This window comes from Bacteroides pyogenes DSM 20611 = JCM 6294 (assembly GCF_000428105.1).
In the GTDB taxonomy this organism is placed as follows: Bacteria; Bacteroidota; Bacteroidia; order Bacteroidales; family Bacteroidaceae; genus Bacteroides; species Bacteroides pyogenes.
Genome location: NZ_ATZH01000031.1, coordinates 1 through 53,184, shown reverse-complemented (window position 1 = coordinate 53,184; position 53,184 = coordinate 1). Strand labels below are relative to the sequence as shown.

The 53,184-nt window shown below is 45.9% G+C and carries 50 protein-coding genes, 1 tRNA gene, 1 pseudogene and 1 CRISPR repeat array; of the genes and pseudogenes, 38 read left to right on the top strand and 14 right to left on the bottom strand.

Features of this window, described 5'->3' with window-relative positions:
* Positions 1-83: 83 nt before the first annotated feature.
* Positions 84-157, bottom strand: a tRNA-Ala gene (locus tag C234_RS0109110).
* A gap of 84 nt (positions 158-241) precedes the next feature.
* Between C234_RS0109110 and C234_RS0109105 the strand changes: the two genes are divergently transcribed.
* From C234_RS0109105 to fsa, 5 genes are read left to right on the top strand one after another with little or no spacing between them, the layout of a single operon-like run.
* Positions 242-544 (top strand): DUF4286 family protein, encoded by a 303-nt coding sequence (locus tag C234_RS0109105; protein ID WP_027325507.1) that lies wholly within the window; start codon positions 242-244, stop codon positions 542-544.
* Positions 541-1,107: a crossover junction endodeoxyribonuclease RuvC gene (ruvC, locus tag C234_RS0109100; protein ID WP_021644366.1), complete on the top strand. Its 567-nt coding sequence runs from the start codon at positions 541-543 to the stop codon at positions 1,105-1,107. Before C234_RS0109105 ends, ruvC begins: the two co-directional genes overlap by 4 nt.
* The gene (locus tag C234_RS18165; RefSeq protein WP_278961341.1) at positions 1,065-1,187 is read left to right on the top strand and encodes a hypothetical protein; all 123 of its coding nucleotides are present in this window, start codon (positions 1,065-1,067) and stop codon (positions 1,185-1,187) included. The genes ruvC and C234_RS18165 overlap by 43 nt, the downstream gene beginning before the upstream one ends.
* A gap of 36 nt (positions 1,188-1,223) precedes the next feature.
* A complete protein-coding gene (pulA, locus tag C234_RS0109095; protein ID WP_027325506.1) occupies positions 1,224-3,230 on the top strand; it encodes a type I pullulanase in 2,007 nt (668 codons plus the stop codon).
* A gap of 42 nt (positions 3,231-3,272) precedes the next feature.
* Positions 3,273-3,929, top strand: a complete 657-nt coding sequence (gene fsa, locus C234_RS0109090; protein ID WP_021644368.1) for a fructose-6-phosphate aldolase — start codon at positions 3,273-3,275, stop codon at positions 3,927-3,929.
* A 158-nt stretch (positions 3,930-4,087) separates the two neighbouring features.
* Here the strand turns inward: fsa and C234_RS0109085 are convergent, their stop codons facing one another.
* The gene (locus C234_RS0109085) at positions 4,088-5,611 is read right to left on the bottom strand and encodes an arylsulfatase (protein ID WP_027325505.1); all 1,524 of its coding nucleotides are present in this window, start codon (positions 5,609-5,611) and stop codon (positions 4,088-4,090) included.
* Between the two features lie 184 nt (positions 5,612-5,795).
* Here C234_RS0109085 and C234_RS0109080 point away from each other — a divergent pair, with 184 nt between their 5' ends.
* The 4 genes from C234_RS0109080 (at position 5,796) to C234_RS0109065 (ending at position 13,440) form a co-directional block, all read left to right on the top strand.
* Entirely contained in the window at positions 5,796-7,226 is a 1,431-nt protein-coding gene (locus C234_RS0109080) for a RapZ C-terminal domain-containing protein (protein ID WP_027325504.1), read from the top strand.
* 2 nt (positions 7,227-7,228) lie between these two features.
* Positions 7,229-7,963, top strand: coding sequence for a nucleotidyltransferase family protein (locus tag C234_RS0109075; RefSeq protein ID WP_027325503.1), 735 nt, complete (start codon positions 7,229-7,231; stop codon positions 7,961-7,963).
* A 170-nt stretch (positions 7,964-8,133) separates the two neighbouring features.
* Positions 8,134-11,580: a SusC/RagA family TonB-linked outer membrane protein gene (locus tag C234_RS16210; protein WP_081688143.1), complete on the top strand. Its 3,447-nt coding sequence runs from the start codon at positions 8,134-8,136 to the stop codon at positions 11,578-11,580.
* Between the two features lie 12 nt (positions 11,581-11,592).
* On the top strand, positions 11,593-13,440 hold the full coding sequence (locus C234_RS0109065; protein ID WP_034538285.1) for a SusD/RagB family nutrient-binding outer membrane lipoprotein: 1,848 nt from the start codon (positions 11,593-11,595) through the stop codon (positions 13,438-13,440).
* A 344-nt stretch (positions 13,441-13,784) separates the two neighbouring features.
* Here C234_RS0109065 and C234_RS0109060 read toward each other — a convergent pair whose 3' ends face one another.
* From C234_RS0109060 to C234_RS0109050, 3 genes are all read right to left on the bottom strand, one after another.
* Positions 13,785-15,602 (bottom strand): alpha-L-fucosidase, encoded by a 1,818-nt coding sequence (locus C234_RS0109060; RefSeq protein ID WP_027325501.1) that lies wholly within the window; start codon positions 15,600-15,602, stop codon positions 13,785-13,787.
* 464 nt (positions 15,603-16,066) lie between these two features.
* The gene (locus C234_RS16205; protein ID WP_051290219.1) at positions 16,067-17,101 is read right to left on the bottom strand and encodes an endonuclease/exonuclease/phosphatase family protein; all 1,035 of its coding nucleotides are present in this window, start codon (positions 17,099-17,101) and stop codon (positions 16,067-16,069) included.
* A gap of 135 nt (positions 17,102-17,236) precedes the next feature.
* Positions 17,237-18,697 carry an aminoacyl-histidine dipeptidase gene (locus C234_RS0109050; RefSeq protein ID WP_027325500.1) on the bottom strand — a complete coding sequence of 487 codons (1,461 nt, stop codon included), beginning with the start codon at positions 18,695-18,697 and terminating at the stop codon, positions 17,237-17,239.
* A gap of 132 nt (positions 18,698-18,829) precedes the next feature.
* Between C234_RS0109050 and C234_RS0109045 the strand changes: the two genes are divergently transcribed.
* The gene (locus C234_RS0109045) at positions 18,830-19,063 is read left to right on the top strand and encodes a hypothetical protein (RefSeq protein ID WP_021644379.1); all 234 of its coding nucleotides are present in this window, start codon (positions 18,830-18,832) and stop codon (positions 19,061-19,063) included.
* 30 nt (positions 19,064-19,093) lie between these two features.
* Positions 19,094-19,699: an OmpH/Skp family outer membrane protein gene (locus tag C234_RS0109040; RefSeq protein ID WP_021644380.1), complete on the top strand. Its 606-nt coding sequence runs from the start codon at positions 19,094-19,096 to the stop codon at positions 19,697-19,699.
* A gap of 359 nt (positions 19,700-20,058) precedes the next feature.
* Here the strand turns inward: C234_RS0109040 and C234_RS0109035 are convergent, their stop codons facing one another.
* A complete protein-coding gene (locus C234_RS0109035) occupies positions 20,059-20,790 on the bottom strand; it encodes a class I SAM-dependent methyltransferase (protein ID WP_027325499.1) in 732 nt (243 codons plus the stop codon).
* 86 nt (positions 20,791-20,876) lie between these two features.
* Between C234_RS0109035 and C234_RS0109030 the strand changes: the two genes are divergently transcribed.
* Positions 20,877-21,062, top strand: a complete 186-nt coding sequence (locus C234_RS0109030) for a hypothetical protein (protein ID WP_027325498.1) — start codon at positions 20,877-20,879, stop codon at positions 21,060-21,062.
* A 170-nt stretch (positions 21,063-21,232) separates the two neighbouring features.
* Here the strand turns inward: C234_RS0109030 and C234_RS0109025 are convergent, their stop codons facing one another.
* From C234_RS0109025 to C234_RS0109015, 3 genes are read right to left on the bottom strand one after another with little or no spacing between them, the layout of a single operon-like run.
* Positions 21,233-21,607 carry a VOC family protein gene (locus C234_RS0109025; protein ID WP_027325497.1) on the bottom strand — a complete coding sequence of 125 codons (375 nt, stop codon included), beginning with the start codon at positions 21,605-21,607 and terminating at the stop codon, positions 21,233-21,235.
* Between the two features lie 14 nt (positions 21,608-21,621).
* On the bottom strand, positions 21,622-22,641 hold the full coding sequence (locus tag C234_RS0109020; protein ID WP_027325496.1) for a DUF4468 domain-containing protein: 1,020 nt from the start codon (positions 22,639-22,641) through the stop codon (positions 21,622-21,624).
* Positions 22,642-22,655: 14 nt separating this feature from the next.
* Positions 22,656-23,387 carry an MBL fold metallo-hydrolase gene (locus C234_RS0109015; RefSeq protein WP_027325495.1) on the bottom strand — a complete coding sequence of 244 codons (732 nt, stop codon included), beginning with the start codon at positions 23,385-23,387 and terminating at the stop codon, positions 22,656-22,658.
* A 75-nt stretch (positions 23,388-23,462) separates the two neighbouring features.
* On the opposite strand from C234_RS0109015, the gene C234_RS17480 reads away from it, so the two are divergent.
* Entirely contained in the window at positions 23,463-23,615 is a 153-nt protein-coding gene (locus C234_RS17480; RefSeq protein ID WP_154656405.1) for a hypothetical protein, read from the top strand.
* 169 nt (positions 23,616-23,784) lie between these two features.
* Here C234_RS17480 and pdxH read toward each other — a convergent pair whose 3' ends face one another.
* Positions 23,785-24,429 carry a pyridoxamine 5'-phosphate oxidase gene (pdxH, locus tag C234_RS0109010; protein ID WP_027325494.1) on the bottom strand — a complete coding sequence of 215 codons (645 nt, stop codon included), beginning with the start codon at positions 24,427-24,429 and terminating at the stop codon, positions 23,785-23,787.
* Between the two features lie 34 nt (positions 24,430-24,463).
* Positions 24,464-25,465 carry a 2-hydroxyacid dehydrogenase gene (locus C234_RS0109005; protein ID WP_027325493.1) on the bottom strand — a complete coding sequence of 334 codons (1,002 nt, stop codon included), beginning with the start codon at positions 25,463-25,465 and terminating at the stop codon, positions 24,464-24,466.
* Positions 25,466-25,688: 223 nt separating this feature from the next.
* Between C234_RS0109005 and C234_RS0109000 the strand changes: the two genes are divergently transcribed.
* Positions 25,689-27,092, top strand: coding sequence for an OmpP1/FadL family transporter (locus C234_RS0109000; RefSeq protein ID WP_027325492.1), 1,404 nt, complete (start codon positions 25,689-25,691; stop codon positions 27,090-27,092).
* A gap of 241 nt (positions 27,093-27,333) precedes the next feature.
* Here C234_RS0109000 and C234_RS0108990 read toward each other — a convergent pair whose 3' ends face one another.
* Positions 27,334-27,513, bottom strand: a complete 180-nt coding sequence (locus tag C234_RS0108990; RefSeq protein ID WP_027325491.1) for a hypothetical protein — start codon at positions 27,511-27,513, stop codon at positions 27,334-27,336.
* Between the two features lie 221 nt (positions 27,514-27,734).
* Between C234_RS0108990 and C234_RS0108985 the strand changes: the two genes are divergently transcribed.
* From C234_RS0108985 to queF, 8 genes are all read left to right on the top strand, one after another.
* Complete coding sequence (locus tag C234_RS0108985) at positions 27,735-28,238, top strand: RNA polymerase sigma factor (RefSeq protein WP_027325490.1); 504 nt, start codon at positions 27,735-27,737, stop codon at positions 28,236-28,238.
* A 258-nt stretch (positions 28,239-28,496) separates the two neighbouring features.
* On the top strand, positions 28,497-28,871 hold the full coding sequence (locus tag C234_RS0108980; RefSeq protein ID WP_027325489.1) for a DUF2141 domain-containing protein: 375 nt from the start codon (positions 28,497-28,499) through the stop codon (positions 28,869-28,871).
* A gap of 5 nt (positions 28,872-28,876) precedes the next feature.
* Positions 28,877-31,057, top strand: a complete 2,181-nt coding sequence (locus C234_RS0108975; protein ID WP_051290218.1) for an outer membrane beta-barrel family protein — start codon at positions 28,877-28,879, stop codon at positions 31,055-31,057.
* A 59-nt stretch (positions 31,058-31,116) separates the two neighbouring features.
* The gene (locus C234_RS0108970; protein WP_027325487.1) at positions 31,117-31,704 is read left to right on the top strand and encodes a hypothetical protein; all 588 of its coding nucleotides are present in this window, start codon (positions 31,117-31,119) and stop codon (positions 31,702-31,704) included.
* Complete coding sequence (locus C234_RS0108965) at positions 31,689-31,976, top strand: winged helix-turn-helix domain-containing protein (RefSeq protein ID WP_021644428.1); 288 nt, start codon at positions 31,689-31,691, stop codon at positions 31,974-31,976. The genes C234_RS0108970 and C234_RS0108965 overlap by 16 nt, the downstream gene beginning before the upstream one ends.
* Positions 31,977-32,094: 118 nt before the next feature.
* Positions 32,095-32,775, top strand: a complete 681-nt coding sequence (locus C234_RS0108960) for a queuosine precursor transporter (protein WP_027325486.1) — start codon at positions 32,095-32,097, stop codon at positions 32,773-32,775.
* A 1-nt stretch (position 32,776) separates the two neighbouring features.
* Positions 32,777-33,433: a 7-cyano-7-deazaguanine synthase QueC gene (gene queC / locus C234_RS0108955; protein ID WP_027325485.1), complete on the top strand. Its 657-nt coding sequence runs from the start codon at positions 32,777-32,779 to the stop codon at positions 33,431-33,433.
* Positions 33,434-33,436: 3 nt separating this feature from the next.
* Positions 33,437-33,892: a preQ(1) synthase gene (gene queF, locus C234_RS0108950; protein ID WP_027325484.1), complete on the top strand. Its 456-nt coding sequence runs from the start codon at positions 33,437-33,439 to the stop codon at positions 33,890-33,892.
* 451 nt (positions 33,893-34,343) lie between these two features.
* Here queF and C234_RS0108945 read toward each other — a convergent pair whose 3' ends face one another.
* Together C234_RS0108945 and rlmH are read right to left on the bottom strand one after the other, a co-directional pair.
* Entirely contained in the window at positions 34,344-36,560 is a 2,217-nt protein-coding gene (locus C234_RS0108945; protein WP_027325483.1) for a beta-N-acetylglucosaminidase, read from the bottom strand.
* A 191-nt stretch (positions 36,561-36,751) separates the two neighbouring features.
* Positions 36,752-37,225: a 23S rRNA (pseudouridine(1915)-N(3))-methyltransferase RlmH gene (gene rlmH, locus C234_RS0108935; RefSeq protein ID WP_027325482.1), complete on the bottom strand. Its 474-nt coding sequence runs from the start codon at positions 37,223-37,225 to the stop codon at positions 36,752-36,754.
* 127 nt (positions 37,226-37,352) lie between these two features.
* Between rlmH and C234_RS0108930 the strand changes: the two genes are divergently transcribed.
* From C234_RS0108930 to C234_RS17795, 16 genes and pseudogenes are all read left to right on the top strand, one after another.
* A complete protein-coding gene (locus tag C234_RS0108930; protein WP_021644436.1) occupies positions 37,353-37,745 on the top strand; it encodes a DUF4783 domain-containing protein in 393 nt (130 codons plus the stop codon).
* The gene (gene nadC, locus C234_RS0108925) at positions 37,738-38,586 is read left to right on the top strand and encodes a carboxylating nicotinate-nucleotide diphosphorylase (RefSeq protein ID WP_021644437.1); all 849 of its coding nucleotides are present in this window, start codon (positions 37,738-37,740) and stop codon (positions 38,584-38,586) included. Before C234_RS0108930 ends, nadC begins: the two co-directional genes overlap by 8 nt.
* Positions 38,587-38,709: 123 nt before the next feature.
* Entirely contained in the window at positions 38,710-39,258 is a 549-nt protein-coding gene (locus C234_RS0108920) for an RNA polymerase sigma factor (protein ID WP_027325481.1), read from the top strand.
* The gene (locus C234_RS0108915) at positions 39,242-40,297 is read left to right on the top strand and encodes a porin family protein (RefSeq protein WP_027325480.1); all 1,056 of its coding nucleotides are present in this window, start codon (positions 39,242-39,244) and stop codon (positions 40,295-40,297) included. The genes C234_RS0108920 and C234_RS0108915 overlap by 17 nt, the downstream gene beginning before the upstream one ends.
* Positions 40,298-40,309: 12 nt before the next feature.
* Positions 40,310-40,834, top strand: coding sequence for a DUF4943 family protein (locus tag C234_RS0108910; RefSeq protein WP_034536889.1), 525 nt, complete (start codon positions 40,310-40,312; stop codon positions 40,832-40,834).
* Between the two features lie 38 nt (positions 40,835-40,872).
* Positions 40,873-41,523, top strand: coding sequence for a DUF4858 domain-containing protein (locus C234_RS0108905; protein ID WP_027325478.1), 651 nt, complete (start codon positions 40,873-40,875; stop codon positions 41,521-41,523).
* Positions 41,524-41,696: 173 nt separating this feature from the next.
* Positions 41,697-42,632 carry an NAD(P)H-dependent flavin oxidoreductase gene (locus C234_RS0108900; RefSeq protein ID WP_027325477.1) on the top strand — a complete coding sequence of 312 codons (936 nt, stop codon included), beginning with the start codon at positions 41,697-41,699 and terminating at the stop codon, positions 42,630-42,632.
* Between the two features lie 182 nt (positions 42,633-42,814).
* The gene (gene cas6, locus C234_RS0108895; RefSeq protein ID WP_027325476.1) at positions 42,815-43,477 is read left to right on the top strand and encodes a CRISPR-associated endoribonuclease Cas6; all 663 of its coding nucleotides are present in this window, start codon (positions 42,815-42,817) and stop codon (positions 43,475-43,477) included.
* 8 nt (positions 43,478-43,485) lie between these two features.
* Positions 43,486-44,073, top strand: a complete 588-nt coding sequence (locus C234_RS0108890; RefSeq protein ID WP_034536914.1) for a hypothetical protein — start codon at positions 43,486-43,488, stop codon at positions 44,071-44,073.
* Complete coding sequence (locus tag C234_RS0108885) at positions 44,073-46,211, top strand: CRISPR-associated helicase/endonuclease Cas3 (protein WP_027325474.1); 2,139 nt, start codon at positions 44,073-44,075, stop codon at positions 46,209-46,211. The genes C234_RS0108890 and C234_RS0108885 overlap by 1 nt, the downstream gene beginning before the upstream one ends.
* On the top strand, positions 46,208-47,524 hold the full coding sequence (locus tag C234_RS0108880) for a hypothetical protein (RefSeq protein WP_027325473.1): 1,317 nt from the start codon (positions 46,208-46,210) through the stop codon (positions 47,522-47,524). Before C234_RS0108885 ends, C234_RS0108880 begins: the two co-directional genes overlap by 4 nt.
* 19 nt (positions 47,525-47,543) lie before the next feature.
* Positions 47,544-48,602 (top strand): hypothetical protein, encoded by a 1,059-nt coding sequence (locus tag C234_RS0108875; protein ID WP_027325472.1) that lies wholly within the window; start codon positions 47,544-47,546, stop codon positions 48,600-48,602.
* Between the two features lie 37 nt (positions 48,603-48,639).
* On the top strand, positions 48,640-49,149 hold the full coding sequence (cas4, locus tag C234_RS0108870; RefSeq protein ID WP_027325471.1) for a CRISPR-associated protein Cas4: 510 nt from the start codon (positions 48,640-48,642) through the stop codon (positions 49,147-49,149).
* Complete coding sequence (gene cas1b, locus C234_RS0108865) at positions 49,146-50,162, top strand: type I-B CRISPR-associated endonuclease Cas1b (RefSeq protein WP_027325470.1); 1,017 nt, start codon at positions 49,146-49,148, stop codon at positions 50,160-50,162. The genes cas4 and cas1b overlap by 4 nt, the downstream gene beginning before the upstream one ends.
* Before the next feature lie 3 nt (positions 50,163-50,165).
* Positions 50,166-50,429: a CRISPR-associated endonuclease Cas2 gene (gene cas2, locus C234_RS0108860; protein ID WP_027325469.1), complete on the top strand. Its 264-nt coding sequence runs from the start codon at positions 50,166-50,168 to the stop codon at positions 50,427-50,429.
* Between the two features lie 209 nt (positions 50,430-50,638).
* Positions 50,639-52,864: direct repeats of the CRISPR family, unit length 29 nt; unit sequence CTTTTAATTGAACCATTTGGAATTGAAAT.
* A gap of 116 nt (positions 52,865-52,980) precedes the next feature.
* Positions 52,981-53,184 (top strand): annotated as a pseudogene (locus C234_RS17795) (hypothetical protein); the annotation flags it as partial.

The window sequence follows — 53,184 nt, the reverse complement described above, 5'->3', positions numbered from 1 at the left end:
GGTTTATAAATGTTAAATAGAGGGAGTTCGTGTACCTTTCCGTGTACCGCTCTTCTTAATATCCTGATAATCAATTGAAATCGTGGAGCGTATCGGACTCGAACCGATCACCTTAACACTGCCAGTGTTACGCTCTAGCCAGATGAGCTAACGCCCCTTTTCTTTTTTGATGGCGCAAATATAATGCTATATTCTGAAATATTTGCTATGTTTGCGAAAATAAAATTTCAAAAAAGTAGAAATGTTGATTTATAATACGACTTTTCAGGTGGAAGATGATGCGCACGATAATTTCCTGATTTGGATAAAAGAGAGTTATATACCTGAAATAGAGGCTTACGGAGCGTTGAAGAGCCCCCGCCTTTGCCGGATATTGAGCCATCGTGACGAAGGAAGCAGTTATTCTCTTCAATGGGAAGTGGAAAACAGCGGATTGCTGCATCGCTGGCATTTGGAGCAGGGAGCGCGTTTGAACGGCGAACTGACGAAGATTTTTAAAGATAAGGTGATAGGGTTTCCTACATTAATGGAGGTGGTAGAGTGATTCAGCCGGTAAAAGAAAAGATAATCTTGGGGATTGACCCGGGCACCACAATCATGGGTTACGGAGTGCTGAGAGTGACAGGGACAAAACCCGAAATGATTGCAATGGGAGTCATCGACTTGCGTAAGTTTGCCAATCATTATCTCAAGTTACGGCATATCCACGAGCGCGTGTTGAGCATTATCGAAAGTTATCTGCCCGACGAGCTGGCTATCGAAGCTCCTTTCTTCGGAAAGAATGTGCAGTCGATGTTGAAGCTGGGACGGGCGCAAGGCGTAGCGATGGCGGTGGCTTTGAGCCGCGACATCCCCATAGCCGAATACGCGCCGCTGAAGATTAAGATGGCGATTACCGGAAACGGACAGGCATCGAAAGAGCAAGTGGCGGATATGTTGCAACGGATGTTGCATTTGCCGAAGGCGGATATGCCCGCTTTTACGGATGCCACCGATGCGTTGGCGGCTGCTTATTGTCACTTCCTGCAAATGGGGCGGCCGGTTGTGGAAAAAGGTTACCATGGATGGAAGGACTTTATTGCGAAGAATCCCGACCGGGTGAAGTGAACCTGCCGATGGAGCGGGCGGACAAGGTGGTTTGGGGCATGAACGGTTGGGGCGAGGCCGATAGACGGGATAGGCAATAGACAAAGACTCATCAGAAACAGAAAGAGAGTGTGGAAATGAAGAAAGGAACAAATTATTTAGCGATATTGGGAGTGACTATGGCGACGACGATAATGAGTTGTTCTCCTGCGAAAAAGGAGTATGCTTCTTACGAACTTTACCCGGTTCGTGCGGGAAGCCTCATCGAGATGGAGTATACGCCGGCACAAACCGATTTCACGCTTTGGGCGCCTACGGCGGACGAAGTACGGGTGATGCTGTACGAGGCGGGCGAAGGCGGACATGCTTTTCAGACGGTGAAGATGCAACCGCAAGCGGATGGCACTTGGCAGGCAAGGGTGAACAGCGACTTGATGGGGAAATTCTATACGTTTAACGTGAAGGTAAAGGATAAGTGGCAGGGCGATACTCCGGGCATCAATGCGAGGGCTGTGGGAGTAAACGGCAAACGCGCGGCTATTATCGACCTCCGGACTACCAATCCCGAAGGATGGGAAGCCGACCGCCGTCCTTTGCTGAAGTCTCCTGCGGATATGATTATCTATGAGATGCACCATCGCGACTTTTCCATCGATTCCACTTCGGGAATTAAGCATCGGGGAAAATATTTGGCTCTGACCGAGCGCGGAACAACCAATCCCGACGGCCTGTCTACCGGTATCGACCATCTGAAGGAGCTGGGAGTCACGCACGTTCATCTGCTCCCTTCGTTCGATTATGCGTCTATCGATGAAAGCAAGACGGAGGACAACCGGTATAACTGGGGGTATGACCCGCAAAACTACAATGTGCCCGAAGGTTCTTATTCGACCGATCCGTACCGTCCCGAAGTTCGCATTAAAGAGTTCAAGCAAATGGTACAGTCGTTGCACAAGGCCGGTATCGGAGTGATTATGGATGTGGTATATAACCATACGTTCAATACGGCCGAAAGCAACTTTGAGCGTACGGTGCCCGGCTATTTCTACCGGCATAAAAAGGACGGAAAGCCGGCAAACGGTTCGGGCTGCGGCAACGAGACTGCCAGCGAGCGGCCTATGATGCGCAAGTTCATGATAGAATCCGTGCTTTATTGGATAAACGAATATCACATTGACGGCTTCCGGTTCGACTTGATGGGGATTCACGACATCGAGACGATGAACGAAATACGCAAGGCGGTCGATGCCGTCGACCCTGCGATTTGTATCTACGGCGAAGGATGGGCGGCGGAAGCTCCGGAGTATCCCGCAGACTCTTTGGCTATGAAGAGTAATGTCTCCCGCATGCCGCGTATCGCGGTCTTTTCCGATGAATTGCGCGACGGCTTGTGCGGGCCCATCGGCGACAAGCATAAAGGAGCATTCCTTGCCGGACTTCCGGGAGGGGAGATGAGCGTCAAGTTCGGTATTGCAGGCGCCGTTCGGCATCCGCAGGTAGACTGCGACGCGGTGAACTACAGCCGCGAAGCATGGGCGGCGCAGCCTGTACAGATGATCGGTTATGTTTCGTGTCACGACGGACTGTGCCTGACCGATCGGCTGAAGGCGACGATACCCGATATCAGCCCCGAACAGTTGGCCCGTTTGGATAAACTGGCCCAGACAGTCGTATTTATGTCGCAAGGCATTCCTTTTATTTATGCCGGAGAAGAGGTGATGCGCGACAAACAGGGGGTGGAAAACAGTTATAAAAGCCCCGATGCGGTAAACGCCATCGACTGGAGGCGCAAGACTGTCCATGAAGATGTATATACTTATTATAAACGGCTGATCGAGCTGCGAAAGTCTCACCCGGCTTTCCGTATGGGTGATGCCGAGAAGGTGCGAAAACATCTGGAGTTCCTTCCGGTCGAGGGAAGCAACCTGATCGCTTTCCGCCTCAAAGAACACGCGAACGGCGATTCGTGGGAAGAAATTGTGGTGGCCTTCAATGCGCGCAATTCTTTCGCGGAGGTGGCGGTTCCCGCAGGAAAGTATACGGTTGTTTGCAGGGATGGCACGATCGATCTTCGCGGATTGGGCGTTTTCAACGGGGAGAAGATAAGCATTCCGCCGCGATCGGCTTGGATTATGTACAGATGACTTTATTTCAAAAACAGTTAACCATATAAATTTAGTGAAGTTATGAAGTTTTTTATCGACACAGCCAACTTGGAGCAAATCAGAGAGGCATACGACCTCGGAGTATTGGACGGAGTGACCACCAACCCTTCGTTGATGGCCAAAGAAGGAATCAAGGGCGTTCAGAATCAACGCGATCATTATGTGAAGATCTGCGAGATTGTGAAAGGCGACGTCAGCGCGGAAGTCATTGCCACCGATTATGAAGGCATGATTCGCGAGGGAGAGGAACTTGCCGCCCTCAATCCGCATATCGTAGTCAAGGTTCCCTGTATTGCCGATGGTATTAAAGCTATCAAGCACTTTACGGCGAAAGGTATTCGGACCAACTGCACGTTGGTATTCTCCAAAGGTCAGGCTTTGCTTGCCGCAAAAGCCGGAGCCACTTATGTTTCGCCTTTCGTCGGCCGGTTGGACGACATCTCTGAGGATGGCATCGCATTGGTTGCGGATATCGTAGAGATGTACCGTTATTATGGATACGAGACGCAGGTGCTGGCAGCTTCCATTCGTCACACGAAGCATATCGTGGAGTGTGTGGAGGTGGGGGCGGATGTGGCTACTTGTCCGCTAAGTGCAATCAAGGGTCTGCTGAATCATCCGTTGACGGATTCCGGACTGAAGAAGTTTTTGGAAGACTATAAGAAGGTGAACGGATAAGACGGTTGCTTTTTTACAGTGTCTTTATTCAAAACATCGGCATCGAAGAGCCGGCAGATTGGGAAAAGAGATTCGAAATGTCGAATGCGGATTCCCGGCGCGTTGATTCTTCGATGCCGATATTTCTTTTTGGGGGTGCCGTAGAAAAGGTTTTTTTCTTACATCTTCGGCAAAGTTACGTGGAAGTGCGGATTAGGCGTGTGTTGTTCGAAAACAATCTTTATCATTTTCTTTACGATTTTCGGATACCGCGCGGCCACATCGGAATCTTCGTGGATGTCTGTAGCCAAGTTGTAAAGCGAAGGCTTGCCTTTCTTTACCAATAATTTCCAATCACCCATCCTGACGGCTATCTGATCTGTTTCGTTGAATTCCCAATACAGAAAGTCGTGTTTCTTCTGTCTTTTCTTTCCTTGCAAGGTCGGTGCGAAAGAGATGCCGTCGAAGTATGTCTTTCCGCCTTTTTTGTTTGCGTACTTCTTTTGATAATCTTTCACTCCCGCCAATTCGCAGAATGTGGGCATCAGGTCGTAGAAAGCGCAGATGTGGTCGTTTACCGTGCCTTCGGGCACACGTCCCGGCCAGCGGGCTATGAAAGGAACGCGGATGCCTCCTTCGTAGCATTGGCGTTTAAGCCCCCTCAGCTTGCCGTCTCTGCCGAAGAACTTCGGATCGGCTCCTCCTTCTTCATGAGGTCCGTTATCGCTCGAAAAGATAACCAATGTGTTTTTATCCAATCCTTTTTCTTTCAGCTTTTTCAACACTTCGCCTACGTAATAATCGAGGCGGGTAATCATTCCGGCGAATTGCGCATGCGTATGCGTTACGGCGTGGTATCTCGAGGCTTCGGCTCCTTTGAAGTCCTTGTCCGGATGGAACTTCGCTTTATATTCGTTCAGAATGGAGTCTTCCGGTTGCACCAGCTCCGCATGGGGTAAGGTGTAAGTAAATATGCCGAAAAACGGTTGTTCGCCGTTTTGGCTGTCCAACCACTCCAAGGCTTTTTGGTGGATCAGGTCCGCCGAATATTGCGTACGTTTGAAATAATCGGGACCTGTCATCGGATAACGGATGTTTTCATCCATTACAACGCGAACCACACCCGTATCGCCCAGAGCTTTGCTGTATCTGTTCAGGAAATTCGGATAATAGGAGTGAGCCTGAAACTGGCAGATGTATCCGTAATACTCGTCGATTCCCCGTTTGTCGGGAGTGGAGACAGAACCTTCGTAGCCTCCTGCCCATTTGCCGAACATCCCGGTGGTATATCCGTTGTCTTTCATGATTTCGGGCAACACGATGTGATCGGGGTCGTAGGGATGTTGCCCCACTACGGCGTATTCTTTGTTTTCACCATACATTACGGTAGGTGAGTTCGTCCAATACTCCTTGTTGCCTCTCACTTCGCAATGACCGATGTGTTGCCCTGTCATGAAAGCTGCCCGTGATGGCGCGCTGACCGGGCTTCCGGCATAAGCCTGGGTGAATAGCATCCCTTCTTTTGCCATGTTGTCCAAATGCGGTGTCCGGATGAACGGTTGTCCGTAACACCCCAAGTCTCCGTAACCCATGTCGTCGCAAAGAATAAAAATGATGTTGGGTTTCTCTTTGGTTTGTCCGTAGGCGGAGAGCGATGAGAGAAGCAGCGTGCTTCCCGTAAGACAGATTGATTGGTAATTCATGTTATTTGTGTTTTTAAAGTGTGATTCCTTTTCAGGTTGTCTGCGACAAAAATACGATTCTCCGTTGAATTATTCACAATCTTGGCGGGTTATTTACTTTTTCTTTGCTCGAAAGGGTATGAATTTTAAATATAAATGGTTTTCTTTGTAAGAAATATGGTGAAATCGTAAAAAAGACAAAAGAATGATTACCGAAGATTTGCAAAAGTTATATCAAACATACACGGGCGCGTCTGCCGAAACCATCACCGAGTTGCCATCGTCCGGCTCCAACCGTCGCTACTTCCGCCTGAAAGGCGACCGTACGCTGATCGGGGTTTATGGAACCTCTATCGAAGAGAACGACTCTTTTCTGTATATGGCAGACCATTTTCGTAAAGCGGGCATCCCTGTTCCTGAGGTCTACTGCATGTCGGACGACAAGTTCTGCTATCTGCAAGAAGACTTGGGCGATGTGTTGCTTTTCAACGCTATCGAAAAAGGGCGTCTGACCAGTGTTTTCTCCGAAGAAGAGAAAGACATGTTGCGTAAAACCGTTCGCCTCCTTCCTGTCATCCAGTTTGCCGGGGCCGATGGTTTCGACTTTTCCCGTTGCTATCCTCAGCCGGAATTCAACCAACGTTCCATTCTGTGGGATTTGAATTATTTCAAATACTGTTTCCTCAAGGCTACCGGCATGGAGTTTCAGGAAGACAGGCTCGAAGACGACTTTCAGAAGATGAGCGATGTGCTGTTGCGCAGTTCTTCCGCCACATTCATGTATCGCGACTTTCAAAGCCGAAATGTGATGTTGAGGGAAGGAGAGCCTTGGCTCATCGACTTTCAGGGAGGGCGAAAAGGGCCGTTCTATTATGATGTAGCCTCTTTTTTGTGGCAAGCCAAGGCACGTTATCCCGAAAGTCTCCGTCGTGAATTGTTGGAAGAATATCTGGAAGCGCTGCGTAAATATAAACCGATCGATGAAGGCTATTTTTACAGTCAGCTCCGTCATTTTGTCCTTTTCCGTACATTGCAGGTGTTGGGGGCTTACGGCTTTAGAGGGTATTTCGAGAAGAAGCCCCACTTTATTCAGAGTGTGCCCTACGCTATCGAGAATTTGCGGGAGCTGTTGAAAGAGGAGTATACCGAATATCCTTACCTTTGCCGAGTGCTTAGGGAACTGACCCGGCTGAAACAGTTTACCGATGATTTAAAGAAACGCCAGCTTACGGTAAGAGTGATGAGCTTTGCTTACAAAAAGGGGATTCCGAACGATCCCACAGGCAACGGCGGAGGCTTTGTGTTCGATTGTCGCGCGGTGAACAATCCCGGCAAGTATGAACGCTACAAACCGTTTACCGGTTTGGACGAGCCTGTTATCCGTTTTCTCGAAGAAGACGGAGAGATTGTCGGCTTCCTCGAACACGCTTGTGCGCTGGTCGACGCTTCGGTGAAACGCTATATGGAGCGCGGATTTACACATCTTTCCGTTTGCTTCGGTTGCACGGGTGGACAGCACCGTTCTGTATATTCCGCTCAACATTTGGCGGAACATCTGAACCGTAAATTCGGGGTGAAGGTGGAACTGATGCATCGTGAGCAGAATATAGAACAAACCTTTGAAGCCGCCGTCTGATTATGAAAGCTATGATTTTTGCCGCCGGCATGGGAACGCGGCTTAAACCGCTCACGGATACGATGCCCAAGGCGCTTGTTCCTGTTGCCGGTCGCCCTATGCTCGAACATGTTATCTTAAAACTGAAAGCGGCGGGTTTTACCGAACAAGTTGTGAATATCCATCATTTCGGCGAACAAATTATAGACTTCCTTCGTGCCAACAGGAATTTCGGTATCACCATCCATATCTCCGACGAACGGGATTTCTTGCTCGATACGGGTGGAGGAATCAAGAAAGCGCGCCGTTTCTTCGAACATTCCGATGAACCTTTCCTGGTTCATAATGTAGATATTCTGTCGGATATCGATTTGCAGGAACTTTACGGCTTTCATCTGAAGCATGGAGGAGAGGGCACTTTGCTTGCCAGCAGCCGCAAAACATCCCGTTATCTGCTTTTCGATGCCGAAAACCGTCTCTGTGGCTGGACAAACAAAAACACCGGCGAATTGAAGCCGGAGGGAATCTGTTATGATTCCGGCATATATCGGGAGTACGCTTTCAGCGGCATTCATATCCTTTCCCCTTCTGTCTTTTCACTGATGGATGATCCCCGTTGGGAAGGGAAGTTTTCAATCATCGACTTCTATCTTTCTACTTGCCGGCAGGCTGATTATCGGGGCTGCTTGATGAATAATCTGCGGCTGTTGGATATCGGTAAACCGGAAACTTTATTGCAGGCTGAAAGTTTTATGTAATTTTATTCATTCTCCTGTGAATATTTCTTTGCTAAATGTTGCTAAATTTCCAAAAAAGAACTATGTTTGTCCCGTTAATCTTTTTTGTTTTAATGAAAATATAAGCTTCATCTATTTGTCAGTAGGTTGAGCCGATATTTTTATAGAGAACCAACTTAAATAATATCACTATGTTAACAAAACTTAAATTGGGGGGGGTAATTTTACTGCTCTCTATTCTCAGTAGCGTTGCATATGCATCGTCGGTCGAGAAAGTAACGGATGTAGCGGTTGTTCAGCAGCAAGGCAAATGTACAGGTGTTGTAAAAGACACTTCGGGTGAGGCCGTTATCGGCGCATCTGTTTTGGTGAAGGGAACCACGAATGGAACTATTACAGGCGTAGACGGAGGCTTTTCTCTGTCGGGTGTAAAAGAAGGAGCGGTATTAGTCGTTTCTTTTGTAGGCTATCAGACCACAGAGGTGGTGTATCAAGGTAAAAATCTGAATATAATTTTAAAAGACGACAGCCAGATGCTGGGTGAAGTAGTGGTCACGGCATTGGGTGTCACCAAGCAGGCGCGCTCTGTAGGTTATGCCACGACAAGAGTGTCTACGGCAGAAATGGAGCGGGTAAACGCAGTGAATCCGGTCAATGCCCTTGCCGGTAAAGTAGCGGGCCTGAGCATTAATGTGGGAGGAGCTTCGGGAGTTACCTCCAGTTCTACAATTACGATTCGCGGGGCTAAGTCGATCGACAAAAACAACTCTCCCATTTTCGTTGTCGACGGCATGATTATTCAAGAACCTATAACAGATTATGATGCCGGAACCGACTGGGGCTCGCAATTGAAAAATCTGAATCCGGCCGATTACGAAAGCGTGACTGTATTGAAAGGTGCTGCGGCCACCGCACTTTATGGATCGCGTGGTGCAAACGGTGCTATCGTGATTGTATCGAAAGGTGGTAAATATGGCAAACAGGGGCTTGGAGTAGAGGTCTCACAAATTCTCGAAACTACCGACATCTATAAGTCGCCCATAGATTTGCAGAATGTGTATGGAGCAGGTACTCCTCACAACGGATACGAAGGTGGCTTTTTGGCAGATGGGGCATTGCAGCGGACAGCTGCCAGTTGGGGGCCCAAAATGGATGGTTCCATGATCAATCAATATATGCCTCATGGTGAAAAAACTCCGTTTTCACCGCATCCTGATAATTGGAAAAGCTTATATAAAACAGGATTGAACAGTACTACTAACGTATCGATAAATGGAGGCGGTGAGAAGTCTTCTTTTCGGTTTTCTTACTCGTACACAGATAATAACGGAGTGTTTAAACGCAATAAATTTAAACGTCATTCTATTGCCTTTAAAGGAATAACAGACCTGAATAGAGTTTTCTCCGTAGAGGTAGGGGTAAACTATGCGTTCTCTCGTGCACAAAACGGAGCTAATCAAGGTGGTTGGAACTGGGATGAGAATTTGGGTATGATAACTGCCTATTACTTACCTCGAAACATGGATATAGACTTGTATGAAAGTATGTACCGCGATCCCGAGACGCATGCTGTGGAGACAGCTTCACCGTGGGGAAAGCTGAGGGGATATTTGCACCGCAGGGATATGAACCTGAACGCGCGTTCGGAAAACTCATTGCTTGCCAATTTGACCTTGAAGGCGAAGATACTTCCATGGCTCAATGCAAGCTTGAAAGGTAACTACAATTATTACGGCATATCTACCGAACAAAAAGAATATGGCACAGGACCCAACTATGGTCCCAGCGGAACCGGGAAATATGCGCGCGGCGGAAGTAATTCCGGTTCATACAACTTTTTAGGTATGTTGCAATCGACAGGCAATAAGATTAAAATAGCGAAAGAAGAATTTACATTGGATGCTATTTTGGCTGCCGAACTTTATGGTAATACAGAGGCTCATTCGTGGAAGAAATCGACGAATGGCGGATTGGTATCTCCGGGGGTGTTTGCCTTCTCGAACTCTAAGAACAGAATAACGCCGGAGTTTGACTATACGCCGCGCAACAACCAGACTTTCGGTCTATCCGCTATTTTGAATTTCGGTTGGAAAGAACAACTTTATTTGGAGCTTACCGGACGTAATGATTGGCTTTCTTCATTGACTTACCCCTCATATATGGTTACGGGACAGAACAACTTCTCTGTTTTCTATCCGTCGGCCAACTTATCGTGGGTGTTTACCGAGGCGTTTAAAATGCCCGAATGGTTCTCATTCGGTAAATTACGCGCTTCTATTGCCCGTGTAGGTATGGGAACCAGTGCTTATGCCACTTCTAAGGGTTTCGGAGTTTTCTCGCAAAGCACACAGTACGACTGGAAACGTAACAATGTGCTGATGGCTAATCCGAATTTAGGACAGGCATGGAATGACAACTTGAAGCCGGAAGTGCAGCAGTCTATTGAAATAGGTACCGATTTACGCTTCTTCGATGAACGTTTGTACTTTGATATCGCTTACTATAAAACGAATACCAAAAATCAGATCATGACTGTGGGGGCGGTACTGGAATCGGGCGCGAACAAGCAGCTCATTAATGCCGGTAATATTCAGAACCAAGGCGTGGAAATACAGTTGGAAGGCACTCCCATCCGTACACGACACTTCCGTTGGACATTGGGGACTAACTTTACGCTCAATCGCGGAAAGGTTGTGGAGTTGCACAAGAATGTGAAGGAATGGCAACTGTTGGGAAGTTATGACGCCGGACCCGAAATTTGGGCTTATGAAGGTGGTAAGTTCGGAGTGATTACTTCACTGCAAAACTCCTCATATTCCAGTCCGATTTACCGTTTTAAGAATGAGGAAGATCCCAATGATCCGAGAAACGGGAAACCTGTGATCACTTATTGGGGAGAATACGGTAATCCGAACAAGGTATCTGCTTACGGATATGTGACGGAATACGATAAAGGCATGAAAGAACGTAAAATTCTTGGAAAGGTAGAGCCGGACTTCCTGCTGAGTTTCAATACCTCTTTCTCATATAAGGGATTTGACTTCTATGCTTTGATAGACGGTCGGGTAGGCGGAAATTATTATTCGCACACGTATAAATACCTTTCTCCGTTGGGAAACCTGAAATCTTCTCTCGAAGGACGTGATAAAGAGCACGGAGGATTGCCCCGCGTGAACTATAAGGGAGAGACTGTTTACGATGCCATTAATTTGGATGCTGTGTTCGATGAAGGCACAAATGCTCCTTTGGCGAGCGATCCTTCGAAGAAAATAGACGTGAGCGGATTGACTTATCGTGAAGCCTTGGATAAAGGGATTCGTCCGGTAATGACCAGTATGTGGTATTTAGGCAACTATGGTTGGGGAATGGCCGGTGATTTGGGAATCCAGGATAATACATGGTTCTGCTTGCGTGAGATTACTTTGGGGTACCGTTTGCCTGAGAAAATCTGCCGGAAGTTTGGCGCAAACTATTTACGCGTTGGATTGACTGCGCGCAATGTGGGGTATCTTCTCAATAAATTGAATGACGGTTTGAATCCTGCTTCTATTTCAAATAACAATCCTTTGAAGCCTATGGACATAGGGGCTGTTCCTTTCTCACGTACTTATGCGCTTAATGTAACTGTCAGATTCTAAAAAACAATGATTATGAATAAGATAATAAAGAAATATATATTGGGAGCATGTGCGTTGCTTTTGCTCTCGGGGTGTTTGGATGACTATAAAGAGTTGAACACCGACCCTGAACTGTTGGGTATGACCGACCCTCGCAATGTTTTCACGGGGGCGACTGAGAACTTTAACAATAGTACCCGCGCGCATCTTATGGCGAAGTATAGCGGGGTGATGCAGATTATGCAGTATATTGTGTCTTCCGGAGGACCGAGCGAAGGGATATATGTGAATTCGTCCAAATCGGAACGTCCTTCCATTTATACTCCTTACTATGGAGACTATTTCGAAAAAATCGGTCTTAAACTACGCTATCTGGTCAATTCGGTGATACCTCATTCCGGTGAACCCGAAAAATACAAAGATGTAGCTGCCATTGCGAATATTCTCGAAACTTATGAAGCCTGGTTGATGTTCGATGTTTGTGGCGCCGCTCCCTATACCGAAGCATTTAAACTGACTTCGGAAGGAATCCGTACGCCTCGCTATGATCTTTATCAGAAAGATTTGAACAACGAACCTCTTTATAAGGTTTTTGATAAGAAGGTCAAGGACAATATTGCAGTGTTGCAGGCATCGGATGATACGCAATATAAACTGGAAAACAATGATTACTTCTATACGGGAGATGTCGCAAAATGGATAAAATTCGCCAATACATTGCGCATAAAAATGGCGCAGCGATTGGAAAAAGCCGACAATGCGTTCTATAAATCCGTAGTCGCCGAGGTTTTGTCCGATAAAGGGGGGATTATTTCAACCAATGGTGAGTCGTGTATCTACAATCATCCTAATGAATACAACGATAACACGGATGATACGCATATACTGACTAATCAATATTGTGCGTCTCGCACATTGGTCAATTTCTTGAAAGCGTATGAAGATCCGCGCTTGCCTTTACTGGTTCGCCGCAATGGGTTCGGCAAAGGAAATAATAATAAAAAGAATGATGAGCTGGTAGAAGATTTGCAAAAATATTACCCCGATTATGAAACGAAGTTCGCCCAATGGACAGGACGGTACGTGGGTATGTCCGCCAATCCCGACAGTGCAAGTAGCGCATGGTCTAAGTCTGCCTATATTACTATACCTTATGTAGATAATGAGGGTGTGGATAAAAATATGGAGATTCGGCATAATTGTCAGATTGAAAGCCGTTATTACGTGAAAAACGGAGGAAAGGTCGGAACTCAGATTACTGCCCGTGATAAAGAGGACAATATCTATGATGTGTCTCAGGAACAAATCAGTTTGTTTACCCCGCTCATTACGTATCCGGAAACTTGTTTCATGATGGCGGAGATCGCTTTCAAAGAGAAAAAAGCGATGGGAGGAAAAGATGCCGCCGCATGGTTTAAGGAAGGTATTCGTGCCTCACTGGAGCAATATCAGGCTTGGGCGGAGAAGATGATGGTGCCTTCTGCGATGAATAAAAACAGCGATAACTATAATCCGATAACAGAAGAAAAAATTACGGCTTATCTGGCTCGTCAGGAGTTTCAGGAAGTCTCTCTGGAAAAGATCGTAACTCAGCAATGGATCAATCTGTTTATGCGGCCCGAAGAAGCATGGGCTACATGGAAGCGTACCGGACTTCCTGCATTTAAAAAGCAGCCGGAACCCGAGAACGGAGTAGCTTTCTTTGAGATTCTGACCACGGCTGACAAAGAATTGCTTATTCCTCGCCGCGGCACTGTCAATGCTCCGAACTCCGAAAACATGGATAATTATAATGCTGCCGTCGAAGCCTTGAAAGCGGACGCCAATTTCGGAACGGACATGAAGAATACCGAAGGTCGTATCTGGTGGGATAAGCCGTAAAAGGACGAAAAGAATTGTTGAGAAAAACTTAGCTGTAATAACGAAGATGTTTTGCAGATCGGGAGTGTGGCAAAACTAACATGTCCGGTCTCGAAAGTCGCAGATTGTAACTAAATAACTATAAAAGAACCATATCAAACTCTGTTTTTGAGTAATGATATGGTTCTTTTCATTGCTGACAGGGAAAGTATAATTTCAAATATAAGCTTTTCTTATCAAAAGTAACATGGTGAGAATCTCCATTCTTCGTATGGATAAAAAGCAGAGACTTCTCGGTAACTTTCGTAGTTTTCTCTGTTTTTCAACTCTCGCCACACATACTTTGTTCGTTGTATCGCCTTTACCTACCGCGCCAATGTCACTCCTACTTCATTCATCTCTACCTTGGCAGGCATAGCATCGGGCGAAGTGGCTTGCAAACGGATGAAACGCGCCTTTACATTCTTGCCGAAAGCAACTGTTTGCGGAAGCGGATTATGCATAATATTGCTAAACTCTCCGCTCGTAGGAACTTCCGTCCAACTGCTTCCATCCACGCTCACATAGAATTTATACCGGAAAGCCATCGTCGGTTTTGCCTCCGCATTCGAAGGAGCGTATGTAAAAGCGGCGAGAGTTACAATCTTTCCCAAGTCGATTGTCAATGGCGAGTCGGTAATCTTTTTCCATTCCGCACGCGGTAAGTTGTTCCACTCTTCACGTTTAGCCGCCTCTTCCAACGGTGCGGCATAGAAAGCCCCTACTTGCTCGATGTGTGCAGTCAAACGGCATTCCGGTATTTTCACACGCAGTTTAGTTGCCGTTACTTCCGGAAAACGAAGCAGACGCTTGTAGCCTATCGTCGTACCTCTACCGACTTCTTTCCATCCGTCTTCAGTCAAAGCTTCTACCGTAAAGGCTTCCACACGCTGTCCTTTGGCAATATCCTCCTGAAGCATCACTACATTGATTTTTGATCCTGCTTTTAATGAGTAAACCGCTTCACTGCCGGGCGCGGCATTCCAATAGCGGTTGCCTTTCTTCACCCGATTGTCGGCAAACACCTTGTTCCGGTAAGCGGCAAATTCCTTCAATCGGCACACATCCGTCTCATGAATCAATCCGCGACGGTCGGGCGGTATATTCAGCAAAAGCACAGAGTTGTAGCCCACCGACTGAAAATAAATATCGTTCAGCTGCTTTAGCGACTTCACCTTACTGTCTTCTTCGGCATGGTAGAACCATCCCGGACGAATGGACACGTCGACCTCCGAAGGATACCAGAACAACTCGGTGGCTTTTTCAAGCATAGCGCGGCTTCCAAGATCTTTCGCCTGACTGAAAACGCCCAATCGTTTGTTGCTTTCTTCCGAACGGGCATACACACCGGGAGCCAGTACTGTGGCGCTCCATTCCGTCTCACGTCCCAGTCCTCTTTCATTGCCTACCCAGCGTACATCATCGCCCATGATCGCCATTACGGCTTTCGGTTGCAAACGCTGGATGGTTCTGTAAAAAGCGTCCCAATCATAGACCTGCTTCTTGCCGTTCGGTCCTTCACCGTTGGCTCCGTCGAACCAAACCTCGTGCACTTCGCCGTAATTGGTAAGCAACTCGGTCAACTGACGGATGAAGAATTCGTTGTATCGGGGGGAGTCGCCGTAACATTCCGCGTTCCGGTCCCACGGCGAAAGGTAGACCCCGAACTTCATTCCATATTTATCGCAAGCCGCACGAAGTTCTTTCACAACGTCCCCCTTACCGTCACGCCAAGGCGATGAAGCTACGGAGTGGCGAGTCGTTGCGGTGGGCCAAAGGCAGAAACCATCGTGATGCTTCGCTGTAAGAATTACCATTTTAAAGCCCGATTCTTTCAGACTGCGCACCCATTGTTCCGCATCCAGTTCGGAAGGATTGAAAAGAACAGGATTTTCTTTCCCGTTTCCCCACTCACGTCCGGTAAAAGTGTTGATGCCGAAGTGCAGGAAAGCCGTTAGTTCCAGACGTTGCCAGGCAAGCTGCTGAGAGGTGGGGACAAGGCGCGCGGCCATGTCTACTTTTTGTTGAAGCGTGGCTCCTGCCGGAAACTCTACGTGTTTTACGAAATAATTTTCTTTCTTCTGGGCTTGTGCGCTCCATGATACAGCGCTTAACAGAAAGAGAGAGAGAAGTAGTTTTTTCATGATTCTATTTTTATTTGGTTTTACTGACGTAGCAAAGATAAAAACTTTTATTATATTGAGAAGCGAAAGGTTTGTTTGATTTTTCCTTTTAGAGCTTCCGTTCGTCTCATTTAGAAGTTCCATTTGTGTCATTTAGAGCTTCCGTTTGCTTCATTTAGAACTTCCGTTTGCTTCATTTAGAGCTTCTGTTTGTGTCATTTAGAGGTTCTGTTTGCTTCATTTAGAACTTCCGTTTGCTTCATTTAGAGCTTCTGTTTGTGTCATTTAGAGGTTCCGTTTGCTTCATTTAGAGGTTCTGTTCGTCTCATGTTAGAATTTCCTTACGCGTCATTTCTGGTTTTTTCAGGGCTTTTTGAGAGGTATGTTTCTCTTTCGTCCTTTCCACATGCATGCAACAGTAACCGCCAATACATTAGCTCGAAGACGGGTTAAGGCTCAAATGAATTCGATAGATTGATTGCGAATCAATCCCGAAGAATAAGTTCGAAGTCGGCAAAAACAGGAAGATGGTCGCTGATTCCACCCTGATATTTCACCCCTTTGTAGGTGCGGTAGGGTTCTTTCCCGCCGTACTTCTCGTCTTTTATCAGCAGAAAAGGAAGACGGGCAACATCCGCTTCCTCCTCGCTTGTGTGGAAATCGGCAGAGGAGTTGAGGAGCCTTCCCGACACGATGATGTGGTCGAGCAATCCCCACTTCCCTTGATGTTTGTAAGAACCGAAGTCCCGCGATTTTGCTTTACGTGCCAGCAGGTGATACAACTTGAGTGGGGAGGGAAGAGTGCCGGATGCGTTATCCGTTCCAAGCGGAGGGGCTTGGGCATCTAATATCGTTCGAATCGACTTGTCGGTAGGGTAGTCGTTGAAGTCTCCCATGATTATGAGTTGGGGATGTTGGCGTGCGCGCAGAATGCTGTCGGCTTCTTTTCGCAATCTCCGGGCAACCTGAAGCCGGTAAGGTTCGGACTCTTTGACTCCTCCCGAACGGGACGGAAAGTGTGCGATAAGTAAATCCAACGTGTCGTTCGTCAATAGCAAACCGGAAACATGCAATATGTCTCTTGTCGGCTGATAGCCTTTGGAAGGCGGTACGGTGATGGAGCGTGAAGCAAGCAGTTTGAATCTGTCTCGCTGATAGAGCAGGGCTACATCAATGCCTCGTGCGTCGGGCGATTGCGTCATCACGTAACGATACCCCGACTTCCTTAGCGGAGAGCGCCGGGTCAGGTCGCGCAATACCGTGTCGTTCTCCACTTCGCAGAGGGCAACCAATGCCGGCGGATTCCATTGCCCGACAGCTGTTATCGTACGGGCTACGTCAGTCAGCTTTTTCCTATATCTTCCGTAGTGCCATCTCCGAAGCGCGTCGGGCAGAAACTCACGGTCGCTCTTCAGCGTGTCGTGGCGGGTGTCGAAAAGATTCTCCACATTCCAACTCATTACCCGAAAGGGAATTTGGGTTTGTCCTTGCAGCGGCAGAGGAAGACAACAGCATGCGATAAAAAAGAAAAAAAGAGCGCCCGGAAAGTCTGCTTTTAACGAATTTACCCTGTGGCGGATACCCGTAGCAAGGGTAAATCTTGTGTTAAAGGACTTTCCGGACACTCTTTCTTTCTTTTGATGATTGTCCTCTGCTTATTTCACGGCAGGAACATTGGCCAAGATATCCAATAAATGTTTCCAGAATTTCTCTACCGACGGAATGTGCAACCGCTCATCGGGAGAGTGCACTCCGGTCATTGTCGGGCCGAAAGAAACCATGTCCAGCGTAGGATATTTGTCGAGGAACAGTCCGCATTCCAGTCCGGCATGGATGGCTTTTACTTTCGCTTCCTCTCCGAACAGGCGTTTGTACGATTCGGCTGCCACCTGAAGAATGGCCGAGTGCGGATTGGGTTTCCATCCCGGATATCCGTCGCCGAAAGTTACTTTGGCTCCCGCCAGCCGGAAAGTGGCGCGTACGGTATTCGCCATATCGTCGCGTGCCGAGAGAATAGAGCTGCGTTGGCTCGTTTCGATGCGGATCGTGTGGTCGGGCTTCATCTTGACCGAAGCCAGATTGGTAGAAGTTTCCACCAGTCCCGGAATGTCCTGACTCATGGCGTATACACCGTGATGTACCGCATAAAGAGCTTTCAGCAAGCGGGCGGTAGTGTCTTGGTCGATAGCTGTTTGGCGGGGAGCCTCCGATTCCAACAACAGTTTCAAGTCGGGTTCCGTCACCGCCAGTTCGTTTTCCACTTCGCTCGTGAAAATATTCAGTTCCGTACGTACGTCGTGCTTGGCGTCTTCCGGAACGGCACAGATGGCGTATGCTTCGCGCGGGATGGCGTTTCGCAGGTTTCCTCCGTTGATTTCGCAAAGGTAGAAATCATGTTTTTCGCTTACACGCGTCAGAAAGCGGTTCAGTATCTTGTTAGCGTTTCCTCTTCCCAAATGAATGTCTCCGCCGGAGTGCCCGCCTTTGAGACCTTTCACTTCCACCTTGAAGAAGAAGTATCCGGCGGGAACCTCCACTTCCTTATAAGTGAATTCCGCTACGGAGTCGATGCCCCCTGCGCAACCGATGAAGAGTTCACCTTCATCTTCCGAGTCCAGATTCAACAGGATATCGCCGCTCAGGAAACCTTCTTTCAGAGCGAAGGCGCCGGTCAGTCCGGTTTCTTCGTCTACCGTAAACAAGCATTCCAACGGGCCATGCTCGATGCTGTCGTCTGCCAGAATGGCCAGCTCCGTAGCCACGCCGATACCGTTGTCGGCACCCAGCGTCGTTCCTTTGGCTTTCAGCCATTCTCCGTCTATCTCCGTTTCGATGGGATCGGTCAGGAAGTCGTGTTCCACATTATTGTTCTTTTCGCATACCATGTCGACATGCGATTGCATAATGACTGTTTGCAAATGCTCTTTTCCCGGAGTGGCAGGCTTTTTAATCAGCACATTGCCCGCTTCGTCCACCTTGGTTTCAAGGTTGTGTTTTACTCCGAACGCCTTCAGGTAGGCGATCATTTTCTCTTCCTTCTTCGAAGGACGCGGCACTTGGCAAATCTCTTCAAAGTACTTGAATATGCCGGCCGGCTTTAATTCTTTTTTTTCCATACAGTTTTCTTTTATCTATAGCCGCGGGAAGCTTTTCAGCTTTTCCCTATTGCTAAATATGGTTAATTTGATTGACTTATCTGAACTGATTTATCTTTAAAGTCTATCTTTGCATTCACAAAATTAATAGAAATGCTTGAGACTGTACTGATAACTTTGTTAATAGTTGCTATTTCTCTGCTTTTGCTGGGAGTGAAAGTCTTTTTTACGAAGAACGGAAAGTTCCCCAACGGGCATGTGAGCGGCAACAAGGCTTTGCGTAAGCGGGGAGTCGGTTGTGCGCAGTCGCAAGATCGCGAAGCCCGGGCCAAACGGCGCTTTTCTATTGATGAGTTGGAAAAGACCTTAAACGATAGTATGAACTAATTAATTTAAAAAACAATATTTTACACAGTTATGAATAGAATGAACTACCTCATGAACGGTTTGGCTGCTCTTGCGTTTATCGTTTTATTTTCACAATGCGCCGGTAAAACAGACAATCAGACTTCAGATTCACCGGCTCAGGCTACTGCCGGTCTTTCGGGAATGAAGATTGCTTATGTAGAAGTGGATAGTTTGCTGGCAAAATACAATTTCTGCATCGATTTGAATGAAGCCATGGTCAAGAAGAGCGAAAACGTTCGTCTGACGCTGAACCAAAAAGCGAACGCGTTGGCGCAGGCAAAACAGGAGTTTCAGAAGAAATATGAGAACAACGCTTTCCTTTCGCAGGAAAGTGCCCAGCAGGAATACAACCGTTTGGCTAAAATGGAGCAGGATTTGCAAGAACTGAGCAATAAACTTCAGACGGGCTTGATGGAAGAAAACAATAAGAACAGCTTGCAGTTCCGTGATTCTATCAACGCATTTCTGAAAGAATACAACAAGACTCGCGGATACAGCCTGATTTTCAGTAATACCGGTTTCGACAATTTGCTCTATGCCGACAGCACTTTTAATATTACCCAGGAAATTGTGGACGGGTTGAACGCAAGATACTCTTCGCCCGCCAAAAAATAAAAGAGAGCATACGGCTCTTTTTAAATGCGATTTTTAGTTAATAAGTGTCTGCTAAACTTCCTTTTTAGGGACAGTTTGGTGGACACTATCGTTTTAATACTTCCGGTAGCACCGTTTACCGACGCAATCTGTCAAACTGCCTAATTAAATGCAGGAGGTTTTAACGAACGTTTTTTCGGGGGAAAGGGGAGAAGTAAAGTTATCTTTTACCGGCTCGGTAAAGGCTTGGGTGGATATACAGGCATTCCGATCTTTATTAATTGGGCGGAACTGTTTCTTTTTGATTTTATTTGCCAATCAAAGTTGCAGGCGGCAATCTTTTTCAGAATACTGTTTTCCGCCAACTTTGCAAGAGCGATTCAACCAATACTCAATTTTGCCAGGTAGTCGTAGTGTTTTCCTTGTTTTATCAGTTCGGTTTTGAATCCGCATTCGGAGGCGTAGAGGCCCAGTGTTTCGAAATCCACATACAGCCAGTCGAACGAATCGCCTTCGATGTCCTTGTATTTCATCCGGAAGTCTATTTCCCCGTAATAGTCGCCTGCAAGATCGATGAGAATGCTTCCGTCTTCTTCTTCAAAAAGGTATCTCAGGTCGCTGGAGTCCATGTAAATGGATCCTTCGGGGCGAAGTATCTGCTTCATCCTTTGAAAGAAAGCGGGCATGTTGCTCAGTTTGCCGATGATGCCCGAGCCGTTCATCAGCATGAGTACCGTATCGAAAGATTCCCGGAAAGTCTCGTCGAAAAGGTTGATGAGGCGCGCGTCGTTCACTCCCCGCTGTTTCATCACTTCGACCGAAAGGGGCGACACGTCGATGGCGCACACGTCTTTGCCCATTTCCTGAAGTGCGAGCGCATGGCAACCGCTTCCGGCGCCTACGTCCAGAATACGTCCTTGCGCCAGTTGCAAGGCTGTCCGCTCTATCGCCGGCATGGATGAAAAACTCCGGAACAGTTGCCTGACGGGAATTTCGTCTTCATCGAACTGAGAGGAAAACACCCGTAGCCTGTCGGCCTTGCGGCGATTGAAGAATTCATGGATTGCTGCTCCCATCGGGTCTTTTTCTGCGGGTAAAATTGTTGTTTCCATCGGGCGGTTGTTTCTTGTTACGTACGGCAAAGATAGAGATTTCGCGGAAAAAGAGTATCTTTGCCCCTGAAAAAGTGAATAAATATATGAGTATAGAAGAGGCAATCATGGGCGGTATCGTCTTTAAAGGCAAAAAAGACAAGCCTAAGGAAGAGGGGAAGGTAAAGACAAAGGCGAAGAAAGCGACTTATATCCGCGGTCTTCACGGGTCGGGGGCGGCTAAAATGAAAGCTGATATCCGGAAGAAGCGGGCGAGCCGTCATAAAAAATAAGGTTTGGAAGATACTGCTGCACTGCCCCATATGGGTCCTGTCTGAAAAGAGACGCGGATTTACACGAAATCGGGCAGGAGGGATGATTGTATTCCTGCGCCGATCGGCGTAAACCCGCGTCCGGTTATATCCTTTTGCCGGCTCTTTGACTGCGTTTTGCAGCCAAAAAACTAAGCCGGAAGAATCTCAATCCAATAATCGTCGGGGTCGTGAATGAAGTACAACCCCATGGCAGTGTTCTCGAAACATACGCATCCCATTTCTTTATGATACCGGCGTACGGCTTCGTAGTCGCCTGTCACGCGAAAACACAAATGGCTTTCGTTCTCGCCCAGTTCGTATGGTTGGGGATGGTCCTTGAGCCAAGTAAGCTCCAGCAGAAAGCTGCTTGCGCTATCCGTCAGGTACACCAGAACGAAAGAGCCGTCGGATGCTTCCTTGCGACGATGATCCCGAAGGCCGAGCGCATCTCTGTAAAACCGGATGCTCTTTTCCAAATCGGTTACGTTGATGTTGAAGTGATCGAATTTACCTTTTATGTCCATGTCAGAAATTTGTTTTATTTTCTTATGATGAGTTTTACGATCTCTCCGACGTATGTACGGGGCCGACCCTCTTGCGGGGCGTTTTGCGCGGGCAACTTCTTGCAATGAATCAATGCCGAAGGAGTCTTTTCGCTCGGGGCATACAGTTTTAATACGTATTTTTCCGCTTTTTCCACCGCGTCGAAAGGTTGATCGGGCGAGAGTGTGCAGTAAGCAACTGCTTTGCCCGAAAGATACCCTAAAGCTCCGCCGGCATTGGCCGTCATGTTTGTCATGTTGAACTCGTCGTCGCCGATGCTGATCACCAACGTTCCGCTTCCCATCAGGGCGTATATTTCACCCGGTATCTGCTTCAGGTCGGCTTCCTGATATTCCGGCGCCGTTGTCCGGGCAGCTTTGGTAGCATCTGTCTGCGAGCTGATGGCGACGGGATGGGCCACAGCGGAAGTTTCCGTTGTTCCCAATGCAGCGGCTAAACCGGCGAACATGTTGTCGGCAAAGTCTACGGTCTTCTTGCGCCATTTCGCCAGCCCGCGCACCAATTTCGTTTTAGTCTTGTTCAGCGCGTAGCGGTCGGTTATCCATTCCTCCGCTTTATACTTCTCTTTTTCGCGGTAGGTGAACCGGATTTTTTCCAGGTTCACCACGCATTTCTCCGCATCCGTCTGCACGGTTACCTGATAATTGATTTGCGTCCGGTCTAACGACAGGGCGGTGGAGCTGAACACAATCCATTCTTCTCCTACACCTGCGATGATCCCTTTCTCCCGGTCCGGATAAACTACGCGGCTGTCTATGTTCTTGTTTTCTTTCAGGCGGACCGTCATCCATTGCAAAGCGCGGTCGTAGATTTCTTCCCGGCTCATGCCTGCAACCTGAAATTCTTTGGAGAAAACGACTTTGCCGTCTACTTCGGGAACCGCCCCCGCCAAGTATTTGTTGTCGTTTTGCTGTTTTTCCGAAGAGTCCGCTTTCATTGTCGCCGGCAGGCAGACAAGAAACAATGCGAGAAATAGAATCGATAACTTATTCATACTTATAATTGTGTTTATTGGGTAATTTCAAAGCTTTCGCCCCGGCCGCCGATCGCAATGAAGCGGATGCCGGCTTCTTCGGCAAAGCGGTGGAATGCGTTTCCGCCTTCGTAGTCTTCTCCGAAGTGTATGGGTACAAATATAGTTGTTTTTATTTGTTCGATGAATTGTTTGGCGCCTTTCATGTAATCTTTCCCCATTCTTCGGTCTACCGGAAATAATGCCACATCTGTTTCCGGAGCTTTTTCTTTCAGATCTTTCAGTTCCGCAAGGAAGTCTCCGTCCGCCTTGCGTATTTCTTCTTCCGTAGAATCCTCGCTCCAGTGCCAGTTGTTCAGGTCGCCCGCATGGAAAATGCTCAGGCCTTGCAGATGGATGAGGAAAGAACTTCCTGCGTCTGTCGATCCGAATGCGTCGACCCGCAGGCATTCGTCTTCGTATGTTTCTCCTTTTTTGATGTAAGTCGCTTCTTCTTTCGCCGCGCGCCGCTGTTTTAAGATGTCTTTGGAGAATATATAGCGGATGTCCGGATGAAGTTTTTTCCATTCCAGCACCTCGCGGTTGAAATGGTCGGGATGGAAGTGAGTGGACAACACATAGATTCTACCGGGCCTTCGCAAGAGATAATCGTGCACGATGCCCCGGTTGCGTTCGGTTTCCGAAGAGTCTTTGTAGTAATCGATGATGACGGTTACGCCCTCCGCTTCAACGGCAAACCCGCTATGATATATATAATGGAGTCTCATAGGCTGATAGTTGTTAGGTTTGCAATATTACATATTCTGATTGGGGTGACCAAGCAAAAAAGCAGAAATCATGGCGTGGGAGTGTTATTTGCTTTGTTCCGTTACGGTATCAGGGCAAACGGAAGAAAGCAAACCGGAGGCGGACGCCCGCCCGCCTCCTTGAAGTATAGGCTCGATGATGAGTTGAAAAACCGAAGCGGACTGATAGGGTGTAGAGCATCTCGTTAGAGGTATAGGCGTGATGATGAGCTGAAAAACCGAAGCGGACTGATCGGATGTAGAGCGCCTCGTTAAAGGTATAGGCTCGAGGATGAGCTGAAAAAGGAAGCGGATTGATAGGATGAAAAGCGCTTCCTTAGAAGTATAGGCGTGACAGTGAAGCGGATAAACGGCCGAGTCACGGAGCCAGACGAACGATTCCCCATTTTCCGTCAGGCTGCAAGGTGTATAGAAAGCGGTCGTGCAAACGATTCGGGTGCCCCTGCCAAAATTCGATTCGCGAGGGTGTTACGGCATAACCTCCCCAATGTTGGGGGCGTTCTACGTCTCTTCCTATCCATCGCGCCGCTTCTTTCACAAACGCGCGTATCAGTTGCATGCGACTGCGAATCGGCCGGCTTTGAGGAGATATTCTCGCTCCGATTCGGCTCTTGTAAGGGCGTTTCCCGAAGTATTCATCCGATTCTTCGGCGGGCACTTTCGTGGCAATCCCCTCCACGTGTACCTGCCTTTCGAGTTCGTGCCACACGAAAGAAAGCGATATGTGCGGGTTGGCCGCCAAATGTTTTCCCTTGCGGCTTTCGTAGTTGCTGAAAAAAATAAACCGTCCGTCATGCAATCCTTTGAGGAGCACGGTGCGTGTCGAAGGCGTTCCTTCAGGCGATACGGTTCCCACCAGAACGGCAGTCGGTTCGTTTACATCCCCGTCGATGGCTGTTTGCAGCCAATTGTCGAAAAGCAGAAGCGGATCGTCGGGAAGATCGCTTTCCCGTAATCCGCTTTTGCTGTATTCTTGCCGGATATCGGCCAGATTGATATTCATATCTTGGTGAAATTTTATGGAATAAATGGCAGACTTACTTTCTTACTTCGTTAGGCAGCGGCCTGCCGTTCATGAAATCCTTTACGTTTTGCAACGTGGTTGTGGCGATATTCTCCATCGCTTCCTGCGTGAAGAACGCCTGATGCGATGTTACGATTACATTGTTGAATGAAAGCAGGCGCGCCAATACGTCATCGTCGATGATACGGTCCGATTTGTCTTCGTAGAAATACTCTCCTTCTTCCTCGTACACGTCGAGTCCGGCAGAACCGATCTTCTTGTTCTTCAGTCCTTCGATCAGCGCGTTGGTATGGATGAGTTGCCCGCGCCCGGTATTGATAATCATCACTCCGTCCTTCATCTTGCTTATGGAATAGTCGTTGATGAGGTATTTGGTTTGCTCCGTCAACGGGCAGTGGAGCGAAATGATATCCGAATGATGATACAGTTCGTCGAGCGAAGTATATACGATTTGTTGCTCACGGGCGAAGTTATGATTGGGGTAAAGATCGTATGCCAGTATATTCATCCCGAATCCTTTTAAGATATGGATAAGTATTTTGGCTATTTTCCCCGTGCCGATAATTCCCACAGTTTTGCCCCGCATGTCGAATCCCATCAGTCCGTGCAGCGAGAAGTTCCCGTCTTTGGTGCGCCATGATGCCCGTGGAATCTTCCGGTTGAGCGAAAGCATGAGCGCTACCGTGTACTCCGCCACGGCATAAGGCGAGTATGCGGGAACGCGTACTACGGTTATTCCGGCTGCGGCGGCCGCGTTCAAGTCTACATTATTGAAACCGGCGCATCGCAAGGCCAGCAGTTTTACTCCGTTGGCGGCCATCGTCCGGATAACTTCCGCGTCGGCAATATCGTTCACGAAGATACAAACCGCATCTACTCCTTGTGTAAGCAAAACGTTGTTTTTATTCAGGTGTCCTTTATAGTAGCGAAGCTCGAATCCGAACTCCTTGTTTTTGCTGTTGAATGAAACTTCATCGTAGGGCTTGGTGCCGAAAAACGCAATTGTGTATGCCATAAAATTTGTCTTTTTATTTTGATTATGTAATTAACATACGGATGAATCTATTTGTTTATCTATTTATGCTTGATTAACGGAGTATTTCTTATCTATCGTTTCATTGGTAACTATGCGGAATCGGTGAAAAATGCCTCTCATAAAGAAGAAAGATGCACATAAATCTTTTTTATGTGCAATATTGTTGTACCTTTGCGCCCGAAATAACTAAAAAAAGATTTAAATGAGAAAATTATCCTTGTTTGGTATTGCAATGTTATTCGTTTCAATTCCAACTTTTGCAGGAGGTCTCCTGACAAATACAAACCAACATATCTTATTCTTGAGAATGTTGGCGCGCGATGCTTCCACACAAATCGACGCCGTTTACTCCAACCCCGCCGGGCTTGCTTTTATCGACGAAGGCTTTCATCTTTCGTTCAACGGGCAGAGCGCTTTTCAGACCCGCACCATCACTTCTACCTTCGCACCCTTTGCCGGTTTCGGCGGTAATGCTGCAAAAGAGTTCAAAGGCGAGGCTTCCGCTCCGTTCATCCCTTCACTTTTTGTTGCCTATAAAAAAGGCGACTGGACGTTTTCCGGAAGCTTCGCTCTTACGGGCGGCGGTGGCAAAGCTACTTTCAATCAGGGGCTCGGTTCGTTCGAATCGCAAGTGGCAATACTGCCTTTGTTGGTTTCGAAAGCGGGAATCCCTGCCAATCAATATTCTTTGGACAGCTATATTCGCGGAAAGCAGATGATCTTCGGTCTCCAAATGGGAGCCACCTATAAGATTGCCGATTATCTTTCGGCTTTTGCGGGGGTACGCATGAACTATGTGAACAACAGTTATGTAGGCTATCTGCGGAACATACGTTTCAATCCGCAACATCCTCTACTGAATCCGAAAGGAGATATGATTTCCGCGCATGACTTCTTCAGCAAACTTGGCGATCAATATAAAGACCATGCGGAAAACACCGCCGACAAAGAACTCGACTGCGACCAGAACGGATGGGGTGTTACTCCGATTTTAGGTTTGGACTTTAAAATGGGCAAATGGAATGTGGGTGTGAAATACGAATTCAATACGCATTTGAATGTAGAGAATAAAACGTCCAGAGACGACACCGGTTTGTTTAAAGACGGTGTAAACACACCTCACGATATTCCGAGCTTGCTGACTGTAGGAGTTTCGTATGAAATTCTGCCGGTATTGCGTGCTTCCGTAGGTTATCACCATTTCTTCGATACTCATGCCCGCATGGCCGATGCGGTGAATTTGGCTACCGGAGAGAAAATGGGCAAACAGCATTTTATAAAGAACGGTACGAACGAATATCTTGCCGGCATCGAATGGGATGTGTGCAAGTGGGCGCAAGTGAGCGGCGGCATGCAGCGCACCAAATACGGTGTGGAAGACAGCTATCAGAGCGATATGAGTTTTGCCGTAAGCTCGTATTCGTATGGAGTAGGGGCGGGCTTCAATTTAATGAGAAACATGAAATTGAATGTCGCTTACTTCTGGACGAAATACGATACGTACACCAAAGAAACGGCCAGTTATAACGGGACTAAAGTTCCCGGTAAAGATGTGTTCGATCGTACCAATAAAGTGTTCGGTATCGGAATCGATTATAAATTCTGATAGCATACGTTCATCCTTGCCTTTTCTTGCACTTGATTCGGCTATCGGAATGGTTGATTTCAAAAGCCCGCCGCCTTTTAAAAAAAGCCCGCCGTGTTTGATTTCAAAGCCCGCCGCCTTTTTTTCAAAGCCCGCCGCCTTTTTTTCAAAGCCCGCCGCCTTTTTTTCAAAGCCCGCGGGCTTTTTTTCAGAGGCCGACCGTGTTTTTTTCGATCCTTTCTATGCTTTTCTGAGCGGGCTTTCATGTTCCTTTCCACCGGCTGTCCATACTTTTTTCAGCAACGTCCGTGTCTCCTTCGTTGGCATCTCGTGTCTTTCTGAGCGGACTTTCATGTTCCTTTCCATCGGCTGTCCATACTTTTTTCAGCAGCGTCCGTGTTTCTTTCGTCGGTAGCTCGTGTCTTTCTGAGCGAACTTTCATGTTCCTTTCCACCGACTGTCCGTGTTTTTTTCAGTGGTCGCCGTTTTTGTTTGCAATCTTTCAACCGTCGTTTTCGGCTATTTCATCGTTTTTCTTCCTGCTATGCCCTCTTTTTCTTTATGAAAGGAAAAATTGCCAAACTTCATGGAAGAATTGCTATTTATAATAAGTCTAAAAAAGAAGATCTTTGCATCGTACTAATTAGATTAATTGACTACGACATGGAGAAGATGGAATTTACTCAAGGAATATTGGCGATGGAGCAGGATTTACGTCGTTTTGCATATAAATTAACTTCAAACCGCGACTCTGCAAACGATCTGGTGCAGGATTGCGTGTTGCAGGCGTTGGATAACAGAGAGAAATTCACTCATGCCAAAAACCTGAAAGGATGGATGTATACTATCATGCGGAATATTTTTATCAACAATTACCGCCGTGCGGTGCGTGAGATGAATATTATCGACGATAATTATTCCATCCATCAGCAAAGCCTGATAGAAGACGAAGACAGCGACCGTTTCGAAACGGCTTATGACATGAAACATTTATATAAGGTGATTCATTCCATTCCCGAAGAGATGAAAGTTCCTTTCCAGATGTTCGTTGCCGGATTTAAATACAGAGAAATTGCCGAAAAGCTGAACCTTCCGATGGGGACGGTGAAGAGCCGCCTGTTCTTTATCCGCAAGCGCTTGAAGGAAGAACTGAAAGATTTTTCCTGATTCTGCAAGAGAGATTTTTCCAAAGATACTACATTTGAAGTTTTGAGTAGTTATCCTTCTTATCCTTTCATACTTGAAAAGGATGGGAAGGATTCTTTTTTTTGATTTTTCTTCTAAAACATTTGGTTTATAAAATAAACCTATTTATCTTTGCTTTCGAACAAGTGAGATGCGCAGCTCCTTGTTTTTTTTAATCCATATATGGTTTATAAAATAAACTAATTAATTTTATTCACTAACGAATAAGGAGAAATCGAGATGAAACGTTTGTTGCTTATTGTTTTGGGAGTTGTTTGCTGCCGAATGGGTGTTTGTGCTCAGGATGTAACGGTAGAAGTACGCGGTATTCGCAACGCGAAGGGCAGTATCCTCGTGATGGCTCAAAAGGATGAAACGTCGAAACCGGTATATGCCATGGTAAAAGCCGCCGAAAGAACTGCGATAGTCGTCCTGAAGGATGTGCCTTGGGAGAAATTCACTCTGTCGCTTTTTCACGACGAGAATGAAAATATGGATTTGGACAAGGATGAACAGGGCAGACCGTTGGAGGGGTATGTGCGCGAGAAATGTAAGAAAGAGTCCGACAAGCCGGCTACCGTGAAAGTCGAGTTGTACTACCCTATATATAAATAAGGTGTATGAAACGGATAATGCTTGCCTTATGGATCGGCTTGCCTGCTCTCTGTTTCGGCAGAGGGCAGCAAGAAGGCGGTCGTCCTCTTTCCGTGCGCGATAGCTTGCCGATTGATTCTGTGGTCTACGCGTTGCAGGAAGTGGTTGTACAAAGCAGTTCGGTGAAGAGAAAGGCCGACCGGTATGTTCTTTCCGTTCCTTCGTCCATAAACAAGGACGGGGTGGAGCTTCTCCGTCAGGCGCCGGGCGTTTGGATATCCGATGAACGCATCTCCATCAACGGCTCTTCCGGAACGAAAGTATTCGTAAACAACCGGGAGATACGGCTGACCGGAGAAATGTTGACGGCTTATCTGCATACGTTGAAGTCGGAGGATATTCTCCGTATCGAAGTCGTTCCGATGGCGGGCGCCGACAAAGAGGCCAATATGCAAGGAGGAACCATCCATTTCATTATGCGCCGCCGCACGGATCGAGGGATGCAGGGCAGTCTGTCGCTGACGTCTTTCTGGGCTTCTTCCCTTCAACGATACCGTCCTGACGGGAGTTTAAATTTTCATAGCGGGAAATGGGATGTGTATGCTACGGCTTCGGGGATGTGGATGCCGGAGAATCGGGGAAACCTGCAAACTGTTCGGCAATACGCTGTCTCAGGAAAAGATTTCACCGCCACGACGCAGATGAAGCAGCCTGTGAATTACGGCACTTCCCGCGCAGGAGCTGTTTATACGATAGATACGTTGAGGCAGTTTGGAGCGGAACTGGAGTATACCCGCCGTTCGTACCTGTGGCATTCGCAAAGCTTTTCTTTTTTGTCGACCGGCCGGGCGGAGATAGAAAGCCGTGGAGCGTACCGTCAGGAGGAAAGTTACAATATGTATTCGGTTGCCGCAAACTATATACGCAAGTTGGATGCGAAAGGTTCCGTATGGAAGCTGGCGGCGGACTATACTTTAAAAGATCTGGACGGAAACAACCGTTATCATCTGGAGCATCGGGCGAGAGGGCTGCACAGCGACACGGTCTATCGGTCGCGTTCTTTGGCCACATACCGGATTGCCACTGCCGATTTCTCCTGGAAAAAGCAACTGCGGAAAAAGTCTTTCTTCCGAATAGGATTGAGATATACCGGTACGGATATGGAAGACTGTTCGAAATACGAAGGTTTGAACGTTGACGGAAGCTGGCGTGATAATGCCGCTTACGGGCATGAGCTGGATTACGACGAACGTATCGGAGCCATGTATGCCGTTTATTCCACAGAAGGAAAGAAAGGCAGTATCCGTATCGGGATGAGGGGTGAATATGCGCGTATATCCGACCGTACAAACCATCGGACGAAGGAACTCCGGGACTGGTTTCCTCATGTCGACGCAAGCTATTATTTCGACGAAATTCATAAATGGATGATTGTCGGACAATACGGAAGATATATCGAACGTCCGTCTTTCTTTGCGCTGAACCCCAATCGCATTCAGACTTCGGACTATACTTACCAAGTGGGCAACCCGGCTTTGCGCCCGACTTACATACATAAACTCAGCGCCACGCTGGTGTATAATTACAGGTATACGCTCACTGTCGGCGGCAACCTGCACCGCGACTTGATTCGCGAGTTCGGCAAAGAGGATGCTGCGAATACCGACATGTCGTACATCAGCTATGAAAACCACTATCGTGAGAACCATTGGTTTGTGGCCGTCAATGTTCCCTGGCAACCGGTTACGTGGTTCAATCTGTCTGCCAATGCGGTGGGTGTGCGGCAAGACATCCGTATGTATAAAGAAAACGGTTATTCCGGCCATTTCCTGTTTTTCGGCAATGCGAGCGTTGTCTTCTTTTTGCCTTCGGATTACTCGCTCGAAGCGGAATGCAGCGGGGCGAGCCGGTTGTATTCCGGCAACAGCGAGGTCGCTCCGTTTCATGCTCTTCATCTCCGGTTGCGTAAAAAGTGGAATGACGGACGTTTGACGGCAACTTTGGGTGTGGATAATGTATTCGACAGGAGCAATGCTTATACCAGTCATTTGCCGGCCTACACATCCGTAGCCCATTATTCGTCGGCTTCTGCGGGGAGGGTGTTTAAGTTGAGCTTCTCGTGGAACTTCAACCGGGGAAAGAAAATAAAGAAAGTGAGTGTGGAAAAGCAATCTTCGGAAGAAAGGAAACGGCTGGACGGGAAATAAACGGTTACGCTTGATTTATTAAACAGACTATATTATTTTTGAAACAAAATTGATGGATTATGGAAGACAAGAAGATTTCCGAAAAAGAAAGTTTGGAACTTATCGCCCGGATGATTCGGGAGACGCAGGAGAATACGGCGCGTCATGCGGCCTATCCCTTGCTGATTTGGGGATATGCTACCGTCGTTATATCGCTGGCAGTATGGTCTTTGTGGCTATATACAGGCATGTGGCAGGTGAATTTCCTTTGGTTTGCTTTGCCTTTAACCGCCCTTCCGCTGACGATTTTCTTCGAACGTAAGCATGGAAAGAAAGGAACGAGGAATTATATCGACCGCATTACAACGCAGATGTGGGCTTTGTTCGGCATCGTCAGTTTCTGCCTCTCTTCTCTCGCTTTTGTGGTGCGGATAGACGTTCTTTTCCTCATGCCGTTGTTGATGTCGATGGGGGTGACACTCACCGGCTTGATTGCGAAGTATAAGGTGCATATCATAGGCGGGGCGATCGGTCTGTTGCTCTCTTTCATCTCTTTATTTATTCATGGGTATGATAAATTGCTGATGTTTGCCGCTATCTTTGTGGTGATGATGATTATTCCCGGACATATAATGAATAACCACATGAAACGATGCTCAAAGAACTGAATCCATTATTACATTCGCAGCTCCGGCTGGGCATCATGTCTATTCTCCTATCGGTGGAAGAGGCCGACTTCGTTTATCTGAAAGAAAAGACGCAGTCGACGGCAGGAAACCTGAGCATTCAGCTGGATAAACTAAGCGAGGCGGGATATATCGAAGTCGAAAAAAGTTTTGTCGGCAAGAGACCCCGTACCCTCTGCCGGCTGACTTCCGACGGGAGAAAAGCGATGGAGGAGTATGTCGATGCCCTGAAAAGTTATTTTAGCGGATTATAACAGGAAGATGTGTTGTCTTTTTGTTTTTTTCTCTATCTTTGCACCCCGAAAATTAAAGACATGCGATGCCGTGAATAGCGGCCGTGTATTCTAGAACACCACGTAAAAAACAGGAATTATGAAAGAAAAAGTATCTGTACCCTTCATGTTGCTGGGCATTCTTTTCAATGTATGCCTCATTGCAGCCAATCTTCTCGAAACAAAAGTCATTCAAGTGGGCGGACTGACGGTGACCGCCGGATTATTGGTCTTCCCCGTTTCTTATATCATCAACGACTGCATTGCCGAAGTCTGGGGGTTCAAAAAGGCTCGCCTTATCATCTGGAGCGGATTTGCCATGAATTTCTTCGTTGTTGCGCTCGGATTGATAGCCGTTGCTTTACCCGCCGCGCCTTTCTGGGAAGGTGAGGAGCATTTCGATTTCGTGTTCGGCATGGCTCCCCGCATTCTTGCCGCCAGCATGCTGGCCTTTCTGGTAGGTTCTTTCCTTAATGCTTATGTCATGAGCAAGATGAAAGTGGCGAGCGGAGGGAAAAACTTCTCGGCACGAGCCATTTGGTCTACGGTAGTGGGCGAGACCGCCGACTCGATCATCTTCTTTCCGATAGCTTTCGCAGGTATCATCGCCTGGAAGGAGCTGCTTGTCATCATGGGACTTCAGGTGGTGCTGAAATCCATGTACGAGGTTCTCATTCTGCCTGTTACGATACGGGTGGTAAAAGCCATAAAAAGAATCGACGGAACCGATGTTTACGACACGGATATCTCTTACAATGTATTAAAGATAAAGGAAATCTGACGTGAATAAGGAAGCTGCGTTGGTTGTGTTCAGCGGAGGGCAGGATTCGACCACATGTCTGTTTTGGGCAAAGAAACATTTCAAGGAGGTTCGTGCGTTGAGTTTCCTTTACGGACAGAAACATCAGAAAGAAGTGGAGCTGGCACAGGGTATTGCGGCGAGAGCAAACGTGCCGTTCGATGTGATGGATGTGTCTTTCATCGGCACTCTGGGACGCAACTCGCTGACCGATGCTGCGATGGAGATGGATAAGGAGAAGCCGGAGGGCAGTGTTCCCAACACTTTCGTGCCGGGGCGCAACCTCTTCTTCCTGAGCATTGCTGCGGTGTATGCGTGCGAACGTGGCATCCGTCAGTTGGTGACGGGTGTTTCGCAGACCGATTTCAGCGGTTATCCCGATTGCCGCGACGCGTTTATCAAGTCGTTGAACGTGACGCTGGACTTGGCGATGGATGAACACTTCGTGATTCACACCCCGCTGATGTGGATAGACAAGACGGAGACGTGGGCTTTGGCGGATGAGCTGGGCGTGATGGACTTGATACGCCGCGAAACGCTGACTTGTTACAACGGCATTCAGGGCGACGGATGCGGTGAATGCCCGGCTTGCAAGCTCCGCCGCGAAGGTTTGGAGAAGTATCTGAAACAATCATTATAAGTTATGAGCGAACTAAAAGAACAATTGTCCCTGTTGGGCAGAAGCACCGAGTATAAGCAAGACTACGCTCCCGAAGTGTTGGAAGCTTTTGACAACAAACATCCCGGCAATGATTATTGGGTAAGATTCAATTGCCCCGAATTCACCAGCTTGTGTCCCATTACGGGACAGCCCGATTTTGCGGAGATTCGCATCAGTTACATTCCCGATGTGAAGATGGTGGAAAGCAAAAGCCTGAAGCTTTATCTGTTCAGCTTCCGCAATCATGGAGCTTTTCATGAAGACTGCGTGAATATCATCATGAAAGATTTGATAAAGCTGATGAATCCCAAATATATCGAAGTGACCGGGCTGTTTACGCCACGCGGCGGAATTTCCATTTATCCGTATGCCAACTACGGCAGGCCGGAAACGAAATACGAGCAGATGGCGGAGCAACGGTTGATGAATCGGGAGTGACGCGGCAGTTCGTGCAGCGAATGAAGTTTTATCTTGCCTGAAGCAAAGCCCTGTTGCCCGTTCCGGCTTCGAACTTACTGCGGAAGAGATTCTTGGGGCTGCTTGAACGGAGCTTCTGCTTTCCTTGAGCAAAGGCTTTCTTTTGCCTGAACAGAGCTTTTGTTTTGCCTGAACAGAGCCTCTCTTTCGCTCAAACGAAACCGCTGTTTTGCATGCTTCAAGGTTTTGTTTTATCCGGAGCAGGCAGTCATGGCATAGGGATTACTTTGTGTTAAGAAAAGAACAAGCCGTTGCGGGCGGGCGAACAATGCACGTTTGCATGATTCTTCCGGCATGACGGAAGCTCGGTGGCAAAAGAAAAGCCGACCATCTGCTTATCAATGAAGAGGAGCCGGAAAGTTTGCGCGCGTTAAACGGCAAGCTTTCCGGCTTCGACACATCTTGTGCGTTGTTATTTCCGAAGCGTCACGGCAAATTTCCTGAAATGGATTTGCTCTTCTTTGTCGCCTGCATTGTAGAAGCGGATCGCTTTCACCGCTTTGTTCTTGACTCCTTTCGACACTTCCACTTCTTCCCAAGTCTTTCCGTCGGCGGTTACTTCGCACTTGCCCCACGACGGCAACTCTTTTTTCCCGAAATGAATATCCAGCTCGAAAGCCGCGTATGTCCGGTCGAACTCAATCTCCACAAACTTTCCGGCAGGCCACTTCAGGACTTCCAGCAACGGGGAGATGAGCACGGTGTTGTTCTTCGTTTGCAGCGGTTGGTTGCGCAGTTGCCTGATATCGCTTGTCAGCTTGTGGGGCGAATACAGGGTAGTTACGCTCAACTGCGTGCCGTATGCGTGGTTAAACTGCCGGGTGGCGGCGGCAAACAAGGTGTCGATGAAGGGCGTCAGCACTTTGCTTCCGGTTTTCACGCCGGGCTGATACGGATTCTGATTGTAGCTCTGGTCGATTTCGTAGCTTAGTTTCTGCAACGACTTCAGGTGAGCGTATTTACGTTCGAACACTTCCCTTTGCCGGTGCTTCAACGCTTCCTGAAGATAGAGCGCCTCATTTCCCATGCTTCCCAACAGGCGGAAGCGGTAAATCCACGGTTTGATTTCATCGATCAGCGTAGGATTGCTTTCGCTCGCCAGCAGGATATCGGCCGATTCGGAGATTTTTTCGAACTCCGCTTTCAGCCGGATCAGATCGTCGATGTCCGTTTCCTTACCGGCCGAAACCGCTTGTGCAAAGCGTTCGGCGAAGGGCTGTATCTCTACCGACTCCACTCGGCGGTAACCGTGTCCGTTCGGTCCCAAGTCCGAATTGTGCTTGCAGAACGTCAGCAGCGCGTCCGCAGCGTCGGGCAGCAGAGCGGCAATTCCTTTCTCCCACGACTGCTGCGAATCGAACGTTTCCATGTTCCACGCGTAAGCCGCTACCCCGTAAAGCGCTATTTTCGACGCTTCGGCGCGCTCCATCGGATTGGAAACAAAGCCCGACATCTCTTTCTCTATGCCTTTTTCATTGCCGTACACCGCCCCCATTAACAAATGGTCGCGCACGTAATCGGATACCGGAAAGTTCCACCAGATGTAGGCAGGACGGCGAATGCGCTCATTGATCCAGTTCAATCCCTCGCGCGTCATGTCCGCGATCACCCGGTCGCCCGTCCACATAATCTGAATATCGGGATGAAGTTGCGTACCCAACGTCGTCAGGTAATTGCCTTTCGGGTTCGACCAACTCCTATTATACTCCGTAGGACACATAATGAGCGGAGTCACGTCTTTTTTCTCTTTGACAAACTTGCGGTCGATGTAGTTGAGCAGTTCCGCCTGACGGTTCGCGTCTGTTCCGTCGCCCGAGATGTCGTCGAAGAAGACAGCGAACGAACGTGCACCCAATTGATACATCCGTTCGAACTTCTCGATTACTTTTTCGCGGTCGGCATCGTTCCATTGTATATCCTGCCCCGGATGAATGGCCCATACGAAGTCGACTTCATTCTCATGTGCCGTTTCAATCAGTTTCTTCAGCTCTCCCGCCTCTTTGTCGGGGTAGGGAAGGCGCCAATGAGGTGTGCTGTGGTAAGGATCGTCCTTAGGCCCGTAGATATAAGTGTTCAGTTTGTTCTCACCGTAGAAGCGAAGCTGCCGCATCCGGTCTTCATGTCTCCAGGGAGTCCCGTAGAAACCTTCCACCACGCCGCGGAACCGGATATCGGGGTAATCCTTTATTTCTGTTTCCGGCAGCCGGTTTCTCAGGCTGTCCGAAGGCAGTCCGCCGGTAAGCAGTTGTTTCAACGTCTGCACCGCATAGAACGTTCCCCGTTCATCGCTTCCGGCAAGCACAATCCCGCTGCCGTTTACGGCAAGGTAATACCCTTCCGCTTTGTCGGGTATCATCTTTTTGAATTTGCGCATGGCCTTGTCATTCTTCTCTCCGATATAAACCGGAAGCCCCTGCTTTTGAATTTTGTTTCCCAACAGAGTTTGAAGCCGTGCCACTGCTTTCGGATTGGCGTCTTCCGCTCCGACGAGCCGGAAAGAAGCCGGCAGTGCGATCTTTTCCTGTCCCGATCGTATTTCCTGCGGCTGCGGATTGAGATGAACATTTTGTGAAAAGGCTCCGCCGCTTAGCACAGCCATACTGAGTAGTGCGAGAATTTTGTGTTTCATGTGAGTTGATATTAGTTTTCGGTTGCAAAGAAAAGAAGAATATTGTATATCTGCAACTCTTGTTCGTGGTTGTTCATCGCTGTTTGCACGGGCATCCTTTGCCGATTTCCCGTCCTCTCTTTCCCAATATGTCCGGCTTCCGGTGCCGGCACGTTCGCCGCCTGATGGCGGCAAACCGCTTCCGGTACGGATTATTCATGATGATAAGGGCCTCCGTTCAATATGGTCATTGCCCGGTACATTTGCTCGACGAAGATCAAGCGTATCATCTGATGCGAAAAAGTCATTTTCGACATCGAAATTTTCTCGTGCGCCATTCCGTACACTTTCTCGGAGAATCCGTAAGGCCCGCCGATGATGAAAACCAACCGTTTGTTTACGGTATTCATCTTCCGTTTCATATATTCGGCAAACTCCAGCGAACGCATCTCTTTGCCCCGTTCGTCGAGCAGCACGACCACGTCTCCCGGTTGGAGCGCTTTTATGATCAGTTCGCCCTCCTTTTCCTTTTGCTGATCTGTGGAAAGGCTTTTGGTGTTCTTTAACTCCGGAATCACTTCCACATCGAACGAAATAAAGCGTTTTGTCCGTTGTACGTAGTCGTTGATGGCGGTAATATAATGTGGTTCTACAGTTCGTCCTACCACGAGCAGGGTTGTTTTCATGCGTTTACAATTCTGATTTATTGTACAAAAATACGGCTTTTTTGTGTTATTTTGCAATAAATGTTTACCTTTGCCTGTAAATCGTTGAATGTTTAGACGTTGAACTTCAACATAAAAGCTTGTATTTATGAAAAAACGAGTACTTCTGATAATAGCTGTTTTACTTCTGTTTCTTCCTTTGCTCATGGCTCAGGAAATACCTTCGGGGGTAGTTGCGGCGTTGAGCAAGGGTAGCTCGCAAGAGTTGAGCAAATACATGGGCGATAAAGTCAATCTGATACTTCCCTCCAATTCCGCCAATGTGGACAAGCAGAAAGCCGTCGCAATGATGCAGGACTTCTTCGCGCAGAATAAGGTCGACGGGTTTAATGTCAATCATCAGGGGAAGCGCGATGAGTCGGGTTTTGTTATCGGTACGCTGAAAACAAACAACGGTAAGTATCGTGTGAATTGTTTCCTGAAGAAGTCGGAAGAACAATATGTGATACATCAAATAAGAATAGATAAGACAAATGAATAAAGAAAAGGAATTGATCGATAAACTGATCGATCTCGCTTTTGCGGAAGATATCGGCGATGGCGACCACACCACGCTTTCGTGCATTCCCGATACGGAGATGGGAAAATCGAAGCTGTTGATAAAGGAAGCCGGCGTGCTGGCGGGAATCGAAGTGGCGAAAGAAATTTTCAACCGTTTTGATCCCACGATGAAAGTGGAAGTGTTTATCAATGACGGAGCGGAGGTGAAGCCCGGCGACGTGGCGATGATTGTGGAAGGTAAGGTGCAGTCGTTGCTCCAGACCGAGCGTCTGATGCTGAATGTGATGCAACGTATGAGCGGTATCGCTACCATGACCCGCAAATATGCCGCCCGACTCGAAGGACTTCATACGCGTGTACTCGATACCCGCAAGACAACTCCGGGCATGCGCATCCTCGAAAAAATGGCAGTGAAGATAGGGGGCGGAGTGAACCACCGCATCGGACTGTTCGACATGATTCTTCTGAAAGACAATCATGTGGACTTTGCCGGCGGAATCGACAAGGCGATTACCCGTGCCAAAGAATATTGCCGCAGCAAAGGCAAGAGTCTTAAAATAGAAATCGAGGTGCGCAACTTCGATGAACTGGAGCAAGTACTTCGCTTGGGCGGGGTAGACCGTATCATGTTCGACAATTTCACACCCGAGCAAACGAAGAAAGCGGTGGAAATGGTGGGAGGAAAATATGAAACCGAATCGTCCGGCGGCATTACCTTCGACACGTTGCGCGCTTATGCCGAAGCCGGTGTAGATTTTATCTCGGTGGGTGCGCTCACGCATTCGGTGAAGGGACTCGACATGAGCTTTAAAGCATGTTGATGATGTGATTTTCTTCTGCTTCGTTAACTTCTTTTAGCAGATACCCTTGCAGCACTCTTCATCCTTTTGCGTCTAAAGGATAAACGGCGCATACATACGTTCGATTTAAAAAGACATTTGGCTTTGGAAAACGAGATAGAACTTATAAAGGGCTGTCGGGCGGGAAGCGATTCGGCCCGCAAACAACTTTATACTCTCTATTCTCAACGGATGCTGGCGGTATGTTTCCGCTATACGGGCGATATGGATGCGGCGCACGATGTATTGCACGACGCTTTCATCAAGATCTTTACCAATTTTTCGTTCAGAGGCGATTCTTCCCTCACTACATGGATTACACGGGTGATGGTGACTCAATCGATCGACTATCTGAGGCGGGAAAAAAAGATGAGTCGGTTGGTAGTGCATGAAGAGCAGCTTCCCGAAGTTCCGGACTTGCCGGATATGAGGGGAGAGGAGATCTCCGAAGAGCAATTGATGGCTTTTATCGCCGAATTGCCGGATGGTTGCCGCACTGTATTCAATCTTTATGTATTTGAAGAGAGGTCTCACAAAGAGATAGCCGCCATGCTTCGTATCAAAGAGCATTCGTCTACCTCGCAATTGCATCGGGCAAAGTGTTTGTTGGCAAAAAGAATTAAAGAGTACACAAAGCATGAAGAAAGAAAATGATGGAATAACCGATCTGTTCCGTACACGTCTTGGGGACACCGGACTGACAGTGCGCGACGGATTCTGGGAAAAGCTGCAACAGGACATTCTTGTGGCCGGGCAGCAACGCCGCCGGTTGCTGTTTTTCCGTGTGGCGGCGGCAGCTTCTGTGCTGCTGGTATTGGCCGCGTCGACGGCGGTGGTCTGGTTCTTCTCTCCCAAAGAGGAAATAAGTGAGGCGTTCACGCAGATAGTCGCTTCCCGCGAAGGCATACCCGATGGAGACGGTATCCGTGTCAAACGGCTTCCTCAGCTGGCAAAACCGATATTGTCGAAGCAGGCTCCGAAATCGTACGGCATGCTTCCGCAGTATGTAAACGACGAAGACCCGGATTCCGTCTCCATCACTTTGTCCGTTTCCATTTCTATTTCGGCCTCTGCTGCTGTAAGGCAGGAGGGTGAAAGAACCGGGCAATCGCACGACGGATATTGGAAAGCAGCCAATGTGAATGCCGATCCGGTTCCCGTTTACGAGGAGAGCGTTGCCTGTGCTCCATCAAATGCCCGGAGCGAAAAGAAACATCGTTGGGCGGTAAAAATACAAGGCGGCACAGCGCTTCCGGCAGATGGTGGAACCTATAAAATGCCTCTTTCGGGCGGGGTGACAGTAGAGCGTATGCTGAACGGACGCTTGGGCATAGAAACCGGGTTGCTTTATTCGAACTTGCGTTCGGAAGGACGGAAACTACATTATATAGGCATTCCTGTAAAAATGAATGTGATGTTGGCGGAAACAAAAAAATGGGATATTTACGCTACCGTAGGCGGAGTGGCGGATAAATGCGTGTCGGGCGCGCCCGACAACAGTTTTAAGGAAGAACCCGTGCAACTCGCTTTGACTGCCGCCGCAGGTGTCCGTTACAAACTTACCGACAGACTGGCTGTTTTTGCCGAACCCGGCATCTCTCACCATTTCAAGACTGATTCGCAACTGGCTACAGTCCGTACGAAACGGCCTACTAACTTAAATTTGCTTTGCGGACTCCGCATGACTTACTAACTATCTGCTGCAATGAAAAAGACATTAATGATATTATGGATGGCTGTTGCCGCGCTTGTTTCCTTTACCGGGTGCAACGGCGAAGAGATGGATCAGAACAATCCCGATGTTTCGGTTTTCGTAAAGCAACTGAAAGCGGGCAAGTATAAGATGCAGAATGAAAAAGGAGTCGTAGAGGTTCCTCATTTTGCCGAGAAGGATATCCCCGATTTGCTGAAATATGCCGAAGACCTCACCATTATTCCCTCTTTCCCGTCGGTCTATAATATGAACAACGGGAAAATCCGTTTGGGAGAATGTATGCTCTGGACGATAGAATACATACGCCAGGGTACGCCTCCGTCATTAGGATGCAAAATGGTGTTGGCGAATGCCGAAAATTACGAACCGATTTATTTTTTGACGGACGAGGAAGTGCTCGATGCGGCGGCCTGTTACCGCCGTTGGTGGGAGGAACGGAAATATCCCAAAACCAGATGGAGCATCGATCCGTGTTATGACGAACCTCTCTGCGGCACGGGTTACAGATGGTGGTAAATAAACAAAAGCATCCGGCAGGCAAATAACAACAGAGAATGAGAACGAGATGGCTTATATCGGCAGTGTTTTTACTGTCGGCAGGGGGATGCTATGCCCAATGGTCGAAGCAGGATTCGGTGAAATTGCGGAAAATGCTTGAAGCCGACGGGGAGTTGCGTCTGAACCGGAAGGCGCTTCGATCCATCGACTTTTCGGTCGGTACGGCCGATCCTCGCATCTCGGAAGAAAAAAGATGGCTGTCTCCCGACGAGTCGCTTCCGTCTGTGTTGCCCAAAGCCGTCCCTGTGTTCAGCTTAATGCCCTATACGCCTACTACGCGCTATGATTGGGATCCGGTGTTTCGGAAGAAAATCCGGGTAACCAAAGATACTTGGCGGGGCGATCCCTTTGCTCACTTATACGCCCGTACCGGTTATAAGCCGAACACGATAAACTTAGGGAAAGGCGTCACGGGCAGGGGAACTTTGCAAAGAGGCGCCGACTTCGTTCCTCCGCATGTGGCTGTGCACTGTTACGGAGCGGCGGGGGTGGCGATCGGCGGTCTCGATCTGATGTTGGTTTTTACCAAAGATTTCTGGGACCGGAAGGGTAAGAAACGCCGCGCGCGTACGCTCGAAGTTCTGAAAACTTATGGCGATTCTGTAACAATATCGATCAATGCTCCCGTTCACCAGATTGTTCCTTGAAGAGGCGCGGCGGTATGGCATGCGTTCTCCGGCAAAAATCTCGTGACCGACGGACCGTTTGATGGAATTCATGCGGCTTGTTGCCGATACGTGTAAGCCCGATGCTTTTTGCTGAACAGATTATTTGCCGAAAGCGTTATACATTCAGAACTTGTTTTCAATATGATATCATGATGAACAGAATTACTTCTCTTTTCGGCATCCAATATCCCGTTGTGCAGGCGGGTATGGTTTGGTGCAGCGGTTGGCGGCTGGCTTCTGCGGTGAGCAATGCCGGCGGGCTGGGGCTTATCGGAGCCGGTTCCATGCATCCGGAAACCCTTCGCGAACATATCCGCAAATGTCGGGCGGCTACCGACCGGCCGTTCGGTGTGAACATTCCTTTGATGTATCCTCAGATTGAAGAGATCATGGATATCGTGGTGGAGGAGAAAGTGAAAATCGTTTTTACTTCCGCCGGAAACCCGAAGACGTGGACTTCTTGGCTGAAAGAACGGGGCATCACGGTGGTTCACGTCGTATCTTCTTCGCGTTTTGCCGTGAAATGTGAAGAAGCGGGTGTAGATGCCGTAGTAGCCGAAGGTTTTGAGGCCGGAGGACACAATGGGCGCGAAGAAACCACTACGCTTTGCCTTATACCTTCGGTGCGCAGGGCAACCACACTGCCTTTGATTGCAGCCGGAGGCATAGCTACCGGAGAAAGCATGCTGGCGGCTATGGTGCTGGGCGCCGAAGGCGTTCAGATCGGTACGCGTTTCGCCCTGACCGATGAGAGTTCTGCAAGCAAAGAGTTTAAGTCGCTTTGTCTGGGGTTAGGCGAAGGGGATACGAAGTTGCTACTGAAAAAGCTGAGCCCTGTGCGTCTGGTAAAGAATGCTTTCCGCGATGCGGTGGAAGAGGCGGAAAGCCGCGGAGCTTCCGTCGAAGAATTGCGTGCGCTGCTCGGCAAAGGGCGTGCGAAGAAAGGAATCTTTGAAGGCGATTTGGAGCAGGGAGAGTTGGAAATAGGTCAGGTTGCTGCTCTCGTTTCCCGTCGGGAGTCTGTAGATGAGGTGATGAAAGATCTGTTGGAAACTTACCGTCAAGCGGCAGGAAAGACTTATTTCTGATTTAAGTCTTTTCTAATCTTCGTTTTTTTGTTTCGTTATTATTGTTCTTAGTTTAAGGTAACTTTTTCTTGGCATTTTTTAATCAAGTTCGATTAAACTTAGATACTTTGTCTTTTTTGTTTTTCCTTTACTTAGTTTGTGAGGGTTAATTATTTGTTATATTTGCAAAAAAAAAGAAGACTATGAGAATACATATAAAAATATCAAGCTCTGATCGGCTGATTGGTTTTAATTATCAGCCTTTACTTACAGGTTGTGTACACAAATGGCTGGGTGGGAATAATAATGAGCACGGAAAAATAAGTTTGTACTCTTTTTCGTGGTTGCAAAATGTTGATATCACCAATAAAGGCGTCAAATTAAGAAATGGTTCTTATTTTACTTTAAACTTTTATGACGTTCAACAGGTGAAGAATGTTGTTAAAAATATTTTGGAACAGCCGGAAATGTTTGCCGACGCACGGGTTGTAGATATTCGTATTCAATATACTCCTCTATTTTCAGAAAAAGAACGTTTTTCATTGGCAAGTCCCGTTTTGATAAAAAGATATAATAACGAAGGCAAAGAGACTCATTATACTTATTTGGATGAAGAAGCAGGTAAACTTATGGCTGAAACACTAAAAGCAAAAGCTAAAATAGCGGGGCTGGATACTGAGAATGTAAAAGTATATTTTGACAAAGAATATCATTCTCCAAGAACTAAAATAATTTCTTATAAGAACATAAAAAACAGAGTGACCATGTGTCCGGTAATAATTGAAGGAAGTCCCGAGATTGTGGCATTTGCGTGGGATGTCGGCATTGGCAACAGCACAGGGATTGGGTTTGGAGCATTAAAATAATGGTAATTATGGACGAGAAACTTTATGTTATAAAATATGTGGGTCCATTCGGCTTTATCAAACCGTGGACAGCCGTAAGAGATAGCGAAACTTTTTCTCAGCAGTTTCTGACACCGAGTATTCTGGAAGGGATTGAAAAAAAACTTTTTCCGGAATTACTAGATATTTCAGGAATAAAGAAGATTGTCAGACACCGTTTGTCTTACGATCAAGTCTCCCAGCAGCAGGAAGTAATACAAGCCAGAGGATGGAATCAGACAAAAAAAGGACAAAAGTACTTGTTTGAAAGACCGACATCGATCATCGTTCGTGGGGTTTTGCTTAACCCTGTTCTTTATTTGGCTTTCAAAGACTTGAAAGATGCCGAGCAAGCTTTGATGCAACATGTATGTCTTGTAAGAAATGAAGATGTCATGCTTCCTCAGCAAATATTGACCTTGTCGGAAAGCGAGTTTGATGATGAAGAAGCATTTGCGGGCTTTGAACTTGTTTTTGAGAAAAATGATAAGTCTTTTCCGGTGGGTATAGACCGGAAAACAGGCAATCAGATGTATGGTTGGCTCAAAATTATTGGAACACCTGTTAAAAGCTACTAATGGATGAATTATTTGCCAAATCGGCTCCCGAATGGACAACTTTGCTTGCCCATACTAAGCAAGTTGTATTGGTTGTAGAAAAAATTGCAGGTTATCTTGCTATGGACAGAAGCGTAGCCAGAAACGGTGCTATTCTTCATGACATCGGCAAGGCCCATCCTGTTTTTCAAAACAGGTTAAGAATGAAACGAAGGCCTGATGATACCGTTTTCCGTCACGAAATAGCTTCTTTATTCTTTCTTTCCGCTTTCCCGAAAGATGAATGGAACAAGCTGATCGAAATGGTTGTAAGTCATCATAAATCTGTAAAAAAAGATGTCTCCGGTCTCGGATTGTTGGATTTAGAAGAAGAATGTGATTATCTGCAATTTCATTTGGGTAAATGGGAGGAATGGTCTGAAAAAGCATGGCTGGTATTGGGAGAATTGGGCATCCCGTATCGAAGAATATCTGTACAAGAGGCTACTGAAAATTTGCAGTATTGTATTGATTATTGCGAGAAAAGGACAAGAGAAAGAGCTGTTTCGGAATGGAAAGGTCTTTTGATGGGGGCCGATCATTTTGCTTCTGCAGTTATAGGTGAGGCGGAAAAGTTCTTGCCGCGGATGTTCGTTACTCCCGATTTGTCTTTTTATAATCGCCCGAATGATCTTTATTCGCTTTCATTGCTGGATGCGAGTAGTGCAAAGAGACATACAGTAGTGGTCGCGCCTACGGGTGCGGGAAAGACAGATTACCTCTTCAGAAGATGTATTGGGCGAGTATTTTACACACTCCCATATCAAGCGTCGATAAACGCGATGTACAAGAGAGTTGCCAATGATCTTGAAAAGGACAATCCTGATTTGGATGTCAGAGTGCTTCATTCTACTTCGAAAGTGGTGAAACGGAAGAACAATGACGAAGAAACGGTTATTCAATCCCATATTGGCTCATCTGTCAAAATACTTACACCGCATCAACTGTCTGCTTTGGCCTTTGGAATGAAAGGTTACGAGGCAATGATTCTCGACTTGAAAGGTTGCGATGTCATCTTGGATGAAGTGCATACTTATTCCGGCATTTCTCAGGCAATTGTTTTAAAATTAGTCGAGATTCTGAAGAAGATCGATTGCAGGATACATATTGGTACAGCTACGATGCCATCTGTGCTTTACCATAAAATAATGGAGATTTTAGGTGATGATGTGTTGGAAGTCAAGCTCCCCGACGAGGAGCTGAATCTATACGACCGGCATATCATTCATAAAGCAAATTCATTTCATGATCTTACATCTGTCATAGATAAGGCTATCCAAAGTAATCAGAAAGTTTTGATTGTACAGAATCGGGTGAAGACGGCCCAGGAAGTCTATCAATATATCAAAGAAGAATATCCCTTTGTTCCGTCTTTGTTATTGCACAGCCGCTTTAAAAGGAAAGACCGGAATGAAAAAGAAACCGATTTGTTGGGGGTAGACGCGGAAGGCAATTCTCTTGGGAAATTCAATACGTCGGGCGAGGCTTGCATTGTCGTTTCTACTCAAATTGTAGAAGTCAGTTTGGATATAAGTTTTGATTTGATGATTACCGCGTGCGCGCCATTAGACGCAATGATTCAGCGATTTGGAAGAGTCAATAGAAAAAGGTCCAAAGATACTATTGGCAAATTGAAAGATATCTATGTAACAGCTCCGTTGGATAACGAAAAAGAAGCAAGACCATACACGCCGGAAATTCTTAAGAAATCGTTTGAAGTTCTGGAAGACGGTAAGCCTTTGCACGAGAGAGAACTGCAGAGCAAAATCGATGAAGTATTTACTTCCATTGATTTTTTAGAGATTGAAGAGCATTCGGTTTTTAAAACCAATGGGAATATTTCGATCGACTGCTTGACTCACAACAGTAGAGCGATATTGTTCGATTTGTTAGAAATAGACAATGTTGCATGTATAACGGAAAGTGATGTGTTTGCATATGAGAATGGAGACTTGGAGACAAGACTTCGGTTAGAAATTCCGACCTATTTCTCCGCTGTTTCCAAAAAGAGACAGATCGATAAAGGAAACCGCCCTTTTATTGTTCCCGATTATGCCTATTCTTCGGAAATGGGATTGGATGTTACTATGATAAATAAAAGTTTAGGAGTGATAATATGATAACTGCATTAATTGGAAAATCGTTTTTGAAAGCTTTTAATGAAAAATTCAATAAGAGTTTATCTGCCAGAGACTTTTTTAGGGAAGAGTATTTTGAGCTGTTCTTTAATCATCCCAAATATATGCAATGGGTAACTAACTCTCCGTTTGTTCAGATGAAAAGTGGGCAGAAACCGCATCTTTTGACTGTAGATGAAAGATTGGAGAAGCTGGAGAATCTTTATTTTAAAGTAGAAAAAGAATCTCCCGATGCCAGTTTTGCATTAGGTTATCCTGCGTCAGAGGCAGATGAGTTTGCAAGTACATCGGGGCTTGTAACCGATATTGTTGCAGAAAGCGAAGAGGAAGATATCTTTTATTCCTGGATTGGATCCGGGTTGGGTATTGGCGTGGCAGGCGGTTATAATCTGCTGATTGATGACGCTGAATTACTGTTGTTGGTTTTTGAGGGCTGGAAGTATTATCGGAAATATTTAAATGATCCTACTTTGAAACAATTAAAAGAATATAAAATTAATTCCTGGAATGGCCAGTGGCTGACGTATAGATTGGGGAAAAATTACCGCGAAGATTTTGACTTCTTAACTCTTCAAAATGAAGGGGTATTTGCACCAACCAGCGATTCAATTGAAATTGCGATGATAAGTTGGTCAAATTTGTTTTTCAGTCTTTCACGGTTCTATCCCGATAAAAACTTGGCTTCTTATATCTATAGTTTCGGGCAAACAAATAAAACCATAGGGTTTATTCCTATTTATTTAAAATCGGGAACAAAGCTCAAAGATGTCTTCAGAAAGCTCTACAGTGGTTCAGATTGTTTTGACGATAAAGAGTTTCAAGCTCTTTATGGAATGCATATAAAAAGAGCTTGTGAGTTGGGAAGTATCGGACTACAGGCTTTGCGTCCGAAAGACTTGGAGAAGTATATGCGAGAGTCAAGGAGTTTCGTTTTTAAAAAAGAAGAACAAATAATTATTTATCAATCATATAAAACCTGGTTAATAGCTATGTTGTCTAAAAACAAACAAGAATTTAAAGACTATACAATAGAATTGGCTAAGCTGATTCTGCGTTATAGGAAAGGGGCTTCGGGAACGGAAAGGAAAAACCTGATAGAGAAGAAACTGCTTGATGCAAAATCAAAGAAACTATTTATCGATGCCCTCACTGAAATGGTTGCCGGTGTGGAAGATTGTGACTTGGAACAATTAAAAACCTTGAAAGATGAGGTGCATCTAATGACTAACGAAGAATTCACTTACTTCAATACTTTGCTGAAATTCGATTACGCTTTTGTAGAAAAACAATCATAAACTATTAAAATACACAACTATGAGTAATACTATTTACGTTCGTACGCTCAAAAGGGCAGAGCACACGGTTTTTTGCGTTGCAGATGGCCAGAAGTATTATTATGATGCTCAGTTTAATCGTCGCATTCCTTTTTCAAGCGGACAACAAGTGAAAAGATCCGTACTGGATTCTATCTGTGAATTTTTAAACGAAACCCCAAGTCCGACGACTTTTCTTTTTGATGTAACAAAGCAAAAAGAACTAACGGAAGGGGAGGTGTACGGAACTTGCGATCCTTCTTATGTCGATCAACTGTTTGGTGGATGGATGAAAGCTACCAAAGGCGGTAAAGACAGGACTTTAAAAAGAAGAAGCCCGCTTTCTATCTCTGCAATGAGAGGACTCCATCCGCTTTTAGCCGGTTTGGATAATGAAAATGTTTCATTTGACAGAAGTGATAGACCGAACAATCGTGTGATTGTGAGGGATGAGAAAGGGAATGAGCTTTCTGATGAAGAAATTGCTGTATTCCTTGAGGGAAAAGACAGAAGTTTAAGCAGAAAATGGATAAAGGATAAGAACAGTCGTGCCAGCGGTTTATTTATCTCCGATATTGCCATAGACCTGAGGAGGTTGTTTTCTGTTTCAACAAATCAACTTGAGCCGGAAATGTCGGATGAAACGATCGAAAAGTTGAAAGCTGAAGGATGGGTTCAATCGAAAAATGTTTTCGGTGAATGCCTGGTGGCTCCAAAAAAGTTGCGTGAAAAGTGGATTAAAGGTTTGGCTAAAGCAATTGTAAACTGGAGAATAACATCCAATCAATCGCGGACATTCAGTTTAATGGATACTCTTGCGATTTCAATCAGTGATAATGCCAATTTAATTGCAGGAAGCATCAGGGCAAAATTGTCCGAAGAAGATTCCGGTAAAGCGCAACCAGTCGTTGATGAGTCTCTGAATAATGTAGATACATTCATTACATTGCAAGCCGGAGGTTATATCTCAACGACCGGAGAACAAGCAGATGCCCTTGAAAAAGCGGAACAGAAACTTGTAGACTTAATGATGGCTTTCGATTACGAAAATCAATTTTAATAATAAAGCGGAGTAAAATCCGCTTTATCTCATTATTATGATATTAACAGGTATCCATTTCAATTACTACCAAGTCTGTAAACGAAAACTTTGGCTTTTCGCAAACGGAATAAACATGGAGCATACTTCCGACTTAGTTTACGATGGTAAGCTAATTCATGAAACTGCTTATCCGCAACGCCCCGAAAGATATGAAGAACTGGAAATGGGAAGAATAAAAATCGATTATTACGATGCTAAGAACAGAGTAATTCACGAAATCAAACGTTCGGATAAAATAGAAAACGCGCACGAATGGCAAGTGAAATACTATATTTACGTCCTAGAAAAAACCGGCATTGATGGTGTGGTTGGTATACTGGAATATCCTGCACTTCGGCATACGGCACAGGTTACGCTTTCAGATGTTGACAGAGAAAAAATACAGGAAATGGAAAAAGAGATTGTAAGAATTGTGCTATCTGAAGCTTGTCCGAGTGTAATCAATGCCAGAATATGCAAAAAATGCAGTTACTATGAATTTTGTTACGTCAATGAAGAAAAATGAAAAAGACTTATTATCTTTTTAATCCCGGCACACTTCAGCGCAAAGATAATACATTGCGTTTTACGCCTGTAATAGAAGATGGAGATGGCCATCTGCAAGAAGGACAGCCGCGTTATCTGCCCGTGGAAGACATTGCCGAATTTTATGTTTTCGGTTCACTGAACGCTAATAGTTCATTATACAACTTTTTGGGACAAAATGGAATAGCTGTTCATTTTTTTGATTATTACGAAAATTACACCGGTTCGTTTATGCCAAAAGATGGATTATTGTCCGGTAAGATGCTTTTGGCACAGACCTCCACTTATCAGAATAAGAAGAAACGAATAGAACTTGCACGGAAGTTTGTGGAAGGCGCATCATTCAACATGCAGAAAAATTTGCGTTATTACAATACGCGAGGCAAAGAGCTGGATGATTTGCTTGCGAAGATAGAACATTATACTTTGCAGCTTTCTTTAGCTACAGCCGTAGATGAGATAATGGGATTGGAAGGTAATATCAGGCAAACTTATTATGAAGGGTTTGATATAATCATAAATGATTTTGAAATGGGAGGCCGAACGAAACAGCCGCCACAAAACGAAGTTAATGCGTTGATTTCTTTCGGTAATATGATGTGCTATAGCCAGTGTCTACGCGCCATTCATCAGACACAACTCAATCCTACTGTTAGTTATTTGCATACACCAGGTGAAAGACGATATTCTCTTTCATTAGATATTTCAGAGATATTTAAGCCTATTTTGGTCGATAGAGTAATTTTTAAGCTGTTAAATAAAAGAGAATTGCAAGAACGCCATTTTGAAAGTAAAATCAATCGATGTCTCTTAAATCCTGCCGGTAAGCGAGTTTTTGTACAAGCATTTGAAGAGCGTTTGAATGAAACTATTCAGCATCGTTCATTAAAAAGAAAAGTGAGTTATCGGCATTTGATAAAATTAGAATGTTATAAACTCTGCAAGCATTTGTTAGGAATTGAAGAATACAAACCGTTTAAAATGTGGTGGTGAATAATGTACATAATTTTAGTTTATGATTGTGGCGAAAAGCGTGTAAGTAAAATGTTGAAGCTCTGTCGGAAATATTTGAATTGGATACAAAATTCTGTTTTTGAAGGTGAAATTTCAGAGGTAAAACTAAAAGAATTAACTTTGAAAGCTCAAAAAATAATGGATATGAATACTGATAGTTTGATTATTTTTTCCGGTAGAAGTGAGAAGTGGCTTGACAAGCAAATTGTTGGGAAAGAAAGAAGTAGTATAGACAATTTTTTATAATTGTGCGTCGATGTTCTTCACTTCAAGCAGATATTAGGAAAAGCCTGTCTATTATGTTCTTTGACATTCTGAAAATCAATGTATTATAATGTTGTCGATAACTAGTGATTTTCTTATCATTGAATATCGACAAGTTTTTTAAATTTAAAATGCTCTTTCTGAAAAATATTTGATTGAAAATCAATTGCTTATTATTCCTTTAAGTATGGCTTTTAATTGAACCATTTGGAATTGAAATGTGAAACGTCCATCACTCCCAAGAAATCGGCATAGGCCTTTTAATTGAACCATTTGGAATTGAAATAGCAATGACAGCTTAAGAGACTGTTCTATATACTCACTTTTAATTGAACCATTTGGAATTGAAATTGAATTAGTTTCTGATACTCCGTATAAGTAGGCAATCTTTTAATTGAACCATTTGGAATTGAAATAATAACATGGCTGTGGAGAACCTGATGCTGCCCGACTTTTAATTGAACCATTTGGAATTGAAATTTTCCCTCGAACATCCCTCTTCTTCCGCGTTCGAAAAGCACTTTTAATTGAACCATTTGGAATTGAAATGGAAAATCAAAGTGTGATTATATATTATAATAGACTTTTAATTGAACCATTTGGAATTGAAATGGCAATACACCGGGGATGCACGCGTTCAACGCGCTCTTTTAATTGAACCATTTGGAATTGAAATCGAACTCCTGCTGTACGGAAAGCGGGCAAACAATTCTTTTAATTGAACCATTTGGAATTGAAATCAGAGAACGTTGAAACTGACATTCCGATGCGATGCTTTTAATTGAACCATTTGGAATTGAAATCGATTACCGGAACTACGTGTGAATCCGGCTGCATCAACTTTTAATTGAACCATTTGGAATTGAAATAGAAATATGCCGAGGAGGAGGAACGCCGCCGTAAGCTTTTAATTGAACCATTTGGAATTGAAATTGAGTTGGTTTCTGATACTCCGTATAAATAGGCAATCTTTTAATTGAACCATTTGGAATTGAAATTTAGCTTGTTAATTGCATTGCGGAGCGACTCTACCTGCTTTTAATTGAACCATTTGGAATTGAAATCCCTGAACTTCTCCGCTTCCGCGTTAGCTTCGTCCTCTTTTAATTGAACCATTTGGAATTGAAATAACGCAAGGAAAATCAAAGGCTTTTTTATACTCTTTCTTTTAATTGAACCATTTGGAATTGAAATAGAAATCGGCATAGGCGAGAAGTTCTATATATTCCTTTTAATTGAACCATTTGGAATTGAAATGAACATCCTGTAAGGCCTTATAGTATACACCATTACTTTTAATTGAACCATTTGGAATTGAAATAACAACCAACTGGGTTAAAAACAACCCAAACAACCTTTTAATTGAACCATTTGGAATTGAAATAGATGAGAGAAAGCAGAGTTCCAAAACAACTCCTCATACTTTTAATTGAACCATTTGGAATTGAAATAACAACCAACTGGGTTAAAAACAACCCAAACAACCTTTTAATTGAACCATTTGGAATTGAAATAGATGAGAGAAAGCAGAGTTCCAAAACAACTCCTCATACTTTTAATTGAACCATTTGGAATTGAAATCAGCATTGGATGCGAATTCGATTATTCTACCTTCTTTTAATTGAACCATTTGGAATTGAAATGAGAGAAGTTATATGAGTTACTTGATGATAGCGAAGCTTTTAATTGAACCATTTGGAATTGAAATAAGGGTGATCAGGGCGTTCCCGGAGCCAAGGGCGCTTTTAATTGAACCATTTGGAATTGAAATTGGAGTAGAGGGCATCGAGGAGAAGTCCGCGGCGGACTTTTAATTGAACCATTTGGAATTGAAATGATATGCTTCAGTCAATTGGAAGTCTGCTTCCGGCTCTTTTAATTGAACCATTTGGAATTGAAATTTGCAATCTGGCGATCAATAACGGAGGTGAATTCACTTTTAATTGAACCATTTGGAATTGAAATAGAAATATGCCGAGGAGGAGGAACGCCGCCGTAACTTTTAATTGAACCATTTGGAATTGAAATAGAAATGAACGAGCTTAAACATAATCTGCGAGTAGAGCTTTTAATTGAACCATTTGGAATTGAAATATAACTCCTGTCAGAAAGCGGAGTGTTGGCGGGAACCTTTTAATTGAACCATTTGGAATTGAAATTGACGATTTTCACACCCGGAGCGCCCAGGGCGGAGCTTTTAATTGAACCATTTGGAATTGAAATAAACATAATCGTGTATTTTAAGATTAGACAATGCTCTTTTAATTGAACCATTTGGAATTGAAATGGCGAACCTTCGATAACAAGGAAGCCGCAATTGCTTCTTTTAATTGAACCATTTGGAATTGAAATATGATACACTGTCCGCTACCGCGTTTCGCAGCCTTGCTTTTAATTGAACCATTTGGAATTGAAATAAGAACTATCCATTAAAAAAAAGAACTGCGGTTTCTTTTAATTGGTAAGCCTCCGGTAAACCACGTATTTTCTGCAATCTCTTCGACCAGTATCTTTGTGCCCAAAAATAAAACTTATGATGACACGAGAAGAAGTTGCAGAAATTATTATGTACTGCAAGGAACACAAAGTAACTTATAAATCAAGGCTGGCGGAACTCAATATCCCTGTCTGGAGATTTTATGACAGCAAGTCCCGTTATGCAGAAGAACAGTCCTGCGTCAATACTTCCAAAGGCGATTTTATAGAACTGGGACAAAGCGGCACATTTATTCCTGTC

Bases quoted from the DNA above. Each gene is read 5' to 3' on its own strand.
- C234_RS0108945 (WP_027325483.1), bottom strand. From the start codon at position 36,560: ATGAAACACAAAATTCTCGCACTACTCAGTATGGCTGTGCTAAGCGGC.
- C234_RS0109105 (WP_027325507.1), top strand. From the start codon at position 242: ATGTTGATTTATAATACGACTTTTCAGGTGGAAGATGATGCGCACGAT.
- C234_RS0108990 (WP_027325491.1), bottom strand. From the start codon at position 27,513: ATGAAAGTTCGCTCAGAAAGACACGAGCTACCGACGAAAGAAACACGG.
- C234_RS0108970 (WP_027325487.1), top strand. From the start codon at position 31,117: ATGGAAGACAAGAAGATTTCCGAAAAAGAAAGTTTGGAACTTATCGCC.
- C234_RS0109045 (WP_021644379.1), top strand. From the start codon at position 18,830: ATGCTTGAGACTGTACTGATAACTTTGTTAATAGTTGCTATTTCTCTG.
- C234_RS0108910 (WP_034536889.1), top strand. From the start codon at position 40,310: ATGAAAAAGACATTAATGATATTATGGATGGCTGTTGCCGCGCTTGTT.
- cas1b (WP_027325470.1), top strand. From the start codon at position 49,146: ATGAAAAAGACTTATTATCTTTTTAATCCCGGCACACTTCAGCGCAAA.
- C234_RS0108875 (WP_027325472.1), top strand. From the start codon at position 47,544: ATGAGTAATACTATTTACGTTCGTACGCTCAAAAGGGCAGAGCACACG.
- C234_RS0108885 (WP_027325474.1), top strand. From the start codon at position 44,073: ATGGATGAATTATTTGCCAAATCGGCTCCCGAATGGACAACTTTGCTT.
- C234_RS0109035 (WP_027325499.1), bottom strand. From the start codon at position 20,790: ATGGAAACAACAATTTTACCCGCAGAAAAAGACCCGATGGGAGCAGCA.
- C234_RS0108890 (WP_034536914.1), top strand. From the start codon at position 43,486: ATGGACGAGAAACTTTATGTTATAAAATATGTGGGTCCATTCGGCTTT.
- C234_RS0108930 (WP_021644436.1), top strand. From the start codon at position 37,353: ATGAAAAAACGAGTACTTCTGATAATAGCTGTTTTACTTCTGTTTCTT.
- C234_RS0109060 (WP_027325501.1), bottom strand. From the start codon at position 15,602: ATGAAAAAACTACTTCTCTCTCTCTTTCTGTTAAGCGCTGTATCATGG.
- fsa (WP_021644368.1), top strand. From the start codon at position 3,273: ATGAAGTTTTTTATCGACACAGCCAACTTGGAGCAAATCAGAGAGGCA.
- C234_RS0109080 (WP_027325504.1), top strand. From the start codon at position 5,796: ATGATTACCGAAGATTTGCAAAAGTTATATCAAACATACACGGGCGCG.
- queF (WP_027325484.1), top strand. From the start codon at position 33,437: ATGAGCGAACTAAAAGAACAATTGTCCCTGTTGGGCAGAAGCACCGAG.
- C234_RS0109020 (WP_027325496.1), bottom strand. From the start codon at position 22,641: ATGAATAAGTTATCGATTCTATTTCTCGCATTGTTTCTTGTCTGCCTG.
- cas6 (WP_027325476.1), top strand. From the start codon at position 42,815: ATGAGAATACATATAAAAATATCAAGCTCTGATCGGCTGATTGGTTTT.
- nadC (WP_021644437.1), top strand. From the start codon at position 37,738: ATGAATAAAGAAAAGGAATTGATCGATAAACTGATCGATCTCGCTTTT.
- cas2 (WP_027325469.1), top strand. From the start codon at position 50,166: ATGTACATAATTTTAGTTTATGATTGTGGCGAAAAGCGTGTAAGTAAA.
- C234_RS0109065 (WP_034538285.1), top strand. From the start codon at position 11,593: ATGAATAAGATAATAAAGAAATATATATTGGGAGCATGTGCGTTGCTT.
- C234_RS0109040 (WP_021644380.1), top strand. From the start codon at position 19,094: ATGAATAGAATGAACTACCTCATGAACGGTTTGGCTGCTCTTGCGTTT.
- C234_RS0108915 (WP_027325480.1), top strand. From the start codon at position 39,242: ATGAAGAAAGAAAATGATGGAATAACCGATCTGTTCCGTACACGTCTT.
- C234_RS18165 (WP_278961341.1), top strand. From the start codon at position 1,065: ATGGAAGGACTTTATTGCGAAGAATCCCGACCGGGTGAAGTGAACCTG.
- cas4 (WP_027325471.1), top strand. From the start codon at position 48,640: ATGATATTAACAGGTATCCATTTCAATTACTACCAAGTCTGTAAACGA.
- C234_RS0109050 (WP_027325500.1), bottom strand. From the start codon at position 18,697: ATGGAAAAAAAAGAATTAAAGCCGGCCGGCATATTCAAGTACTTTGAA.
- C234_RS0108965 (WP_021644428.1), top strand. From the start codon at position 31,689: ATGCTCAAAGAACTGAATCCATTATTACATTCGCAGCTCCGGCTGGGC.
- C234_RS0108960 (WP_027325486.1), top strand. From the start codon at position 32,095: ATGAAAGAAAAAGTATCTGTACCCTTCATGTTGCTGGGCATTCTTTTC.
- C234_RS0109075 (WP_027325503.1), top strand. From the start codon at position 7,229: ATGAAAGCTATGATTTTTGCCGCCGGCATGGGAACGCGGCTTAAACCG.
- pulA (WP_027325506.1), top strand. From the start codon at position 1,224: ATGAAGAAAGGAACAAATTATTTAGCGATATTGGGAGTGACTATGGCG.
- rlmH (WP_027325482.1), bottom strand. From the start codon at position 37,225: ATGAAAACAACCCTGCTCGTGGTAGGACGAACTGTAGAACCACATTAT.
- C234_RS0108905 (WP_027325478.1), top strand. From the start codon at position 40,873: ATGAGAACGAGATGGCTTATATCGGCAGTGTTTTTACTGTCGGCAGGG.
- C234_RS0109025 (WP_027325497.1), bottom strand. From the start codon at position 21,607: ATGGACATAAAAGGTAAATTCGATCACTTCAACATCAACGTAACCGAT.
- C234_RS0108980 (WP_027325489.1), top strand. From the start codon at position 28,497: ATGAAACGTTTGTTGCTTATTGTTTTGGGAGTTGTTTGCTGCCGAATG.
- C234_RS0109005 (WP_027325493.1), bottom strand. From the start codon at position 25,465: ATGGCATACACAATTGCGTTTTTCGGCACCAAGCCCTACGATGAAGTT.
- C234_RS0109030 (WP_027325498.1), top strand. From the start codon at position 20,877: ATGAGTATAGAAGAGGCAATCATGGGCGGTATCGTCTTTAAAGGCAAA.
- C234_RS0108985 (WP_027325490.1), top strand. From the start codon at position 27,735: ATGGAGAAGATGGAATTTACTCAAGGAATATTGGCGATGGAGCAGGAT.
- C234_RS16210 (WP_081688143.1), top strand. From the start codon at position 8,134: ATGTTAACAAAACTTAAATTGGGGGGGGTAATTTTACTGCTCTCTATT.
- C234_RS0109000 (WP_027325492.1), top strand. From the start codon at position 25,689: ATGAGAAAATTATCCTTGTTTGGTATTGCAATGTTATTCGTTTCAATT.
- C234_RS0109015 (WP_027325495.1), bottom strand. From the start codon at position 23,387: ATGAGACTCCATTATATATATCATAGCGGGTTTGCCGTTGAAGCGGAG.
- C234_RS0109085 (WP_027325505.1), bottom strand. From the start codon at position 5,611: ATGAATTACCAATCAATCTGTCTTACGGGAAGCACGCTGCTTCTCTCA.
- C234_RS0108880 (WP_027325473.1), top strand. From the start codon at position 46,208: ATGATAACTGCATTAATTGGAAAATCGTTTTTGAAAGCTTTTAATGAA.
- C234_RS0108900 (WP_027325477.1), top strand. From the start codon at position 41,697: ATGAACAGAATTACTTCTCTTTTCGGCATCCAATATCCCGTTGTGCAG.
- pdxH (WP_027325494.1), bottom strand. From the start codon at position 24,429: ATGAATATCAATCTGGCCGATATCCGGCAAGAATACAGCAAAAGCGGA.
- C234_RS0108975 (WP_051290218.1), top strand. From the start codon at position 28,877: ATGAAACGGATAATGCTTGCCTTATGGATCGGCTTGCCTGCTCTCTGT.